Raw genomic sequence first — 55,273 nt, forward strand, 5'->3', positions numbered from 1 at the left:
CCGAATCATCCCTCTTCATTCCTTACGCACGGAATCACCAACCCGGTTCCGTGCAAAGGCCTCACAAGGGGAGAAGGAAGAGACGCCTCACCCAACCCTCACCAGCACCGCACTTTCGAATTCCAGCACCTTGCCGCCGGTCGAATCGGAGGCCTCGCAGAGCAGCGCCAGCAACCGCCAGCCGGGGCGGGACGCGATGGGGCGGTGGGAAAGGGCCGTGCGCGTGAAGGTGATGGTTTGCCCGGCGTAGACGGGCTTCAGCCATTTCAGGTTCTTGAATCCGGGCGAGGGGCCGAATTCGGGCACCGGGCCGTCCCAGCCTTCGGCGTCCAGGCGGGTCTCCAGGTTCAGCTTCATCCAGGTGGCCGCAGTGTGCCAGCCGGAGGCGCAGAGCCCGCCGAGCACGCTCTTCCTCGCCGCCTCCTCGTCGATATGAAAAATCTGCGGGTCGTATTTGCGGGCGAACGCCTTGATCGCCTCGGGTTCGAATGTGTGCGAACCGAGTGTGACGGTCGTGCCGATGCGGAAGAATTCATCCAGCGTCATGATGCATTCCCCGCGGCATCGCGCGTCAGGAACATGACGGAGTTCTCAAGCTCGAAGACGCTTTCGCCGCGCTGGTTGACGAGTTCGCTGCGCATGGTCACGAAGCCGAGCTGCGGCTTCGACTTCGACAGGCGTCCGGCCAGAACCACGAGGTTGCCCCGCAGCGTATCGCCGGCGAGCACCGGCTTCTTCCATTTGACCTGATCGACGCCGGGCGCGCCCTGACAGGTGGAGTCCAGCAAGAAGGCATCGCACAGCATGCGCATGAACATGGCGCAGGTGTGCCAACCCGAAGCCGAGAGGCCACCGAGGATGCTGGCCTTGCCGGCCTCCTCGTCGAGATGCATCGGCTGGGCGTCGAACTCGCTGGCGAACTCGATGATCTCGGCCGCGCTCACCTGTTTGGTGCCGAGGTCGAACTTGGCCCCTTCGACGAAGTCCTCATAGGCCCATGTCTTTCCGGTCATGGTCTGCAAATCCGGTTGTAGAATGCGCGATCCCTTTGGATCGGGAAACCCGGATGCAGGCCGCGGGCGGTTTGGTCAAGGCCTTTCTGGTGAGCCAGCCCGCGTGATCGGGCCCGCCGCGTCGGTCAGAGCCCAGCCGCCGCGCCTCCGATCGCGCCGATGAGCATGGAGCACGACAGGTCCGGCTTCGTTTTCGCAACGGGCGCTACGCGAGATCGTCAACCGAGACATTGAGGGCGGCGGCGATGCGCTTGATCGTGTCGAAGGTACCGTCGCGGGTGCCCGTCTCAATCTGCGAGAGATAGCCTGCGCTGATCTCTGTCTTTTCAGCGAGGTCGCGAGCCGACATCCCGCGATGCTCGCGCCAGACGCGGACCTTATTCTCGCCGTCCAGGATGCGGTTGACGACGGCGGCCGGGATAAGCTCTTCCTCGCCGGAGCGATCTTTTGCTTGATCTGATCTAGGTTTGAATGTCGGCCGCGTCCTCCGCCGCTTCAACAAGGCTGTCGTAGTCGGCGAGTGGCAGAATGGCCATACGGTCCCCGTTCGGCGTGGTAATGATGGTGGGCTTGTTCATGTCCTCAGTCCTCGTAGACAGCCCGCGACAACCATGCCGCAGGGATGGTGCTATCCAGCCGAAGGGGGGCCGCTCTATGACGACCTCCTCAGGTGTTGAACTTGAACAGCATGACGTCGCCGTCCTGGACGACGTATTCCTTGCCTTCATCGCGTGCCTTGCCGGCTTCCTTGGCCGCCACTTCGCCGCCCAGCGTGACGAAGTCGTTGTAGGCGATGGTCTGGGCGCGGATGAAGCCGCGTTCGAAGTCGGTGTGGATGACGCCAGCGGCCTGTGGGGCCTTGTCGCCCTTGTGGATGGTCCAGGCGCGCGTTTCCTTCGGCCCGGCGGTGAAATAGGTGATCAAATGCAACAGGTCGTAGCCGGCGCGGATGACCTTGTTCAGGCCAGGCTCGTCGAGCCCAAGCGAGGACAGGAACTCCATCTCTTCCTCGTCCGAGAGCTGGGCGACTTCGGCCTCGATCGCGGCCGAGATCACCACGGTGCCGGCGCCCTGCGCGGTGGCCATCTTCTCCACGGCCCTGGTGTGCTCGTTGCCGGTCGCGGCATCGACCTCGGCGACGTTGCAGACATAGAGCACGGGATGCGAGGTCAAGAGGTTCAGGCCCTGCAGGATGCGCAGGTCCTCCGCCGAAATCCCCTTGAGCAGGATGCGGGTGGGCTTGCCGGCCTGCAGCAGCTCGAGTGCCGCCTCCATCATCGGCAATACGGTCGTCGCTTCCTTCTCCTTGCTGCCCGCGCGCTTGCGGATCTGGACGATGCGGCGCTCGATGCTGTCGAGGTCGGCGAGCATCAGCTCGGTCTCGACCGTCTCGGCGTCGGCGACAGGGTCGATGCGGCCCTCGACATGGGTGATGTCGTCATCCTCGAAGCAGCGCAGCACATGCACGATGGCGTCGACCTCGCGGATGTTGGCGAGGAACTGATTGCCCAGCCCTTCGCCCTTGGAGGCGCCGCGCACCAGGCCGGCAATGTCGACGAAGGAGATGCGCGTCGGAATGATCTCCTTCGACTTGGCGATTTCGGCGATCTTCTGCAGGCGCGGATCGGGCACCGCCACCTCGCCGGTGTTCGGTTCGATGGTGCAGAAGGGATAATTGGCGGCCTGCGCGGCGGCCGTCCTCGTCAGCGCGTTGAAAAGCGTCGACTTGCCGACATTGGGCAAGCCAACGATGCCGCATTTGAAACCCATTTTGTCCGGTCCTATCGGGAAAAAGCGAAATTTGATGAGGGCTATGGGCGATAGGGGTTAGGAACGTCAAGCCCTGTAAGGCCACATGCGCCTACGCTTCAGTCCTTGTTGCCGAAGAGTTTCTTCAGCATGGCGGCCATCGGGCCGGTCTCGGGCAGTTTGGCGGGCGCCTGCTGGGGGCGCGCCTGGCGGACATGGCTTTGCTGTTTCGGGCTTTGCTGTTTCGGGCTCGACTGCTTCTGCGCCGGCTTTTCCGGTTCGACGCCCGCCTTACCCTGGACGGCAAGAGCGGCCTTGTTCATGAAGCCGGATTCGTCGCCCTTGACGATCATCGCCGCATTGTCGGCGATCGCATCGAGCAGCGGGTCGAGCCAGTCGCGGTCGGCCTTGGCGAAGTCACCGAGCACATGATGCTGGACCATTTCCTTGACGCCGGGATGGCCGACGCCGATGCGCACGCGCCGATAGGCGTTGCCGACATGGCCGTCGATCGAGCGGATGCCGTTGTGGCCGCCGGCGCCACCGCCGGTCTTGATACGCAGCTTGCCTTCGGCAAGATCGATCTCGTCATAGAAGACGGTGAGGGCGGAAAGGTCGAGCTTGTAGAAGCGCAGCGCTTCGCCGACGGACTGGCCGGACAGGTTCATGAAGGTCTGCGGCTTGATCAGGATGATCTTTTCGCCGCCGAGCGTGCCTTCGGAAATCAGGCCCTGGAACTTCTTCGACCAGGGCGAAAAGGAATGGCGGCGGGCGATAGCGTCCGCCGCCATGAAGCCGACATTGTGCCGGTTTTCAGCGTATTTCGCGCCCGGATTGCCGAGGCCTGCAAAGACAAGCATCGTCGCCTCCGGGCGTGAAAAGAGTTACTTCTCTTCGGCGGCGGGAGCCGCTTCGGGAGCCGCAACCTCAACCGTCTCTTCCGTCTCCGGCTTCATCGCCGAAGAGCCGGCAACGGTCGCGATGGTGAAGTCGCGGTCGGAGATGACCGGCTTGACGCCGGCCGGCAGCTTGACCGCCGAGATGTGGATCGAATCGCCGATGTCGGCACCGGTGAGATCGACGGTGATGAATTCCGGGATCGCATTGGCCGGGCAGTGGAACTCGACTTCGTGACGCACGATGTTGAGCACGCCGCCGCGCTTGATGCCGGGCGACTTGTCTTCATTGATGAAGTGCACGGGAACATCGACGTTGACTTCGGTGTCCTTGCCGATGCGCAGGAAGTCGACATGGACAGGGAAATCCTTGACCGGGTCGAGCTGGAAGTCCTTCGGCAGGACCTGGATCTTCTTGCCGTCGACATCGATCGTGGCGACCGTGGTCAGGAACCCGCCGCCATGGATCTTGTAGTAGATGTCCTTGTAGGTGAGCGCGATCGCCAGGGGAGGCTGTCTGTCACCGTAGATTACTGCAGGCACTTTACCGTTGCGGCGAACTGCACGGGCGGACCCCTTACCGACCTGTTCGCGCGCTTCGGCCTTGAGCTCGTAAGTATCGTGGCTCATGGCTTTTCCTTTCGCGTGTTATGGAGCGCCTACGGTTGGCGATGTGCCAGGCCGTAAACGTCGAAAGCCGCCAGACCTCGGCGCGCCCGAATGCCGGAAACCGCAGCGAGCGGATCTTTGTTCGGGATCACAAGGGGAAGGCAGCCTTCCGCCGCGTTGCCTCCAAGGGTGTCTACGCGGGTGGCGGCTCTATAGCGGAAGGCGGGCAGGCGTGCAAGCGGAGGTGGGAAAGGCCGTCGTTAACGGTCGCCGCTCAAGGCATCGCGCAGTGCCTGGACCTGCCGGTTCAGGGCGTCGAGCTCGGCCAGCGTCATGCCCGAGCGCTCAACCAGGGTTTCGTTCAGGCAATTGCACTGGACGAGCAGCTTGCGGCCGGCTGATGTCAGGTCGACCTGTACCTGGCGCTCGTCGGTCTGGCTGCGCTGGCGGGTCACCAGGCCGGATTGTTCCATGCGCTTAACCAGCGGCGTGACCGTGCTCGATTCCAGAGCGAGCCTGTGCGCGATCGTGCCGACAGACATCCCGTCAGCCTCGCCCAGCACGTTGAGCACGAGATATTGCGGATAGGTGATGCCCATCTCGTCCAGCATCGGCTTGTAGGTGCGATTGATCGCCATGCTGGTGGCGTAGAGCGTGAAGCACAGCTGATTGTCCAACGGGAGAGGCACGACGCATTCCTTTGCCGATTAAACGCCTAAAATATGTACTGCAAAAAATGATATCGCGATACATATTTTTTATAGACACGGGGATCAAGCTGCGTTAGCGATATCTCTATCGTGATATTGTTTATCGCGATACCAATCGAACGGAGATTGAGATGACCTCGCAGACCAAATCAGGCTCAGGCAGCGGCACGATCACCACCAAGGACGGCACGCAGATCTATTACAAGGACTGGGGAACCGGCCAGCCCATCGTCTTCCATCACGGCTGGCCGTTGAGCAGCGACGACTGGGACGCCCAGATGCTGTTCTTCCTGTCACAAGGCTACCGCGTCATCGCCCATGACCGCCGCGGCCATGGCCGGTCGATGCAGACGGATATCGGCAACGAGATGGACACCTATGCCGCCGATGTGGCTGAACTTGTCGTGCATCTCGACCTTAGGGATGCCATCCATGTAGGCCACTCGACCGGCGGCGGCGAGGTGGCGCGCTATGTCGCCCGGTATGGTGCGGGCGGCCGTGTTGCCAAAGCGGCCTTGCTCGGCGCGGTGCCGCCGATCATGCTCAAGACCCCAGCCAATCCCGGCGGCCTGCCGATCGAGGTGTTCGACGGCTTCCGCGCAGGCGTTGCCGCCAACCGCGCGCAGCTTTACGTGGATGTTCCCGCCGGCCCGTTCTACGGCTTCAATCGCCCGGATGCGCAGGTTTCGCAAGGTGTGATCGACAACTGGTACCGCCAGGGCATGATGGGTGGCACCAAGGCGCACTATGACTGCATCAAGGCCTTTTCGGAGACAGACTTTACCGAAGACCTGAAGAAGATCGACGTGCCGGTGCTGGTCATGCATGGCGATGACGACCAGATCGTCCCCATTGCCGACTCGGCGCTGTTGACCATCAAGCTGCTCAAGAAGGGCGAGCTCAAGGTCTACAAGGGCTTTCCGCACGGCATGGCCACGACCCACGCCGAAATCATCAACGCCGACCTGCTGGCCTTCTTCAAGGCCTGAATCCTTCCCGCCTGAATGGCAAAGGCACCCGCCATATGGCGGGTGCCTTTGCCTGGATACAGCTCGGATGATTTTATGCGGCTGCCTGCGCCTTGCGGGCCTCCTTCATGTTGGGCAGGAACACCGTCAGCAGTCCCAGGAACGGCAGATAGGAGCAGATCTGGAAGACGAAATCGATGCCCTTCATGTCGGCGACGACGCCAAGCACGGCGGCCGCGATGCCGCCGACGCCGAAGGCGAAGCCGAAGAAGATGCCGGCGATCGTGCCGACGCGGCCCGGCACCAGTTCCTGCGCGAAGACGACGATGTTGGAGAATGCCGACGACAGGATCAGGCCGATCAGCACGGTCAGCACCATCGTCCATTCCATGTTGGCGTAGGGGAGCGCCAGCGTGAAGGGCAGGACGCCGACGATCGAGAACCAGATCATCGCCTTTTGTCCATAGCGGTCGCCGAACGGACCGCCAAGCAGGATGCCCAGCGCCGAAGAGCCGAGGAAGAGAAACAGCATGACCTGCGACATCTGCACCGAAACGCCGAACTTATGGATGGAGTAGAAGGTGTAGTAGCTGGCCAGGCTGGCGATGTAGGCGTTCTTGGTCAGCACCAGCAAGGTCAGCACCACCAAGGCCCACACCACTTTGCGGCGCGGGAAGGGCGAGACGAAGCTTGCCGTCTTGCGATTGCCTTGCGCGGCGCGCAGACGGCTGTACCAGCCGCCGACCTGCCACAGGATGACGATGCCGATCAGCGAGCCGACGGCGAACCAGGCGATGCTGGTCTGGCCGAAGGGCACGACGATGAAGGCGGCCAGCAATGGGCCCATGGACTGGCCGAAATTGCCGCCGACCTGGAACAGCGACTGCGCCAGGCCAAACCGGCCGCCGGATGCGAAGCGGGCGATGCGCGAGGACTCCGGATGGAAGATCGCCGAGCCGATGCCGATCAGCGAGGCGCCGATCAGGAGGAGGTAGTAGTGCCCGGCATAGGCCAGCACGACCAGGCCGATCAGCGAAGACGCCATGCCCCAGGGCAGCGAATAAGGCATCGGCCGCTTGTCGGTAACCGCGCCGATGATCGGCTGCAGCAGGGATGCCGTCACCTGGAAGGTGAAGGTCAACAGGCCGATCTGCCAGAAGTCGAGGCCGTAATTGTCTTTCAGAAGCGGATAGATGGCCGATAGCAGCGACTGCATGATGTCGTTGATGGAGTGGCAGAGGCTCACCGCCAGGATGACGGTGAAGGCCGTCGCCTGGACTGAAGCGTGACTGGCGGTCGCAGGCGGCGCGACGCTGGTGGCTGTTGTATCGGTCAAGATAGGCTCCGTAGTCTTTTTGGCGGTTTTTCCCGCAGGCGGTGTGGCGGGCGCTTCCCGCAGGCAGCCTTATAGTCCGGTTGCCAAGCGACTTCTTTCGTGGTTTGGTCCAAGAGTTTCGCAAGTGGGCCATACCGAATGCCAAAAACCAGGGAGATTTTCGGCGCCGGCCACGCCGATCTCGAGCAATTGCACGGGCTGCGCTGGCAGTGGCTCGAGCAGGCGGTCGGGCCGGCGGTGGTGTTGCCGACCGAATATCCGGACGGCTACCACGTGCCGCACCACCACCACAGCCGCAGCCAGTTGCTACATGCGCTGGTCGGCGTCGTGCTGGTGACGACGCGGCATGGCCGGTGGATGGTGCCGCCGGACCATGCGATGTGGATCCCGGCCGGCATCGAACATTCCGTCGAGATGCTGGGCGATGTCTCGATGCGCTCGGTCTATGTCATGCCGCAGGCGATTCCGGGCCTGCCGGAGGGCATGCGCGTCGTCGGCATCACCGACCTGATGCACAGTCTGATCGTTGAATCCGAGAAGCTGCCGCAAGGCGGCGAGCTTGAAGGGCGCGGCGGCCTGATCATGAACCTTCTCCTGCACGAGATCCCGCAATTGCCGGAGCGGCCGCTCGGCCTGCCGTTCCCGTCGGATCCCAAACTGGCGGCGCTCTGCCGGCGTTTCGTCGCCGCACCCTCACCGCATGCGACGATCGACGAATGGGCCGATACGGTCGGCATGAGTCGGCGCTCCTTCACGCGCGCCTTCCAGCGCCAGACCGGCCTGTCGCTGTCAACATGGCGCCAGCAGGCCTGCCTGTTCGCGGCGCTGCCGAGGCTCGCCGACGGCGAGCCGATCACCCGGGTGGCGCTCGATCTCGGCTATGACAGCGTGCCGGCCTTCATCACCATGTTCAAGCGCATGCTGGGTTCCTCGCCGCGCGACTATATGCGCGGCGCGCGCGATGCCGGCGAAGGCATGCGGCGAGCTCCGGCCCGGTCAGAGGCACCGACGCCATCGGCCTTGCCGCAGGGGTGACGGGTTTTCAGTCGAACAGGCTCGACACCGATTCCTCGGTCGCCGTGCGCGAGATGGCTTCGCCCATCAGGTCGGCGATCGAGATGACGCGGATGTTGGGCGCGTCGAGCACGCCCTGCGTCGGCTGGATGGAATCGGTGATCACCAGTTCCTGCAGCTTCGAGCCGCTGATGCGAGCGACCGCGCCGCCCGACAGCACGCCGTGGGTGATGTAGGCGGTGACGCTGGTGGCGCCGTTGGCCAGCAGCGCGTCGGCGGCATTGCACAGCGTGCCGCCGGAATCGACGATGTCGTCGATCAAAAGGCAATCCTTGCCGGCGACCGCGCCGATGATGTTCATGACTTCCGATTCGCCCGGACGCTCACGGCGCTTGTCGACGATGGCGAGCTGCGCGTCGAAGCGCTTGGCAAGCGCGCGGGCACGCACCACGCCGCCAATATCGGGCGACACGACGACGACGTTGCCAAGCTGCTTGTATTTTGCCTTGACGTCGCGGGCCATCACCGGCACCGAGAACAGATTGTCGGTCGGGATGTCGAAGAAGCCCTGGATCTGGCCGGCATGGAGATCCAGCGTCAAAACCCTGTCGACGCCGGCGCGGGTGATCATGTTGGCGACCAGCTTGGCCGAGATCGGCGTGCGGCCGGAGGCGCGGCGGTCCTGCCTGGCATATCCGAAATAGGGGATAACGGCCGTAATGCGCTTGGCCGAGGAGCGCATGAAGGCGTCGATCATGATGAGCAGTTCCATCAGGTGATCGTTGGTCGGGAACGAGGTCGACTGCAGGATGAAGACATCCTCGCCGCGCACATTCTCCTGGATTTCGACGAAGATTTCCTGGTCGGCGAAGCGCCTGACACTGGCCTTGCCCAGCGGGATGTTGAGATAGCGAGCGACCGCTTCGGCCAGCACCCTGTTGGAATTGCCCGCGAAGAGTTTCATGCACCGTTCCTGGTGGAGGACGGAGAGACCTGGCGGACTCTCCTGCGCCTTTTAACCGGGCTTTTAGCGGCCCGCGCCGGTATTGCAAGCGTCGAGATCGTGAATCCGCCGGCTAAGCTCACGAAAACTGTTAGCCATCACCGACTGGCAGCGGAGAGCTGCGGACTTCCGCTGCTCCCTCTGCTCGTTCGAGCATCCGGATTTTCCCAAAACCGTTTTCTACTTTTGGGTTCTGGACTAGCTCGCCTTGCCACTGAGAAAGGCCGCGAACTGGTCGATGGTCTGGTCGGCGATCGCCTGCATGGTGGCTGGCGAGACCGACTTCCAGCTGTCGGCGCCGGCGCCGGAACCGGTCGAAGGCGCCTTCATCTGGCCGTTGATGCGGTGCAGCCGGTTGCCGGATAGGTCGTAGACGTCCCAGACATAGATGACGGTGGTGTCCTTGCCCTCCGTCATCGCCGAGAAGTAACCCTTGAGCACATGGGTGGCGGTCTGGTCCTGGCTGCCGGCAAGCGTGATGCCGCGCTGCCTGGCGCGTGTCTGCAGTTCCGCCGTCAGCGGCGTGGCGGCTTCCACCGAAGCGCCGACGATCGGCGCGATCTGCAGCCGGGTCTTCGACAGGATGGCGGCAGCCTGGGCGGAGGTGACGGGCGCGGCGGCGGGTGCGCCCGCTGTCGTGGTGGCCGTCGCGGCCGTAGATGGCGCCGGGGCGGGAACGGTGGCCGCCGAGCTGCCCTGCGTTGCCGGCTGCGTCGAAGCCGCCGGCGGGGTGATGGCGGAAGGCTCGAGGACGTCCTTTGCGTTGGTGCAGGCAGCCAAAGCCAATGCCACAAGCAATGACACGGTCGTCACATGCGATCGTCTCATTTGCCTTCTAACTCCTTGGCGAAGAACGCCTCCCATTATGGATTCACTGCACGATCAAGTCGAGATCATGGCGGGACAGCGGCTTCGGCTGGGATTCGGTGGTCAGGTAGGTGCGGCCAAGCGTCATCGCCGTCTCGGTCTCGGAATCCATGATGATCATATGGGCAAACAGCGTCATGTTCGGCGCGATCGGTTCGGGATTGCCCTGGTAAAACATCGGCATATCCATCCAGGACGGCGTGAAGCGGGCCCCGACCGAATAGCCGCAGGCGTTCAGCCGGTGCTTGGTCAGGCCGTGCGCTTCCATGGTGCGGGCGTGGGCGTCGAACACGTCGCCGAAGGTGTTTGCGGGCGTCATCGCCTTTTCGACGGCCAGAAGGGCGGCGCGTGCCGCATCAAACAGCTCCTGATGGCGCTTGGAGACCTTTCCGGTCAGCACCGTGCGCATCATCGGCGCGTGGTAATGATGGAAGACCCCTGCCCATTCGAGCGTCAGCTGGTCATTCTTGGTGAGCTTGCGGCGGCCGGCCTTGTAGCGGCACAGCAGCGCATCGACGCCGGAGCCGATGATGAACTCGTTGGCCGGATAGTCGCCGCCACCGGCGAAGATCGCGCCCTGCATGGCGGCGAGGATCAAGGCCTCGTCGCCGCCATGCTTGATCAGCGGCAGCGCCGCGTCCAGCGCGTCGTCGGACAGATTGGCGGCCTTCTCCGCCTTGGCGACCTCGGCCGGGCTCTTGAACAGGCGCAACCGCCCGACGATGCCGGAGGCATCGGCAATCTGGCCGAAGGTCTGCAACTGCTCGTCCAGGCGGCGGCCATTATAGGCGGTCAGACCGTGAGTGTCGTATTCGACGCCGATCCGGGCGCCGAGCAGGTCGAGTTCGTTGAGCAGGTTGCGCAGGTCGACGGCCGGATTGGCGCCGTCGCGATCGGTCCACAGCACGATGTTTTCGATGATCGAGGTCTGGCGCGCCTGGCGCAGGTCGGCCGAACGGGTCAGAAGCACCATGGAACCGTCGGCCTTCACCACCAGGCACTGGAAGAAGCAGAAGCCGAACGTGTCGTAGCCGGTCAGCCAGTACATGCTTTCCTGCGCGAACAGCAGGATGGCGTCGAGCTTCTTCTCGGCCATCTCGATCATCAGCCGGTCGCGCCGCGCGTCGAATTCCGATCGTTCAAAATGCAGCGCCATTATACCTTCTCCAAAACGATTGCCGAAACCTGCCGGCCATAATCGGGTTCCCTACGGTGCGTGGTGCGCCGGTAGGAGTAAAACAGATCTTCCTCGGCATAGGTGCAGCGGCCAAGGCCTTCGGCCGTAACGCCGGCCTTGGCCAGCCGGTCGATCGTATAGCCGTTGAGGTCGAACATCGAACGGCCGGCATGTGCCGAAGGCACGAAATATCGCGCATTTTCACTGTCGGCATCGACGAAGCGGGCGACGAATTCCGGCCCCACTTCGTAATTGTCGGGGCTGATCGAAGGGCCAAGCACGGCAACGATTTTTTCGCGACGGGCGCCGAGGCTCTCCATGGCGGCAACGGTGTTTTCGAGTACGCCCGTGAAAGCGCCTTTCCACCCGGCATGCGCCGCGCCGATGATGCGCGCGCCGGCATCCGCGAACAGAACCGGGCCGCAATCGGCGGTCGAGGCGCCGATGGCGATGCCCGGCCGGTCGGTGACGATGGCATCGGCCTTGGGACGCTCGCCGGCGAAGAGTTCCCTGGCGATGACGACGTTGGGTGAATGGACCTGCCAGGCGGTCAGCAGATGGCTTGCGGGCACGCCCATCCAGGCGGCGACACGGGCCCGGTTCTCGGCGACCAGCGCCTGGTCGTCATCCGACCCAGTGCCGATGTTGAGGCCCCGGTAGATGCCCGTGGAGACGCCGCCGATGCGGGTGAAGTAGCCGTGGCGGATGCCTTGTGCCTGCGCCTGGTCCAGCAGCGGCGACCGAACGGGATCCGGTTTGGTCTGATTCAGCATGCGGGCGTTGTTGTCCGTGTGGGCGGTTTCGTCAAGGAAAAGCGGCCGGCGGTCCGGCCGTCTTTTACCGGACGGGAGATTGGGAGGGGTGGCGACGAAAAGTCAATCCGCCGTGGCGAAGGACCTGACGGCGACGCCGCGCGGAACGACGGCTAGGACCTTGAAGAGTTCGCCCATGGCTCGCGGGCCGGCGAGGCGCTCGACGGCATCTGATATCTTGTCGCGTGCTGCCTGGCCGGCATCGGCGCCCAACTGGCCGGCACGCTCCAGAATGCCCATGCCGAGCAGGAAATTGCCCTGCGTCGACAGGTAGGCGTCGAGACCGTGCGCGCGCACGGTCGCTGCAAGGGCGGCGAAATCGACATGGGAGGTAAGGTCGGCTTCGCCGGGATTGGCCAGCACATCTTCGTGATTGTGCCGGCGCAAGGCCTGCAGCGTGTCGCCGACCCCGGGCCGCAGATGGCCGTAGTCGAGGAACAGCCCGGCGCCGCCATGAGCGGCTATGCGCTCGGCGATGGCCGCCATCAGGGCGGTGCGGGCGGGCGCGATTTCGACGATCGCGCCTTGCGGCGCGTCGGCTGCATCCCCGGGCAGCAGCGTCGGGTCGACCGAGCCGACGCCCGCAAAGAAGCAAAGATTGTCCGCGTCGTCCAGGCCGACCATGCGCTCGCGCCACTCGGCGCCGGCGCGGACGAACTGGCGGATGGGCATGGCATCGAACAGTTCGTTGCCGACGATCAGCAGTGGTTGCCGCGGCAGCGTGTCGATGGTTTCGTGCCATGAAACAGCGAATGGTGTCGCGCCGAGCGTCTGTTTCTGGATTTCCGTCAGGCGCGGGCTGGTCTCGATCATGGCGAAGGCGGCGCCATTGGCCAAGGCGGGGTCGAGCCGCGACAAGGTGCGCAGCATGTCCTTCATCAGCGTGCCGCGGCCAGGGCCGATCTCGGCGACGGTGACCGGCATCGGCCGGCCGATCGCTGCCCAAGCCTGATAGAGCCAGACGGCGACGAGTTCGCCGAACATCTGGCTGATTTCCGGCGCGGTGATGAAGTCGCCGGCCGCGCCGAACGGTTCGCGTGTGGTGTAGTAGCCGTCGCGCGGATCGAACAGGCACAGCGCCATGTATTCGTTGATGGGCATCGGACCCACCGCCTCGATCAGGTCGACGATACGGGATTTCAGTCGCGTCATGTCGCCTGCGGCTGCACTTGCTTCACCGGCTTGGCTGTGGCCATCGCCCAGATGCCTGCCAGCACCATCGGCGTCGACAGGATCATGCCCATGGTCAGCCAGTTTGTGCCGAGAAGATAGCCGAGCTGCTGGTCGGGCTCGCGGAAGAACTCGACGAAAATTCGTGACAGGCCGTAGCCGCAGATGAAAGCGCCGCCGACAAAGCGCGGCGTCTTCAGCTTGAGGCGCGAGTGGGTGAGGATGCGCAGCACCACAAACAGCACCAGCCCTTCGAGCAAGGCCTCGTAGAGCTGGCTCGGATGGCGGGTGAACGGTCCGCCATTGGGGAATTCGATCGCCCAGGGCACGTCGGTCGGCCGTCCCCAGAGCTCGGAGTTGATGAAGTTGGCGACGCGCACGAGGCCGAGGCCGACCGGCACGCCGGCCGCCACGACATCGAACAGCGACCAGGTGCGGATGCCGCGCTTAAAGGAAAACAGCGTCATGGCCAGGATGACGCCGAGCAGGCCGCCATGGAAGGACATGCCGCCTTGCCAGACGGCGAAGATATCGAGCGGATGGGCGATATAGCGCGCCAGGTCATAGAACAGGACATAGCCGGTGCGGCCGCCCAGAACCACGCCGACGGCCGCCCAGACGATGAAATCGTCGAGGTCCTCCGGCTTCATCGGCAGGACGCCGTCGGGCCAGAGTTTCGGATTTGCGGCGAGCCGCTTGGCATACCACCAGGCAAACAGGATGCCGACGATGTAACCGATGCCGTACCAGTGCACCGCCAGCGGCCCGATCTGGATGAGGATCGGGTTGATGTTCGGGAAAGGCAGTGAAGCCAGCGGCAGCAGGAAATACTCGTTCAACGGGGAGCTCTCGGTTGCGATCGGCGCGGACCATGCGGCAGGGTTTTGGCAGGGTCAAGGCAAGGGCACGGCCGTCCATGGCTCGTGAACGGGATCGCTTCAAGATCCGTCGCGCGGATGGACGTCCTCAACCCCTGGGCTTGCCGGCCACCACTTCACGCAAGGCGTCGTTGATCCTGTCCTGCCAGCCTGGGCCATCTTCCTGGAAATGCTCGAGCACGGCTCGGTCGATCCTGATCGAGACAAGCTCGCGGACATTCGGGGCGGTGGAGGGTTCGCGAGGCGGGGCCGGTGCCGGCTTCTTCACCGGCTTGAAGACAGCTTCGGCGGCTTCCATCGGATTTGTCGGTCTGCGCGGGGGCGTTGCCATTGGTTATCCCGGGTTGAACGTTCCTGAAGGGAGACGAGGGCGTCATAATAGGCGACTTGCCACCACCAAGTACAGCTTCGGAGCCGTTCGGGAGCCTCCCGCAGGACGCGGCAGTCGCCATGCGGTTGTGCGCCATAGCAACGCAGATGCCGCACCAACGCCCAACGTTCTTGCATTCCTCGCGCCACGTCACTAATTCAAATCATGCAAGCGAGGATCTGCCATGTCGACCGGACCGAACCGCATTCTCGATGAATTCGCCAAGTTGATGACCGATGCCGCCGGTGCCGCTCAAGGTGTGCGGCGCGAGGTGGAGACGGCCTTTAAGGGCCAGGCGGAACGCATCCTCAACTCCATGGATGTCGTGCAGCGCGAGGAGTTCGAGGCCGCGCGCGAGATGGCGGCCAAGGCGAGAGAAGAGAACAGCAGGCTCGCCGAGCGCATCGAGACGCTCGAGGCCAGGATCGCCGAACTGACCGGTCAGGCTACACCTGCGGCTCCGGCGAAGCCCAAGCCGAAAAAATAATTCGTTAAACTTTTCCACAAAGCACCAGCCTGAAAATCGCTTTGCCGTGAATCGCTTACCGGCATTGCGTGACTCTTTGTGACAGGCACCTTTCCACATGCGAATGACGCAGTGCGAAAAATTGGGCTGTTCACGCGACTCCCGATCAATAGACTGAATTTGTTGCATGATTCGGAGCAGGGGTCATGCGCCGGGCGGTGGGGTCCGGTCTGGGGTCTTTGCGTTGAGAAGTCCCGGCCGTCCGAGTTCTAGACAAGATTGTTCGTCGTGTGTGCCCCGCGGAGCGTGTGGCGCTCCCCCTGAACACAGGAAGCATTCCATGGAACTTCTCGAACTCGAATTTTCCCGCGAAATCCATCCGGTGGATGTGATCGAGCAGGTGGCCCACAACAATGACTGGTCCTTCGAACGGGCCGGCGACGACGAAATCTCGATCTCGGTTGCCGGCAGCTGGACCGACTATCACGTCTCCTTCTCGTGGATGGAGGATTTCGAGGCGCTGCACCTGGCCTGCGCCTTCGACATCAAGGTGCCGGAAACCCGCACGCTGGAAGTGATGCGGCTGTTGTCGCTGATCAACGAACAGATGCTGTTCGGCCATTTCGACCTCTGGGAGCAGGAAGGCGCGATCATGTTCCGCCAGTCGCTGCTCCTGGCCGGCGGGGTCGAACCATCGAGCCAGCAGGTCGAAGTGCTTTTGTCCTCGGCGCTGGAAGCCTGCGAGTGTTACTTCCAGGCTTTCCAGTTCGTCGTCTGGTCGGGAACCTCGGCCAAGGACGCGCTGGCCGGCGTGCTGTTCGAGACCTTCGGCAACGCCTGAGCAAGAAGCGTTCGACATGAGTTCCAGCAACGAGCGCAAGCCCGAGATCAGTTTTGCCGACTTCGATCGTGTCGACATCCGTGCCGGCACGATCGTCGAGGCTGAACCGTTTCCGGAGGCGCGCAAGCCGGCCTTCAAGCTGAAGATCGATTTCGGCGCCGAGATCGGCATCAAGAAGTCGTCGGCGCAGATCACTAAATATTATACGCCCGAGACTTTGATCGGCCGGCAGGTGTTAGCGGTGGTCAATTTCCCGCCGCGCCAGATCGGCCCGTTCATGTCGGAAGTGCTGACGCTCGGTTTCCCCGATGAAGAGGGCGCCGTCGTGTTGGGCGCCATCGAACGCAAGGTGCCGGACGGCGGGCGGCTATTCTGAAATAGCGGGCAGGAAGCCCCGGAAGATGCCATCACGGCGTCGCGGCCGATTGAATTGACGCGATAGCTGGAGGCCGAAACGCGCCGAGAATGGCTCCGACCGTTGCGGCTGAGAGCACAAGATGCAGGACGTCGGACGGCCACGCCAGTCCAAAATGCATCAGCACAAGGTTCAGGAAGGAAGGCGACGCCGCATCCGCCGGAATCAGGAGCAAACCTCCGACTCTGCGCGAATGGGCTTATGCTCGAGCCTACAACACTTCTCATGAACGCACCGCAGACTGCCACGATGGCTTCATCGCTACAATTGGCACCGGCCACACGGCAGCTTAAAATCAAGACCACCTATCAGCCGCCTCGGGCTAACCAAGGACAACCTGTTGAGGCTCCACACCTAGCTAAAGCTCGCCGGCGGCGGCTCGGCTGTGTCGACCCTGTCAGGCCGCGATCGTGCGCTTCACGCCGAGCGCTTCCTCGACCGCGTCGAGAAACATTTCCGCGCTGGCCTTCCAGCTGTAGCGCATGGCGCGCTCGCGGGCTTGGTCGCGGCTGATGTCGAGCGCGGCAAGTGCCGCCTCGCGCAGGTCGTTCGAAACCGCGCCGCCAAAGCCGTCGCCAACGATGTCGATAGGCCCGGTCACCGGATAGGCGGCGACCGGCGTGCCGCTGGCCAGTGCCTCGATGATGACGTTGCCGAAGGTGTCGGTGCGGCTGGGGAAGACGAAGACATCGGCCGAGGCGTAGACTTCGGCCAGTTCGTCATTGGGACGATGGCCGAGAAAATGCGCCTGGGGATATTTGGCCTTGAGCTTGGCAAGCTCCGGACCTTCGCCGACGATCACCTTGCTGCCCGGCAGGTCGAGATCGAGGAAGGCGGAGAGGTTCTTTTCAATGGCCACGCGGCCGACGCACAGGAAAACCGGGCCGGGAAAGCCGAGGTCCTTGCGCTTGTCGGGCCGGAAATGCTCGGTGTCGACGCCGCGCGTCCAGGGCCTGAGCTTGTTGAAGCCGCGCGCCGTGAGATCGTCGGCGAGCGACTGGGTGGCGACAAGCGTGCCCTGGCCCGAATTGTGGAAATCGCGCAGCCAGCGATAGGTCCAGCTCTCGGGCACCGGCAGGCGGGCGCTGAGATACTCGGGAAAGCGGGTGTGATAGCTGGTGGTGAACGGCCGGCGGGCATTGCGGCAATAGCGCCGCGCCATGATGCCCAGCGGTCCCTCGGTGACGATGTGGATGTGGTCGGCCTTGTAGCCATCGATCAGGCGCGCGACATGGCCGGGCGTGGTCAGCGCCAGGCGGATGTCGGGGTAGGTCGGCAAGGGCAGGGTGCGAAAGATGTTCGGGGTCAGGAATTCGACCGCGGCGTCGAAGGATTTCAGGGTCTCGGTTAGCCGCTCCAGCGTGTGGACGACGCCGTTGACTTGCGGGCGCCAGGCGTCGGTGACCATCAATATGCGCATGGCGGCCCTTTGCTCCGGAGGTCGGCGGTTGCCTTGAAACGATGCCGGAACGGCGACCATGCGGCCGCCCTCGCTTCGCTCCAGCGCACCCTGACGGGCACGAGGTCGAAGTGAGGCGGCAAGGACGAATCAAGTGCGGTCGCGCGCTTCATGCGCACTCTTGACCATGGTTTCATGACGGGCGGATGAAGCAGACGGTGATCCCGAAAAGTCGAAACCGGTTTTCAGGCAAGATCTTGCCCGGATAGTCAAATAGAAATCAGGCCGGAACCTTGATCACGACGCGCAGGCCGCCCATCGGACTGTCGTCGAGCGTGATGTCGCCGCCATGGCTGCGGGCGATGTCACGGGCGATCGACAGGCCGAGCCCGGTGCCGCTGGCGTCAAGGTTACGGGCCGCGTCGAGCCGCACGAAGGGCTTGAACACGTCTTCGCGCCTGTCGGTCGGAATACCTGGCCCATCATCGTCGATGGTGACCAGAAGCGAGCCGCGGCCATGGTTGGCGGCGACCTCCACGGTGCGGGCATAGCGGAAGGCATTGCCGATGATATTGGACAGCAGCCGCGCGAAGGCGTTCGGCCGCACATGCACGGTCGGATCGCCGGAAAGCGTCGTCGACAGTCTGCATTTGCGCAAGTTCGCTTCTTCGCCGAGCTTCTGGAAATAGGCTTCGAGATCGAAACGTCCCGGATCCTCCGACGCCTCGCCCTTGGCAAAGGCGAGATAGCCTTCCAGCATCGACTGCATGTCTTCGATGTCCTGGTCCAGCGCCGCCTTGGTCTCGGCCTTGCCGCCGGCCAGCGCCAGCTGCAGCTTGAAGCGGGTGAGGATGGTCCTGAGATCATGGCTGACACCGGTCAGCATGGCCGTGCGCTGCTCGATCTGACGCTCGATGCGCTCGCGCATCTGGATGAAGGCAAAGCCGGCGCGGCGCACCTCCTCGGCCCCGCGCGGGCGGAAATCGCGCGGCATCGGCCGGCCCTTGCCGAAGCTTTCGGCCGCCTCGGCAAGCGCCAGGATCGGCCGGATCTGGTTGCGCAGGAAAGGGATGGCGATCATCAGCAGCACCAGCGAGGTACCGACCATCCAGATCAGGAAAATGTGGGTGTTGGAGGCATAGGCCTGGCTGCGGCGCACGAAGACGCGCAGCACCTTGTTCTCAAGCTGGACGCGCACCTCGACGATGTTGGAATTCCCGACCGTGTCGATCCAGAAGGGCCGGTTGATCTGGCGGGTGATTTCGGCGGAGAGAACATCGTCGAGGATCGAGAAGAACGGTTTTGGACCGGGCGGCGGCAGCGGATCGGGCGGCAGGAGGTCGACCTTCAGCTGCATGCGGTCCTGCGCGATGCGGATGATGTTGGCGTAGTCGCCGTCGTGCGGGTAGGTTTCGATCAGGTCGATGATGGCGGCGATGTCGCGCACGGTGGCCTGCGACAGGCGTTGCGTCACGGTTGCCCAGTGACGTTCCATGAAATCGAAGGCGACGACCGACTGCAAAAGGATCATCGGCGCGATGACGATGATCAGCGAGCGCGCATAGAGGCGCTTGGGCATGTAAAGCGAAACGAGGCGCCAGAACCGGTTCCAGATGCGCGGCACCGCCTTGAGCGTCCGCGCGGCGCGTGCGCTCAAGCCGTCATTGTCCGGCTGTTCCAGTTCCGTGGTCGCCATTGGCTCTTTTCATCCGTCGGCGGTATTAGATCAGCATGACGTTTGGCTGAATCGTCATCCTGATCTAACTCTTTGTTGGAGCATAATCTTTTCCGAAAACCGGTTCGCACTTTTCGGGATCATGCTCTTGGGCTGCGGCCGGTATTCTATTCCACGCTGAGCCGATACCCAATACCGCGCACGGTCTGCAGCCAGACCGGGTTGGACGGATCGCGCTCGATCTTGCGGCGCAGCCGGTTGATCTGGACGTCGATGGTGCGCTCGCCGACTTCCGAATCGTCGCCGACCAGCTCGTGGCGAGGGATGGTTTCGCCGGCGCGCGCGGCGAAGATCGCCAGGATCTCCTGTTCACGGTCGGTCAGCTTCAGCGCCTCGCCGCCGCGCTTCAGTTCGCGCCTGGCGATCTGGAAGGTGTAGGGACCGAACACCAACTGTTCGACCTTGGGCGTCGCCGCCGGGCCGCCCCGGCGCAGGATGTTGTTGATGCGCAGGATCAGCTCGCGCGGATCGAAGGGTTTTGGCAGGTAGTCGTCGGCGCCGGCCTCGAGGCCCGAGATGCGGCTGTCGGTCTCCGACAAGGCGGTCAGCATCAGGATCGGCACGTTCTTCTCGGCGCGCAGCGCCTTGGTGAGATCGACGCCGCTTTCGCCCGGCATCATGACATCGAGCACAAGCAGGTCGAAGTCGAGGCCGGCGAGCTTGCGGCGGGCCTCGTCGGCATTGCCGGCAACGGTGACGCGGAAGCCGTTTTCGGTCAGATATTGCTTGAGAAGATTGCGGATACGGGTGTCGTCGTCGACCACGAGCAGATGCGGCGCATCGTCGTCCGGTGCGGCCGCCTGGTCGATCCTCTCAGTGCTCTCCATGGCTTTTCCCTGACATTTTTGCGGACCCAACGTCGATCTGAGCTCTCAGTTCCGGATTGACCATCGCTTCGAGGAAGCGTTCCACCAAGGTCCGTTCGGCGGCACCGCAATCTTCCAATGCAGCACGGATGCGGCGCGACTGTGGCCGCGCCAGCGCCAGCGCCAGCGCACGGCCCTTGGCCGTCGGATAGAGTTCACGCTGGCGGCGGTCGCGCGGGCCCTGCAACTGCACGACGTGATCAGTGTCGATCAATTGTTTGAGCACACGCGCCAGGCTCTGCTTGGTTATCTTCAGCACATCGAGCAGTTCGGCGACGGTCAGGCCCGGCCGGCGGTTGACGAAATGCAGCACGCGGTGGTGGGCGCGGCCGAAGCCGTAATCAGCCAGGATCTGGTCGGGATCGGAAGTGAAGTCCCGATAGGCGAAGAAGAAGAGTTCGATGATGGCGAAGTCGATGCCGTCCTCGCTGGTGATCGCGGTCCTGATCGGTTTTCCGGCAGGTGGGCTTTTATCCGTCATCATTTCTCCATCGGAACGGGAGATTATGTCAGTACTATTGACGTACTTTCCCTGCAATGGTAATTTTTGACAAGCTTTTGGGCGGATTGCGAACGAAAAGGCAAGGCAGGCCGGTTTTTCCGGAACTTCCTGAGTTTGCCAGAGCGCGATTATCCGCCTACGCTTCGAGACACCGGCCGGCGTCGCCAATCGCAATAGCGCGGCCAAAAAAAGAACACGCAACGATACTGAGATATGCGGACGGAGGTCCGCGGGAGGTTACCATGGCATCCGTTCCCTTCGATCAACTGGACGGCTTCATCTGGATGAATGGCGAGTTCGTTCCGTGGGGAGACGCCAAGATCCACGTTCTGACCCACGGCCTGCATTACGCCAGCGCGGTCTTCGAGGGCGAGCGTGCCTATGGCGGCGAGATCTTCAAGCTCAACGAGCATACGGAGCGCCTGCATGAATCGGCGCGCCTGCTCGGCTTCAAGATTCCCTATTCGGTGGCCGAGCTCAACGACGCCTCGACCACGCTCCTGAAGAAGCAGGGCTTCCAGGACGCCTACGTCAGGCCGATCGCCTGGCGCGGCAGCGAGCAGATGGGCGTTTCGGCGCAGAACAACCGCATCAATGTCGCTATCGCCATCTGGCAGTGGCCGAGCTATTTCGACCCGGCGCAGAAGCTGAAGGGCATCCGTCTCGATGTGGCGGAATGGCGCCGGCCCGACCCGCGCACGGCGCCGTCGCGGTCGAAGGCCGCCGGCCTCTACATGATCTGCACCATGTCCAAGCATGCCGCGGAGGCCAAGGGCTATGCCGACGCCATGATGCTCGACTGGCGGGGCCAGGTCGCGGAAGCGACCGGCGCCAACATCTTCTTCGTCAAGGACGGAAAGATCCACACGCCCAAGCCCGACTGCTTCCTCGACGGCATCACCCGTCGCACGGTCATTGGCCTGGCCAGGGATCGCGGCCTGGAGATCATCGAACGCGCCATCCTGCCGGAAGAACTGGAAGGGTTCGAGCAGTGCTTCCTGACCGGAACGGCAGCGGAAGTAACCCCGGTTTCGGAGATCGGCCCTTACCGATTCGAAGTCGGCGAGATCGCCAAGAATCTCATGAACGACTATTCTATCGCCGTTCAACCCAAGCATGCCATCGCCGCAGAATAACGATAGTCACAGCTTTTCGGGCAAGCAGGGGCGGTTTTCGGGCCGCCCCTTTTATTTCAGCGTTTGTGCATTTGACTTTCATCGAATTCGGCGTCTCTCATGATGCTGTCGGCCCGGGAGGCTGGCAGCCATGGAGGGACTAATCATATGGATATGAACACGCTTCTTCCGATCATCATTCAGATCATTACAGGCATTATCGGTGGTCAGGCGGTCGGGGCGGCGATCAAGACGGCGGCGATGGGTCAGCTTCCCAAAATCCTGGGCGGAGCCATCGGCGGTGTCGGCGGCGCGGCGATCCTCGGCAGCCTGCTCGGCCACGGCGTCGATCCGGCGGCGGCCGCGGCGGCGACCGGCGGCCTGGGCAGCGCGCTCAACCTGCAGAACATCGTCGGTGGCGCCGGCGGCGGCGCGATCCTGACCGGCATTCTGGGCGCGGTCATGGGCGCCATGAAGAAATAAGCCTGCCAATCTCGGGCTGGCAAATGGGCGGCTTCGGCCGCCCATTTCTTTTTGGACACGCACTGTTTGACCTTCCGGCTGTGGACGGTTTTGACCGATGTCTCTACATGATCGCTGACACAGCGAAAGGACGATTATGGGTCAGCTCAATGCCGGCATCGTGCCGGTCACACCGTTCCAGCAGAACTGCACCATCCTGTTCGACATGGATGACAAGCACGGCGTGGTGGTCGATCCCGGCGGCGACATCGACAAGGTGCTGGGGGTGTTGAAGGACAATGCGATCACGGCCGAGGCGATCTGGATCACACACGGCCATATCGACCATGCCGGCGGCGCCATGGAGTTGAAGGAAGCACTCGGCATCGAGATCATCGGCCCGCATGAGGCCGACAAGATGCTGCTCGACAATCTGGAGAACCAGGGCAGGCGCTACGGTATCGGCGGTGTGCGCAATTGCGTGCCCGATCGGTTTCTTACAGAAGGCGAGACGGTGTCATTTGGCGGCCATGTGTTCGAGGTGCTGCATTGCCCCGGCCATGCGCCTGGCCATGTCGTCTACTACAACCGCGCCGCCAAATTCGCCCATGTCGGCGACGTCCTGTTTCGCGGCTCGGTCGGCCGCACCGACCTGCCGGGCGGCGACCACGCGGCACTCATCGCCTCGATCAAGGACAAGCTGTTGCCGCTTGGCGACGACATCGGCTTCATTTGCGGTCACGGTCCCGGCGGGCGCTTCGGCGAGGAACGGCGGACCAATCCGTTTTTGACCTGAATGAGATCTGGACCGGCTCCGGGTTCGAAAGCCTACAGCATGTCGCGGCGAATAGGATTGCCGACCTGCTGTAAACTTCTGATTATGCATGTCGTTATCCCGGAACCGAGGACACTTCCGCGACATGGATTAGCAAGCCGATAGCAAAAAGCGCCGGCCTTGCGGTCAGCGCTTTTTTGTTTGGGGCAGGGAAGCCTCAGTTGGCGGTGCAGAAATGCTGTTCGCCGTCACTGCCGGTGAAGGTGCCGGTCCGGGAATTGAAGCTGCGGTAGCGGTCCGAGCAGTACTCGTACCAGCCGCGCGTCCACGGTTCGGCATAGCGGTCGGCATAGACCACCTGCGGTTCCACGTAGTAGCGGCGCACCGGGGCCGGGCGTATCCGCACGTCACGATCGTAATAGCCGTCATCGTAATAACGGTCGGAATCGGGCGGCGGCCGGTCATTGGCCAACGCGCCACCGATCAGCGCGCCGGCGGCAAGGCCGAGAACGCCGGCCGCGACAGCATCGCCATGGCCATGGCCGTGATGGTGCCAACGGCGCCAGTCATCGGCATTGGCCGCCGAAAAGGTCCCCAGCGTGGTGGCGACCACGGCGGCGGACAGTACGGCTGTCTTGAAAATTCGGTTCATCTTGGTCTCCTTCGTGCCGGGCCGTGCAGTTTTGCAGGGGATGCGGTCCGGCTTTACGAATGATTAATATGGGACCGTGGCTGAACGGGGGCTGAACGAAAATTTGACCGCACGCCTTGTTTCTCGACATCAAACCCGCGCCTACGGGGCGCTGACCAGACCTGCCGGAGCCGGCGTCGGTGCGAAGCCGGCTCAGCCGACCGACAGGTTGACGGCCTTGGGTCCCTTGCCGCGCTTGTCCGGCTCGGTGTCGAATGTCACTTTCTGCCCATCTTCGAGACCGGGAAGACCCGACGCCTGCACGGCCGAAATATGGACGAAGACATCCTTCGCGCCATCATCCGGTGTGATGAAGCCGAAGCCTTTGGCATGGTTGAAGAATTTGACGGTGCCGGTCTGCGGCATGGGAAGCTCCTTTGATCCCATAAACTCCAGTCTCGGGCCGGCAAATGCCCGAATGGAAATTTGTCCTTTATTTTAGCGCCATCGGCAAGTGAAAGTTTTCCGGGCACTTAAAGCACGTCGTGCTTTAAGTGCTTGTTATGACGCGTGTCATTGGCCCGGACCGGATGAACTTCCAGATGACATGCGTTTATGCTGCGCCACGGACATGAAAAAGGCGCGACGAAAACCGCCGCGCCTTTCAAAAATCTGTCTGCCTGCCCAGGTGCTGATCAAGCTGCTCGATCGCCCATCCGCCTGGGATGTGCGGCGCCGATCGCTCAGGCTGCGCGCAGGTTGACCGCCTTCGGGCCCTTGCCCATGCGGTCCGGCTCGACGTCGAAGGTGACCTTCTGGCCGTCGACCAGCGTGCGTAGGCCCGAGGCCTCGATCGCTGAAATGTGGACGAACACGTCCTTGGCGCCGCCGTCGGGCGTGATGAAACCGAAGCCTTTGGTCGCATTGAAGAATTTAACGGTGCCGGTCTGGGCCATTGGGGAAACTCCTTCACCCGTTCAGTCTTGGTGGTCCTGCCCGCCACCTGGCGTCGAGGGCAGTTCCCGGTGGTTGCTTCGGCAGTCATGCATTGGCGCATGGTCAAAACCCCCCGCCGAAAAACGGGGCCGTCAGAGATTCACAGTATCGGGGAAAGGTCGTCCAAAACGTTCCGCTCTCCGGGTCGCAAATGCCCGAACACAGAATTTATCGCACGGAAACGTGAACGTTGCAAGATAGCGCCGCGGGCCGCCGCCACGAGCGCATCCGACGCAAAAAAATCGACCGATCAGGGCGTCGACCGGCTGCAAATAGGCTTCGTTGCCCGAGGGGTCATCGGCCCACGGCCGTGGTCATATATAGGCCACAAGTGATGATTGCCGGCAACGCGCGGCGAGGCCCTCACTGATCCCGATCATTTCCCAACAGAGGCCGCGAACGGGGTGGCAACTGGCAATGGAATAGCGAGGATCATGCCATAGGCGACTGATTTAAATCTTGTTTTGATCGATATCATTGTCAGCGAACCGCAAGCAGTCTTGGGCGGTATGGACCGAGACGGGGATCGAGGGAGAGACGATCATGAGGTTTCTTGCCGCAATCTTCTCACGGCAGGGTTTTACCATCCTGTTCCTGTCGGCAATTCTCGCCGCCTGTACGGTCGTCGTCGATGAAGGACCGGGGCCGCGCCCGCCGCGCCCTGATCCGCAATTCTGCACCAAGCAGTACGAGCCGGTCTGCGCCCGGCGCGGCGGTGATCGCCAGACCTTCGCCAATGCCTGCCTTGCCGATCGGGCGGATTACCGCATCGTGCGCGACGGCCCCTGCCGCGACGGCGGTGGTGGTGGCGGCGAGCAGACGTTCTGCACCCGCGAATACGCGCCGGTGTGCGCCCGCCGGCATGGCGAGATGCGCACCTTCCCCAACGCCTGCGAGGCCCGTGCCTCGGATTATCGCATCGTCGGCAACGGGCCGTGCTGAGATTCTGTCCTCCCGCAAGAAGGGAAGGCAAGGCGGCGCATTACTTTTCCACGCCAACATAAGCCTTGCTCTTGAGCAGGCTGGCCAGATGAGCCGCGTTCGAGGCCGCTATTTCGATGGCTTCGGTAATCTTGTCGGGGGTTTTCGGCAGGTCGACGTAATTGACGTCATGCATGGCTTCGCCGACCCAGTAGACGCCGCCATTGGCGGGGATGGTGAAGCCGACATCGTTCAGCGCCTGGAAGCACTCCGCGTGGCAGTGATGCGCGCCGTCCTCGTTGCCGACGATCGCCACAAGGGCCACCTTGCCGGCGGCCGGCATGCGGCCCTTATCGTCGGTTTCCTCGAGAAAGGCGTCCATCCGCTCCATGATGCGCTTGGCGACGCTCGATGGTTGGCCCAACCAGATCGGCAAGCCGAGAATGAAAATATCGGCGGCGACGATCTTTTCGCGCAGGCCAGGCCAGTTGTCGCCCTTGCCCATGTAGGAGAGCACGCCAGGCTTGATGTCATGATCGAGCGCGCGCACGACCTCGCCTTCCACGCCATGCGGTTTGAGCGCCGCGAGCAGATCGGCTATCAACTTGTCGGTTGACGATTTTTCCCTGTCGTCCGAGGCTTTCAGCGAGCAATTGATGGCGAAGGCGGTAAGGGGCATTGGGGAACTCCTGCATCTGGCCGCGCAGGCTCAACGTCGCGACCGGCTTGTGGTTGCGCGTACCTCCCGGCCGTTCGGCCGCGCCCACACCTTGAATCTCTCCTCGGCATGGCTTAGGTCCCGCAGGGCGTAGAAACACGGCAGGTGTCCCATCAACAGAGATCAGAGAAGAGCGGCGGGTGCGGGAACCAGGTCCGGCGCGGCCAAATCTGGCGCGGGAGGCCAGCCGCCGCTGGGCCTCGACCAGTATGTGCAGCAGGCGCTGCAACTGCACCAAGCCGGGCGCCGACAAGAGGCCGAAGCGATCTACCGGCAGGTGCTGGCGCGTCAGCCCAAACATGCGGCCGCAGCGCATTTCCTGGGGTTGCTGTTGCACCAGACCGGGCGCAGCGAAGAAGGGATGGATTTCCTGGAGCAGTCGGTTCAGCTGGAGCCGACGAATCCCGACTTCCTCAACAATCTCGGCACCGTGATGCGCGATCTGGGGCGTGTCACGGCGGCTATCGATTTCTTTCGCGGCGCGGTTGATCTGCGGCCGGAGCAGCTTGCGGCGCGCGACAATCTCGGCTCGTCGCTGAGGCAGATCGGCCGGTTCGAGGAGGCAGAGGACATCTATCGCGGCACGGTGCAGCGCAACCTATTCCACGTGCGCGCGCGGATCGGCCTTGCCGAAACCCTGCAGGAAGCCGGACGCCTCGACGAGGCGCTGGCTGTTTTCCAAGAGGCACTGACCATCCGGCCTAGGGATGCCGACCTGCTGCACGGACTGGGCGTCGGGCTGATGGAGAAGGGCAAGCTCGACGAGGCGGCCGACCTGTTCCGGCAGGCGGTGGCGATCCAGCCCGCCATGGCCCGCGCGTGGCTGATGCTGACGCAGGTCAAGCGCCAGAAGGAGCGCGATGCCGAATTGGCCGGCATGGAGGCGCAGCACGCCAAGGCGCCTCAGGACAGCCTGGCACGCATGCAGCTGTCGTTTGGCCTCGGCAAGGCCAATGATGATCTGAAGGATTATGGCAAGGCTTTCGACTACTTCGCCGAGGGCAATGCCATCCGCCGCAAGGGCATCGACTATGATCCGGTGAAGACACGTGCCGAATTCGAGGCGATGAAGACGGTGTTCGATGCCGGCTTCTTCGAAAAGCACAGACCGAGCCCGATCACCGACGATGCGCCGATCTTCGTCGTCGGCATGCCGCGTTCGGGTACGACGCTGGTCGAACAGATCATCGCCAGCCACGCCCAAGTCTACGGCGCGGGTGAGCTCGGCATCTTGAAGACGGCGGTCGGCAGGCAGTTCCCGTCGAACATGCCGGGCGGTTTCCCCTGGGGCGTGGCCGACACGGACGATGCGGATTTCGCCGAGGCGGGGCAGGCCTATCTCGACATGCTCCATGCCCGCTATCCGCATATGCGCCACGTCACCGACAAGATGCCGGGCAACTTCCTGCTCGTCGGCTTCATCCACATGATGCTGCCGAAGGCAAAAATCATCCACTGCGCCCGCGATGCGGCGGCGACATGCCTGTCGATCTACAAGGTGCATTTCCGCGGCGACAGCCACCGCTATGGCTATGACCTCGGCGAGCTCGCCGATTTCCACAATCTCTATACCGACATCATGGCGCATTGGCACAAGGTGCTGCCCGGCGTCGTGCACGATGTGCGCTACGAGGATTTCGTCGCCGACCAGGACGGGCAGAGCCGGGCGCTGATCGACTATCTCGGCCTGCCATGGGAGGATGCCGTGCTGTCGTTCCACCAGACCGACAGGCCGGTGCGCACGGCATCCGCCGCGCAGGTGCGCCAGCCGATGTACCAGGGCTCGGTCGATCTGTGGAAGCGCTATGGCGACAGGCTGAAGCCGCTGCTCGACAAGCTAGGTCGATATTGAGGTGGTGCCGGCCCGCGAACGGTGGTGGCCTGCGCTTCCGGTACTCACGTACTCAAACGTACGCTCCGTTCCGGTTCTCGGAAACCATCGTTCTCGACTCGGCCTGACCTCAATCTCGACCTAGCTTGGCGTCAAAGCTCCATGAAGGGCTGGAAGCCGCCGAAGATCATGCGCTTGGCATCGAAGGGCATGGTTCCCCAATCGGGTTTCAGGCGCGGGTCGGCCATCACCTTGGCCATCACAGCATCGCGATCCTGCCTGGATTTGTAGACGGCCCAGGAGAAAACGACGATCTCGTCGTCCTTGGCCTGAACGGCGCGCGGAAACGAGGTCAGCTCGCCATAGGGCACATCGTCGCCGATACATTCGACATAGGCGAGCGCGCCGTGTTCCATCCATATGGGGCCTGTGAGGTTGGCCAGCTTCTTGTAGTCATCGAGATTTGCCTTCGGCACGGCAAGCACGAAGCCATCGACATAGGACATGGCGGTCTCCTCTTTGCTAGAAATGGGCGCCGGATCGGCGGGGATACGACCCGGCGCGGTTGGGCGCATCCCTCTCGGCGAGGGCGCGCACGCTAAAGCTTATTCCGTCGGTGCGTTCATTGCCCAGGCGACGCCGAAGGGGTCCTTCACCTGGCCCCATCGGTCGCCCCAGAACATCACCTGCAGCGGCGTGACGATCTCGCAACCGGCGTCGACAGCGCGCTTCCACCAGGCGTCGATATCATCCTTGCCGAGATGGAGCTGCAACGTATAGCCCTGCGCCGCCTGGTGCGGATGGCCGTGTTCCGGATAGGCGTCGCCGAGCATCAGCGTCGAGCCGTTGATGTAGAGATGGATATGCATGGTGCGGCCTTTTTCATCCGCCGGATAGGCAAAGACTTCCTCGGCCCCGAAAGCCTTCTTGTAGAACTCGGCGGCCTTGTTGGCGCCGTCGACCTGCAGATAGGGGGTCAATCCGCCAAGCACTTTTGGCCGGGGTGGGGTCTGGTCGGTCATTGCATGTTCCTCTTCACGTTTGGATTGGCCTTGCGGACCATAGGACGGACGAGAGGACGCCAATCCTACAGGGTCGCGGAAATTTTTGGCCGGGCGACAACCGATGGGTTGGGAAGGCGTGCAACGAACTTGCGTCGGCGGCTTCCAATCAGAGCGCAATTCTCTCGGCTCGCAGGCTAAAAGAGCTGGATTGCGCGCCGCCTACTCAGCCCGGAGACGACAATGATCCTCTATTATCAGACCCACTCACCTTTCGCGCGCAAGGCGCTGGTCTTCGCGCATGAGGCACGCGTCGCCGATCAGCTCCAGGTCATTCATCACGAAACCAGCCCGACCTTGCACAACGCCAGTGTCCACGCCGAAAACCCGCTAGGCCAAGTGCCGGTGCTGCTGCGTCCGGGCGCGCCGGCGATCTTCGATTCCGACGTCATCTGCGCCTATCTCGATACGCTGCATGATGGCCGGAAGTTGCTGCCGCGGGTCGGCGAGGCACGCTGGCAGGCGTTGCGGCTGCAATCGGCCGCCCAAGGTCTTGCGCAGACGGGGATCGCCTTGCGCTGGGAGACGGAAAGGAGACCCGAACAGCTGCGCTATGATGCTCTTGCCGAAGGATATCGGCAGAAGATCGAGGCGACCTACGACTGGGCCGAGAGCGCCCTTGACGACGAGGCGCCGCTCCATGTCGGACATATTGCGCTAGCCACCACGCTGTCCTGGATGGCGTTCCGTCATCTTCCATCGTTTGGTTCGCGGGCGCGGCTGACGCGCTGGTTCGAGGCTTTCGAAAGGCGCGCGTCGATGCGTGCGACGCCGCTTTCGGGCGATACGCATGATTGATTCGCGCTCGCCTGAGAGGCGGCGAGCGTCAACGGTTGTTCGGAGTGTCGAGGATTTCCGGAAAGCCGATATCCTTGCGCAGCGCGGCCGGCAGCGACAGCAGGATGCGTTCGCCGCGGCGACGGGCGCGCGCCGCGGCATACCGGGTTGCGATGCGACCGATGGATGACAGGACGGACATGGTGACTTCTCCCTTGGGGTTGGCGCCGGCATCATCGTGTCGGCATCCCAAGGACGGGGCTGCAACGGGCGATCCGACAGATTGCCGAATCTTTTTAGCGGCCTCTGTTATCGGCAATGCGCTTACTTCAGGCAGCAGTCTCCAATCGTTCGATCGTTTCAAGATCGGCTCTCTTGGCCTTCGCCTCGACGGCGAGGTCATAGCTTGCCTGCATGTTCATCCAGAACTGCGGCGTGGTGCCAAAAAACTTCGCAAGGCGCAATGCCGTATCAGGCGTTACCGGTGTCGTCTCGCTAGCCAGGCGCTCGATGCGGGTGCGCGGCACATGCAGCTTTTTGGCCAGCGTGTAAGACTTCAGACCAAGCGGTAGAAGATACTCTTCGCGGAGAATTTCTCCTGGATGGATAGGCGGGTTGATATCAAGCATTTGGGACCTGCCTTTCAATGGTAGTCGGTTATTTCAACATCTTCTGCTTGCCCATCCACCCAGCGAAAGCAGATGCGAAACTGATCGTTGATGCGGATCGAATGCTGACCGGCGCGGTTGCCTTTCAAGGGCTCAAGCCTGTTGCCGGGAGGCGTCTTGAGATCTGACAGTTCGACGGCATTGTCGATCATGTAGAGCTTTCGTTGGGCTAATCGTACAAGATCCGAAGGGAAGCCCTTTGGAGACTTGCCGTTCGAAACGGCTTCGCTGGTCTTGTCCTTGAATGAGCGTATCATCCCCGGGTTCCGCTGGACGTACCATGGCATGATACGTTCCGGAAATCAAGAGGGCGCCTCATGATGAGGCCAAGGTCCGGCCTGGCGACGACAGGCCCGACTTCATCGGCATGAATCAGTCCCGCCGCTCAGCCGGTTCCCTCGGCCACCTCGCGGAAGAAATTCTCCGGATCCTCGACCTCGGTCAGCTTTCGCTTCTCGATCAGCCAGAAGCGGTTGCCGACAGCACGGATGAAGGAACGGTCGTGCGAGGCGAGCAGGCAGCTTGCCTGGTGCTTCAGCAACTCCTCCTCCAGCGCTTCCTGGCCGTCTATGTCGAGATGGTTGGTCGGCTCGTCGAGCAGATAGAAGTTGGGATTGGCGAGTCTCAGCGCCAGCATCATCAGCCGCGCCTTTTGGCCGCCCGACAGCACACCGATCCTGCGTTCCTGCATCTCGATGACCACGCCGGCGCCGGCAAGCAGCGAGCGGGCGCGCTGTTCTCCGACATCGTAGCGGCGCGAGACCATCGCCAGCGGCGTGTCGTCGCTGCTGATTCCGGACAGCGCCTGGTCGCTGTAGCCGAGCACGGTCGACGGCGTCACCTTCACATTCCGCACCGTGTCCGGCTCGAGAATGACGTTGCGGATCAAGGTGACGAAGCGCGACTTGCCGACGCCGTTGCGGCCGAGCAGCACGATGCGATCGCCCTGGCAGATGTGGCGCTTGCCGGTCCTGAACAGCAGCGTGCCGTCCGGTGTCTCGACCGCCGCGTCGTCGAGCGTGATCAGCACCTTGGCGTGCGTGCCGCGATTGGCGAGTTTGATCGCCCCCGCCGATTTCTCGCGATGCGCCGGATTGGCGGCCTCTTCGAGCTTTTCCGCGCGCTGGTTGAGCTGTTTGGTCTTGACGGTCAGCAGGTCGCTGCCGGAATTGATGCCGATGTTGTTGAGCTTGGCCGCCTGCCGGCGCAATTGCTGGGCCACCTTCATGTCGCGCTGGAACTTTCGCTCAGTCGAGGCGTCGACCTCGTCCAGCGCATCCCTGGCCCGCGAATAGGGGAGAGAAAACACCGGCGACTGTTCCGGGCGCAGGAACAGCGTCCGGTTGGTGGTGGCGTCGAGGAAGGCTCGGTCATGGCTGGCGATGATGACCGGCACCTCGCGCGGCAGCGCGTTGAGCCAGGTTTCCAACTGGCTGATGCGGGCGAGGTCGAGATGGTTGGTAGGCTCGTCGAGCAACAGCACGTCGGGATCGGTGACCCAGACGCGGGCGATCAGCGCCAGCCGCTGCCAGCCGCCGCTCAGCGCCTGCATCTCTCGCTCGCGCATTGGTTCGGGCACGTCAAGCGAATCGAGAACGATATCGACGCGCCACATCTCGCTGTCGGCCTGCTCCGGCGGCAAGGCATCCGCCACCACCTGATAAAAGGTGCGGCCAAGCAGGGCAGGGGCAACGGACTGCTCGACATGGCCGACACGCAGGCCGCGCGTGCGGGTGATGTCGCCCGTCGTCGGCTCCAGCTCGCCGGTCAGGCATTTCAGCAAGGTCGACTTGCCGCGGCCGTTGGTGGCGACGATGCCGAGCCGGTCGCCAGTGCCGATGCTGAGGTCGAGATTGGAAAAGAGCGGCGCACTCATGGTAACGCCGAGGGATTTGAGGCTGATCAGGGCCATGTTCGATTTCTCTGGTCTGTCCGGAAAATCCGGCTCGATGCACTTTGACGGTGCGCATGCCGGTCATCAGGCCAGGCGTTGCGGCACCACGAAGGGCAGACCAAAAAATCGAGGCGGGAAAAAACCCGGACCGTCCCTGGTCAGCCCTGCAAGCAAGCTCGCAGGGCGGAAATCGGGCCACGCTGACGATGGTGATCGAAAAACACGTTAGCCCTCCTTTCAAGACGTTCGAGTATGGGGACCGGTTACACCAAAGGCGGGGCCGATGGCAAGGGCAAGGCTTCCAACCGGCGGGGAAACGGGTCCAGCACCAGCACGCAGCCGGCGATGATCGCCACCGCGCCGAAGCACTGGATGACGGTCAGCGACTCGCCAAGCAGCATCGTGCCGATCAGCACGGCGATCGTGGTCACGGCGAATTCGACGCTGATGGTCCTGGTCGCGCCGATGCTGGCCACCAGCCGGAAATACACGACATAGGTCAATGCGCTCATCACGCAGGCCAGTATCGCCAGATAGAGGAAGTCGACAGGGCGCGGCACTGCCGGCACCGGCACGGCGAGCAGCAGCGGCAGCGTCATCAGGCCGCCAAACAGGAAGGCGGCGCTGGTGAGTTCCAGTGAGCCGGCCGATTGCAAATGGCGATTGGCGTAGTTGCTGCCGAACCCCGCCGAGAAGGAACTGAACAGTGAGGCGGCACAGCCGATCGCAAAGGAAGCGGTGACCGGAACCGCGGGGAAACCGACCAGGACGATGATGCCGGCAGCGCCGAGGACAGAAGGGGGACGCGAAGGATCGCTACCGTCCCGGTCTACCTGTCTTCCCCGGCCGGCGCTTTTCGCGGCGGGCGTCGCCTGGGTCCTCGTAAGAGCCGATGCCGGCGCGCTGACGGACGATTGGCCTATCGGTGTCGCCGCGATCCTTCGCGCCCCCCTCTGTCCTGCCGGACATCTCCCCCACGAGGGGGGAGATTGGCTGTGGCTTCGCCGGCACTTTTCCCTCTACCGGTTTCTCGGTACGGCGCACCGTCATTTCGTCCAGAGAATTCTTCTTGAACAACGGTTTGGCGGCGTCGCCCGGGATGCCGAAATCGGAGCCGTGCGCCTCTTCGGCCGACTGCTTCTTGAACAGCGAGCGCGACACCGCCCCTGACGGTGTCGGCATATCGGTACCAGGCCCCATATCGTCGAGCGAGGGCTTGGCGAACAGTGGCTTCTTCATCGGCACGGCGCCGTCGGCGCCCATCTCGTCGAGATCGGGCTTGCGAAAGAGGTTGGGCCTGGCGGCCTTGGCCGCCTCTTCGGCGGCGCGTGCCTGGTCGAGCTTGCGGAACCGCTCCTGTTCCTCCAACGTGCGATGCTTGGCCACGCCCTTGTTGTGCTTGCCCTTTTCGCGGCCCGAGGCCGGACTTTGGCCTTCCACCTCGCGCGCCAGCGGATCGTCGGAGATCGACAGTTCCATCTCGCGCAGCCGCTTGATCTCGTCGCGGATGCGGGCCGCCTTCTCGAAGTCGAGATTGGCGGCGGCGTCGCGCATCTGCTTGTCCAGCGCGTCGAGATGGGCCTTGAAATTGTTGCCCATCATGGCGCCGGCGCCGTCGGTGAACTGCGAGATGTCGGCGCGGACGTGGTCCTTCTCGTAGACCGAATCCAGAATGTCGGAGATGCGCGACTTGACCGATTCCGGCGTGATGCCGTTGGCGGCGTTCCATTCCATCTGCTTTTCGCGGCGGCGATTGGTCTCGGCCATTGCCCGTTCCATCGAGCCGGTGACCTGGTCGGCGTAGAGGATGACCTTGCCGTCGACGTTGCGGGCGGCGCGGCCGATGGTCTGGATCAGCGAGGTTTCCGAACGCAAAAAACCTTCCTTGTCGGCATCGAGAATGGCGACGAAGCCGCATTCGGGAATGTCGAGGCCTTCGCGCAGCAGGTTGATGCCGACCAGCACGTCGAAGGCGCCAAGCCGCAAATCGCGCAGGATCTCGATGCGTTCCAGCGTGTCGATGTCGGAGTGCATGTAGCGAACGCGCACGCCCTGCTCGTGCAGATACTCGGTCAGATCCTCGGCCATGCGCTTGGTCAGCACGGTGACCAGCGTGCGGTAGCCGGCGGCGGTCGTCTCGCGGATTTCGCCGACGACGTCGTCGACCTGGCTCTTGGCCGGGCGCACCTCGACCGGCGGATCGATCAGCCCGGTCGGGCGGATGACCTGCTCGGCAAAGACGCCGCCGGCCTGTTCCATCTCCCAGCCGCCGGGCGTCGCCGAAACGGCGACCGAGAGCGGCCGCATGGCGTCCCATTCCTCAAAGCGAAGCGGCCGGTTATCCATGCAGGAGGGCAGGCGGAAGCCATATTCGGCCAGCGTCGCTTTTCGCCTGAAGTCGCCACGATACATGCCGCCGATCTGCGGCACGGTGACGTGGCTTTCGTCGATGAAGACCAGCGCGTTGTCGGGAATGTATTCGAACAAGGTCGGCGGCGGATCGCCGGGCTGGCGGCCGGTGAGGTAGCGCGAATAGTTCTCGATGCCGGCGCAGGAGCCGGTGGCTTCCAGCATTTCGAGGTCGAAGCGGCAGCGTTGTTCCAGCCGCTGTGCCTCCAGCAGCCGACCGGCGCGCTCGAGCTCGACCAAGCGGTGCTTGAGCTCTTCCTTGATCGACTTGATCGCCTGGTTCAGCGTCGGGCGCGGCGTCACATAGTGTGAGTTGGCGTAGATCTTGACGCTCTTCAACTCGCCCGTCTTCTGGCCGGTCAGCGGGTCGAACTCGGTGATCGCCTCGATCTCATCGCCGAACATCGAGATGCGCCAGGCGCGGTCTTCCAGGTGGGCCGGGAAGATTTCGATCGTGTCGCCACGCACGCGGAATGAGCCGCGCACGAAATTGATGTCCTGGCGCTTGTACTGCTGCGCGACGAGGTCGGCGAGTAGGGCGCGCTGATCGAGCCGGTCGCCGATCTGCATCTGGAAGGTCATCGCCGTGTAGGTCTCGACCGAGCCGATACCGTAGATGCAGGACACCGAGGCGACGATGATGACGTCGTCACGCTCGAGCAGGGAACGCGTCGCCGAATGGCGCATGCGGTCGATCTGCTCGTTGATAGAGGACTCCTTCTCGATGAAGGTGTCGGTGCGCGGAACATAGGCTTCCGGCTGGTAATAATCGTAATAGGAGACGAAATATTCCACCGCGTTGTCGGGGAAGAATTTCTTGAACTCGGAATAGAGCTGCGCGGCCAGCGTCTTGTTGGGCGCCAGGATCAAAGCGGGCCGCTGCGTCTCCTCGATCACCTTGGCCATGGTGAAGGTTTTTCCGGAGCCGGTGACGCCGAGCAGCACCTGGGTGCGGTCGTTGTTGTCGACGCCCTCGACCAAATCCTTGATGGCGGTCGGCTGGTCGCCCGCCGGTTCGAAGTCCGACACCATCTTGATGGCGATGCCGCCTTCGGATTTCTCCGGCCGGGCAGGGCGGTGCGGTGTCCACAGCACGCCGTCCTTGTGCAGCGGATTGCCGGATTCGATCAGCGCCGAGAGCGCGGCCACCGTGGCGGTGACGCCACTGGACGACATCGTCTCGGCTTCCTCCAGCGAGATGTCGAGGCCGGCGACCGGATTAAGGCCGGCTGCCGTGCGTTCGCGGGCCGACGCGGCGCCGCCCATCGAGGTGCCGCGCGCGGTGCGGCCCGGCGCGGCGGACCGCTCGGGTATCTTCTTCGGCGACTTGGCGCCGCCGCCTTTGCCCGTGGTGCGTCCTTCCCGTTCAGCCTCCTGCTCGATCTGCTCGGCCCAATCCGCGATCGAACCGGTCAGCGGCGTGCCCGACAGTTCTGCCTGCGGCATCTCGGCGAAGCCGCCCTTGTGCAGCGGCTCCGAGGCGTCGAGGAAATCGGTCAGCGGGCTGCGCCGCTTCGGCGCGGCGCGGTCCTCATTCGCCGTCGGCGGCGTTTTTTTATCGGGGGATTTGGCCATGTCCCGAATATGGGAGGTCTTGGCGAAAATGGAAAGAGCACGATGAAGGCAGGCGTGCCGCCGGCTGCGGCTCCTGACAGCAGGCTGTCAGGAGTGGGCAGGTATGGCTCGCTTCCTGCTCGCAGGGGTCAGGCGCCGCGCGCGTTGTCGGCCACGCGGGTCGGCGATCCATTCAGGCGCGGCACCACGACGAGCCGGGTGACCTTGCCCTTCTTGAAGGCGGCGAGGAAGCGCGCATAGTCCTTGAAGGCGACGCAACCGCTCGACTGGGCGTAGCGGCCCCGAAGCAGGTAGGTATGGGCCAGCAGGCCGTCGCGATTGTATTTGTTGCGGCCATCGACCGGTGTTAGGCGCAAGGCCTCCACACCGTGAAAGCGCGACTCGCGCAGCGACAGATTGTAGGTGTTGGGCGGTGTCGGTCCGCGGTTCTTCTGGTCGGCATAGCGCGGCTGGTCCGCCATGGCGCCTTTGCCCGAATGCGCCTCGAGCCTCGAGCCGTCAGGCATGTAGACAGTGCCGGCGCTGATGTCGTAGACGGCGACGCCGTTGCCTGCGCCACTGCCGCCGCGCGGGCCGCCGAACAGGTTCTTGAACGCCTGGCCGAGGCCGCCGGCGGGAACGTCGGGCTTGGCATAGGCCAGCACGTCGCCACCATCGCGGGTACGGCCTTGCCGGGCCGGCTGCGTGGCTTGCTGGACGGGCTTCGGCTGGGGCGCCGGCTTCTGCTCCAAAGTCTTGGGCTGTGCGGCCGGCTTGTCCTCTTCCACCACCCTGGGCTGCTGCGGCGCGTCATATTGCGGGCGGCGGGTCGGCAGCGGCACGTCATCGGTGAGCGCATCCGGCAGCGAGGCGGCGTCGCCGGGCTGTTGCTGCTGTGTCTCGACCGGCGCAACCGCGACGTCGGGCGAGGATTCGGTCATCGGCAGCGGCGAGGCGAAGGCTTCGTCCTCGACAGGCAGAGACTCGACCAGGGCAAGCGCCAGCTGCGCGTTGTCGGGCGTTTCCGACTGGGCAAAGCCCATCGGCGCCGCTGCGGTCTGCACGACCGAACCCGTATCGGCGGGGGCGAAACGTTCCGCCGCCGGAGCCGGCAGGTCATTGGACAGGCTGGCCATGACCTGTAGGGACGGCACGAGGGATGCCTCGGTGATCTGCGGGGCGGGGCTGGAAATCAGGGGACGGGTGCTGGCCGTGCCCGCCGGCTTTCCCGCGCCGGCGAAGGCGGCAGCGAGCTTTGTCGGCGACAGCGACGCTTCCATCAGTTCGAAGCGCTGCTGCGATTTCGACTTCGCCGGCGTTGGCTTGGCCTGCACCACCAAGCGCCCGGATTTCTCCGCCCTGGAGGTTATCGCCGCCAGCTTGAAGCAGCTGGCGCCGCACTGTACGGCGTGGTCGTGCAGCGCTTGCGCGCCGCCATGGGCATTGGCTGTCACGAAGGGCGCCGCAGAGCTGAGGAAACGCTGTTTCAACGGATCGGCGAGAGCGAGCGTGCCCGGCATGGACAGCGTCTGTGGCAGGCCGATCGACGCCGTCGAGAGCGAGGCGCCGACGGAGCTGAGGCCGGCCATGGTGCCGATCAGCCATAGGCCGACGGCAGCGCTGACGCCCGGCACCGCGACCCAGCGGACAACCCGTTCAGGGGTGAAGGATGAGGCACGTGGCGCTTCGAAAGCGGTCTCGCCGCTCCAACGCCTGTCCTCGACAATTTTACGACTCAAGAACGCCATGCAACCAATCTTGCTCCAAGCGGCTCCCACGTCCGCGGCTGTGATAGCCGCGACGACCATTCTGTGAGTGATCCCAGGTGGTCCCCGACGCGTTTGCCGCGCCTGTCGTTAGTTGCCGATTGCTTCAAAATATGGACAAAGTTGGTTAACCAATCCCTCTCAAAACCAATGGAGAGACGTGGACTTTGTGCCGAAAAAAGGCTCGTCCACGACCATGCACGCGGTATTGCAGCCCTTCCAAGGCTGTTTTGCTGCCTGTTTTTGCCTGCTGAGTCAAGCAAAACAGCCTTCGCTAGTCTTAGCAAAAAGGCGGTTCGGGCGATTCCCGCGGCAATGAGGCACGCCGACATGCGTCGGCCGCGCCGCTGCTACGCCACCGGCTGCCTGCAAATAGTGTTGCCGTCCTGCCACAATTCTTCGGCCTGAAGGATCGCCTCCCGGCGGCCGATTGACTCGTTTTGGGAGGCAGTGCAATCCGTTCAAGTGCTTGGTTTTAGGTGGCAAAGGCCACTTTTGGAGGCTTTTTCCATGAAGCGTCGAGACTTCTTGGCGCTGTCGGCGGGAGCTGCGGCGTTTTCCATTCTTCCGGCCGCCGTCAAGGCCGCCGTGCCGGTTGCCTATGACCGCAATGCGGAGGTGCCGTTCAAGGACAAGAAATCATTCATCGACTGGATGGTGGCCAATCGCGGCGAGGATCCGAAGTTGCTGGCGGAGCGGTTCGATCGCTTCCAGATCATGGTCTACAACAAGGACGTGCTGGACGACCGCAACAAGCGCGCCTTCCTGCTGACGCCGCGCGAGGAGTTCGTGCTGCCGCAGAATATGGGCCGCGCCTATGATCATGCCTTCCTCGACATCGGTTATGGCGTGACGATTTCAGGCCCGCATCTGGTCGGGCGCATGACGACGTCCATCGACGTGCAGTTCGGCGAAGCCGTGCTCGAGATCGGCACCGGCTCGGGTTACCAGTCGGCCTACCTCGCCAACCTCACCGACAAGGTGCACACGATCGAGATCATCAATCCTCTGGCGCAGCGCACCCGCCGCACCTATGATGGGCTGATCGAGCGCGGCTACAGCGAATACGGTTCGGTCACCAGCCGCAATGCCGATGGCTATTATGGCTGGGAGAGCGTCGGCCCGTTCGACAAGATCATCGTCACCTGTGGCATCGACCACATCCCGCCGTCCCTCCTGCAGCAGCTCAAGCCCAACGGCGTGATGGTCATTCCGGTCGGTCCGCCGGGCGCCCAGCATGTGCTCAAGGTGATCAAGCAGCAGCTTGCCGACGGCACGTTCAACATCGTCCGCTCGGACATCTACAACGGCAAGGTGGTGCCCTTCGTGCCCTTCACCAAGCTGGAAGGCAACCAGATCGTCGGTACGCATAACGGCTGAGTTGCCGCGCGGCGGCACCGGCCTTGCCAAATTTCGCACCAAGGGGCCTGAATGGCAGCCGTCGTACCGATCTCTCGACCAGGCATCGCCCCGCTGGAGGCGCCACGGCTTGCGCACTATCTCGCGGTCGGGCTGATCGCCGGCGCCATCATCGCCCTGCAGATCGCCGTCATGCGGGTGTTCGCCGTGGGCAGCTGGTCGCATTTCGGCTCGCTGGTGGTGAGCCTCGCCATGCTTGGTTTCTCCCTGTCCAGCGTCGTCATCTTCGCCGGCAAGGGCTGGTTCGACCGCCACTGGCAAGGCGCGGCAACAGTGGCCCTGCTGCTGATCGGCCCGCTCGCCGTCGGCTCCAACCTTGTCGCCCAGACGGTGCCGTTCAACGCCATCTTCCTGGTTTCCGATCCCCAGCAGAAATGGCGGCTGCTCGCCAATTTCCTGCTCTATCTCCTGCCGTTCCTAGCCGGCGCCTTCTTCCTCGGCATCGTCTTCCTGAAAAGCCGCACCGCCTTCGGCCGCGTCTATTTCGCCGACCTGACCGGCTCGGGGCTTGCCGGCCTCGTCGTGCTGGTGTCGCTGTATCTGTTCGCGCCTGAAACCATCATCGTCGTGCCGCTGCTTTTGTGGGCCGCCGGCTCGCTCTTGTGGTTCGCCGCGTTCGGCGCCTGGAAGAGTGTTGTCGCTGGTGCCGTGGTTGCGGCGCTGTCGATCGCCGGCTACCTCATGCTGCCTGGGCTCACAGGCATACCCGACATCGCCGTCTCGCAATACAAGGGTGTCGCCTATGCCCGCAATTTCCCCGACGGCAAGCGCATCTACCGCAGCGTCTCGCCGTTCGGCGATTTGCAGGTCTATGCCAGCTCCTATATGCACTTCGCGCCGGGCCTGAGCGACAACGCCGCTTTCGGCATGCCCGAGGTTCCGGCCAACACCTATGTCGGCATGTATCGCGACGGCGACGGGCCGGAAGGCATCATGCGCAACTTGGCGCCGGCCGAGCAGGTCTATTTCCGCTATCTGCCGATGCACTATCCCTATGTCATCAAGCAGAAGCCCAAGACATTCGTCGTGCAGTTCGGCGGCGGCATCTCCACCCAAGCGGCGCTCAATGCCGGTTCGACATCAGTGACCGTCGCCGAAAGCAACCCGATGACGTTGCGGGCGTTTCGCGATTCCGTGCTCAGGGACGTGACCGGCAATATTCTGGCCGAGCCGCGGATCAAGGTGATCGACTATGACGGGCGCCTGTTCCTCGCCAACACGGCGGAGCGCTACGACGTCATCGACCTCAGCCTCGCCGACAGCGTCGGCCTGTCCAATCCCGGCGGCTTCGCCATTTCGGAGAAATATGCCTACACGCGTGAGGCGATGCTGAGCTACATGCACGCGCTTGCCGATGGCGGCGTGCTGTCGATCACCTTGTGGAACAAGGAAGAGCCGCCGAAATCGGTGCTCAAGCTCTATTCGACCGTCGCCGAAGCGGCCAGAACCTTCGACCGCCAAGGTGCCGCCAACGATATCTTCGCCGTGTCGAGCTATCTCTCCACCACGACCGTGCTGTTCAAGCGCGGCGGCTTCACCGAGGCCGAAATCAAGACGCTGCGCGACTACACCAAATCGATGTCCTGGGAGGAGGTCTACTATCCAGGAATAGTTTATGACGGCTCGGGGGCGCAAAAGGTACTCGATGATTACCGCGCCTCGATCTTCGGCAGCGGACAGGACGCGACGCTGACCCAGCCCGCCGATGCGTCAGCGCCTGCAAATCCTGACTGCGACCCGACGGCGCCTGCCGATCCGACACTCGATGCTTGTGCGGATGCCGGTGCCGGTCCGCAGGTGCTGCCTGCGACCGCGTTGCAGCGCATGACCTGGCACGCGCTTTTGACCGGCGGCTGGGAAAAGCTCGCCAACGATTATGTCTTCGACGCGCGTGCGCTGAGCAACGACCAACCCTATTTCGCCGCCTATGTGAAGGTCGCCGACCTGCCGCGCACGCTCGACCGGCTCGACCTGTTCCAGGACGACTGGGGCTATCTCCTGATCTGGGCGACGCTCGGCATTGCCTGCATCACGGCGGCATCGCTGGTGCTGCTGCCGGTCATCTTCGGCTGGCGCATCGTGTTCTCACGCTCGCGCGGCAAGCTCGGCACCATCCTTTATTTCGCCTGCCTCGGTCTCGGCTACATCATGGTCGAGGTCGGGCTGATCAGCCGCTTTACCGTGGCGCTGGCCAACCCGACAGTCTCGGCCTCGGTGCTGATCTCCTCGATGCTGGTGTTCTCCGGCCTCGGCAGCCTGTTCGCCGAGCGGATCTTCGACCGCGCCAGGACGCTGCTGCCGGTTGTGCTGCTGACGGTCTGCGTGCTGCTGCTGGCCTACGGGTTCTATCTGTCGCCCGTGCTCGACCGGATCGGCGCCTATCCCTATGCCGTGCGGCTGCTGCTCTGCTTCCTGCTGGTGTCGCCGCCGGCCTTCCTGATGGGCATGCCGATGGCCACCGCGATGACCTGGCTGGCGCGGCTGGGCAAGGAGCATCTGTTCGTCTGGGCCTGGGGCATCAATGGCTGTTTCTCGGTCATCGGCTCGGCCGCCGTGCCGATCGTCGCCACCAGCTTCGGGCTCAGTGCCGTGCTGCAATGGGCAGCGATGGCCTATGTCGTTGCCATCCCGGCGTTCTTTGCCGTGCTCCTGCCATCGAAGGCGCCCGCTCTCCGGGTGGTGCCCGCCTGATGCCGGACCGGCGCGCCATCGTCGCCGGACTGCTGGCCACGGCGGCGTTTCCGGCGGCAAGCCAGGGGGCGCGCTTGCACAAGGCGGTCTCGACCATCGTGCCGTTCAAGGCGTCACCGTTTCCGTACCGGGGCAAGCTGCCCGACGGCTCCGGGCCGTTTCTCGACGTCGATGCGAACGGCCGCCACGGTCACACCTCGCCGCGCGGGGGAATCTATTGGGAAGACGAGACCTATTCCGATCGCTCGACGCTGCTCGCGATTCCCAAAGGATTCGATCCCGCCATGCCTGCTGTCATCGTGGTGTTCTTCCACGGCAATGGCGCGACCTTGCAGCGCGACGTGGTCGGGCGCCAGCGGGTCGTCGCGCAGGTCGAGGCTTCAGGCCTCAACGCCGTGCTGGTGGCGCCGCAATTTGCCCGCGACGCGCAGGATTCCAGCGCCGGCAATTTCTGGACACCAGGCTATTTTGCCAAGTTCATGGCCGAGGCGGCGCAAGGCCTGGCCAAGCTGACCGGCGCCAAGGCGGCAAAATTCGAGGCCATGCCGGTGGTGATGGTCGCCTATAGCGGCGGCTACAATCCGGCCGCTTCCGTGCTCGGGAATGGTGACATCGGCGGACGCCTGCTCGGGGTCATCCTGCTCGACGCCGTCTTCGACGAGGCCGGCGTCTTCGCCGACTGGATCGCGCATCACAGGAAGAGTTTCTTCGTCAGCGCCTATGGCAAATCATCGGCCTCCGGCAATGCCGAGATCAGGCGGTTGCTGGCGGGCCACGGTATAGATGCCAGTTCCGATCCACCGCGCCGCCTCGAAGCCGGCACTGTCGCCCTGCTTGCATCGGACGCTGCGCACGACACGTTCGTCACGCGGGCCTTTGTCGGCAATCCACTGCAGTGGCTGCTGGCCCGGCTGCACGGGTTCGCGCGCTGAGGCACCTCCATCGCCTCAGTGCGCGCTCAGTTGAACCACAGCGCGAACGTCAAGAACCCGCCGCCGCCGAACTGGCGCTGGATCTGATCGAAATCCTCGCTGGTCAGGATCTTGCCGGTTTCGAGGTAAGGGGCGATGCCGGGACCGGTGATCGACAGCACGAGGTCGAAGGGTTTTGGCTCGTCGAAGAAGCGCTTCATGTTGATGCCCTTGCCGGTGATGCGGAAATGCGGCAGCAGCGCGCGGCCTTCGAGCAGATCCTCGGCCATGGTCAAGGTGGCGAGCCAGGCCTGGACCTGCTCCTCGCCGACTTCGAGGCCAGTGAGCGGGTTTTCGCCCTTCTGCTGCGGGCCGGGCAGCCATTCGCGGTCATTATCGGTCTCGGCGCGGATCGCCTTCCAGTCCTCGCGCGACAGCCGGATCATTTCGAGCAGATCCTGGCGCGCCGCCTTGCGACGCTCCGGCTCGATCACCGGCCAGTTGATCATGTGCACCATCGAGATGAAATCGGCGATGCGCCATTCCGAGGAGAAGATGCTCGAGCCCATCTCACTTGGCGGCGGCACGAGGATGTCCTGCAACGGCAGCTTGGCGCGCGGAAAAAGCATGTGGAACGAGCCGTCGAACGTGCCCCTGAAATCATGCGCCAGCCAGAAATCGGCCTGCGCCATCAGGAACTCGGCATAGCCCTGCAGCCAATAGCCGTCGGCGCGATCGAAGCGGAAAGTGAGCGCCGGTGCGGCGCCGTCCGGCGCCATGCCGCCATGCGACAGCGCGGCCATGATCGCCGCCATGCTTTCATCCGGCGCGATCGTGCCGTCCTCGTTGAGGTCGATACCGACATGGGTGAGGTCGATGAGCATGCCGATATCGGCATCGGCCGGCACCGAACCCAGTGTCGCGGCGGATTTTCCCAGCCGGTCGCGGAACGCGACCAGTATGGCGCGGAACTCTTCATAGGTCAGCGGCTCGGGTTTGGGATTGGGCGGCACGGGCAGCTGCATCAGTGGCAGCATGAAGGATTGCGGGCTTTCGAAACCATGGCGGTGCAGGCCGCTGGCCAGCAATTCCAGCGCCGTGAAGAACTCGCCGGCGCCGGCGGCATAGGCGGACGCCGGATCTTTCGGCGCGGCCGCTTCCAGGGTAGACAGCGCGGCGTCGCGCGCGGCTACGGTTTTTGCCTCAAACAAAGCGGTTGCCGCTTCCGGCATGGCGGCCGATGCGGACGACAGTGGCACGAGCAGAATGAAAGCCGATCCCAGCAGGCTTGCTATTCGCGTCATTTTTCCCTCCCATTTGTCGCCAGCGACCATACACAGATTTACGATGTCGCGCCTGTCGGCGCCGACACGCTGTCCACATCGTTGATTGCGGACGGCTTCAACCAGCCCGCTGGACAGTCTAGACAAGGCAAACGATTGGGCGCGCCGTGTCGAACTATCCGCTCTCCTATAAACTGTCCTGGCTGCCGCATTTCCTGAAACCGTCGCTCGTCGGTGACGCCACCGGGTTTGCGCCGGCATCGGGGACGCTGATGGACCGGCCACCGAGACAGACGGTGCGGCTGGCCTTCATCGGCGACATCTCGGCGGTCGCCAACCGGAGCGCGCCCGACTGCGATCCGGCGATCAAGGCCCTGCTGGGCACGGCCGACCTGATCATCGGCAATTGTGAAAGCCCTGTTGTCGACAGGCCGAGCGCGTTACTAGGAACCAAACTCGGCACGCATCATGCGATGAGCGAACGCTTTCTGGTCGAGGCGCTGGCGGCGGTCGGCATCGGGCGCGAAAAACTGGTGCTGTCACTGGCCAATAATCATGTGTTCGACCAGGGCGTCGCCGGTTTCGACGTGACGGTGGCCGCGTTGAAGCGGCTCGATATCCGCACCATCGGCCTAGCCGCCAATAGTCCGGTTCGGTCGATCAAAGTCGGGCCCCTGGATGTCGGCTTCGCTGCTTTCACGCTGTGGCGCAACGCCGACGAGAGCTTGTTTGCCGGTCGCGTGTCGATGGACAGCGACCCGACAGGCTGGCCGCGCGATCGTTTCGACCTCCTCTGCGCCGTGCCGCATTGGGATTGGGAATTTCGGCATTTTCCGCGTGCCGGAACACGGGCGCTGGCGCGGCGGCTGGCCGGGCAGGGCGTAGGGCTGATCGCCGGCCATCACGCGCATGTCGTGCAGCCGGTGGAGCGGATCGGCGACGCGATCGTCGCCTATGGGCTCGGCGATTTCCTCGGCACCGCTTTTGCCCGCCAGCCGTGGCCGGGGCGGATCGGCGGGATTTTCGTCGTCGATGTGAGTGCCGATGCCGATACGCGCGGCAGGATCGCCGCCCACCGGCTGCATCCATTCATGCGGGTACGCGTGGGCGACCATGAGCGGCTGGTGTCGGTGGAGGAATTGGAGAGTTCGATAAGGGGAAAGGTCGAAGGGCGGCTGGGCGCAATCTTCCCTTCTCACACAAGAGGATAAGGGATCACCGCTCTATCCGGCTGGCGTCATTCCTGCAAAAGCAGCTATCATAATGGAGCAAAGCGGGCTTCGGCAGCGGGGGGATGGCAATGGAAACTTTCATGCCGGGCGCGGCCGACATCGCGGCCATCAAGAAGGACATCGAGACCTACGAAGCGACAAGGGCCTCGGTGGCACGCGGGGTCAAGTGGCGCGTGCCGTTGTTCGTTGGCCTGGTGGTCGTCTTCGTCGCGCTCATTGCCTGGCTGTTCAACAAGGTCGCCGATCCCAACGAGCAATGGTTCTCGACGCCGCATGTGTTTCTCTATGGCATCGGCTTGGTGGTGTCGATCGTGGTCTATTTCAGGGCAATCAGGCCGGCGGCGAGGCTGCAGCAATCGTTTCGCCAGACGCTGATGCCGATCATCTTCGGCTTCATTGGGGATATGCGCTACCAGCACGACGTGACGCCGCATTCCTTTGACCGATTGCCGCGCGAGACGGTCGGCGGTTTCACCATGAGCCGCTTCGATGACATCATCTCAGGACGCTATGACGGATTTGCCTTCGAGCTGTACGAAGCCGATCTTTGGGATGGAGGCGCCACCAAGAACAAGACCACCACGTTCAAGGGCGTCATCGTCGCCTTCGAGACCATCGAGCCGTTTCCAGGAATACTGGTCGCGGCGCGACGCGCCAGTGGCGTGATCGGCTTTTTCCGCGGCATGTTCGCGCCCAGGATGCAGGAACTGCCGTCCGGCGTGCCGGAACTCGACGCCGCCTACGAGTTCCGCACCAACAATGTCGAGGCGGCGCGGCCGCTGGTGACCGGCCGGCTGGCGCAAGCGCTGAAATGGCTCGGCGAAACCTGGCCGGACGAGCCCGCGCGTGTCGCGCTCAACGGCAGCGACGGTTTTCTGCTCCTGCCGCAACCGAAGAACTTTTTCGAGCTACCTGATATTTCGGTGCCGCTCGACTACGCCAGCCATGTCGCACCGATGATTTCGGACCTGGGTGCCATGCTGGCGACCGCGGCACTGGTGCGCAAGATCGGCGCAAGCTAGTCCGGTTGGGCAAACGATCAACAATCGTAACCGGATTTGTCGCGCAGGTAGTCCGCTTCTTCCTTCGACATCCTCTTGAACATCACACACACGGTGAAGCTACCGACTTGCCGCCCGTCGCGCCTGTATCCCCAGTCCGAAATATCGTCCCTGGTGAATTCTATGTTCTGGCCGAGGACGACATTGCGCACAGCTACCGGTTCGTTTGCCAATATGCCGACGAACCCTGTTTCGGTACGCTGGAACGGGATGACCCAGAAGTGCTCGCTGACATCCCCATCGCGCACCTCGACCTTCAATTTGAACCTGTCCGTGCCCGAGGGCGGCGTTCCGGCCAGGGCCAGGAACTCATCCAGGCTGGCAAGAGCCTTTGCAGTCGCCGTCGCCATCTCGGGGTCGTCCGTGGCAAACATAAGCGGTTTGTCATCGTTCGGATTCGCGGCTTGCGCGCCGGCCGATCCCGGAGCACACGCCAGCATTATCAAGGACATCATGGATCGGACTGCAAGCTTCATGGAAAGGCCCCCTTCATGGTAACGGCGCACCATCCGGCATCCGTTCCAGATTTGCAACCGGAGCGCGAGTTTCGTCCATTTCAATTTGGCGATCCGAACTGATCCATGACACAAAATGTGTATCGATAACCGCTCGGCCGTCTGTTTCGTGATGCTGCTCGAGACGGATTGCGGCGGCCGCGCCGTGATCGCTACCGCTCGCCACAATCCGTCCAAACGACTCTTTTCGCGAACAGAAATGCGCTCGCCGGAGGAACCGAAGCGGCCTGAAATGATGTCGGCCGCGGACAATATGTCGGAATTAAGCCTATGATATCCTTTGCGAAAATTCACCCAACGTGATTTGCCGATGATGGCTGTCTCGTTCCAGTCTCGGGCCGTTCGGTGCTGCTCTCTCCCAAGCGGTACCGGAAAACCGAAACAGCACGGAGTGCTATCCATGAAGAAGACCCTCGCAACCACCGCCGCTCTGCTCGCCTTCCTCGGCACGGCCTATGCCGCGACCGTTCAGGGCACCATCCAGGCGGTCGATCCGACAACCAAGTCGGTCACCCTCGACGACGGCAAGATCTACCAGCTGTCGCCCGATGCGTCGGTCGGGAAACTGAAGGTTGGTGCCAAGGTGGCGGTGACCGTCGACGAGAAGACCGGCATGGTGACGTCGATCAAGAAGGCTTCATAGCGACTGCTGACCGGACTTTTGAGACCCTGCTCCAATCTGGCCGGTTCCTTCGGGGACCGGCCATTTTCATTATCTTGGGCACTCACCGCCAGGCGACGACGGTGGTAAAACGCCGTTCCGGCAGCGCCGCTATGGTTTTTGCCAAAAGGCCGCGCTATTCCTTGGCTGACGGGGGATCCGCATGGCCGAGGAACAAAAGGGATTTCGCCTGTCGCGGCGGCTGCTGCTGGGGGCGGCTGTTTTCGGCGGCGCGGTACTGTGGGGTGGTACCACCGTGGCGCGGCTGGCGCGTGGCCCGTCAGGGCCGAAGAACACCGGACGCATCGCCGATATAGACGGCATCGCGCTGCCGCTGAAGCCGATCGCCAGCCCGCCGGCCTTCGATCCGTCGCTGCCCTGGCTGGCAAAAGGCGGCGACATCAACGACGCCAGCGGCCTGTCGAGGACGCCGGTCTACGGCATGGTCGAGGTCAGCGAGGAAGAGCACATCGCCAGGGCGCTGGCCTTCGCGCGCGCCACCGGGCTGAAAGTGTCGCTGGCGGCGATCCGCCATTCGATGGGCGGGCATGCTTTCGACGACAATGCGCTGGTTCTCGACCTCAGAAAGTTCAACAAAGTCACGGTGAACGCCGCGGCCAAGACAATGACCTTGCAGCCGGGCGCGTGCTGGCACGACATCCAGAACATGCTGCATCCGCTTTTCGCGGTGAAGGCGATGCAGTCGACCGACATCTTTTCGGTCGGCGGCTCGCTGTCGGTGAACGCGCATGGCATGGACCATCAGGCAGGCTCGGTGGCCGGTTCGATCCGCTCGATGCGGGTGATGCTGGCCGACGGTTCGGTGACCACCTGCTCGCCAGCCGACAACAGCGAGTTGTTCCGCCATGTCGTCGGCGGCTACGGCCTGTTCGGCGTGGTGCTGGAGGCGACGCTCGATATCGTCGACAATGCCGTCTACCGCACCTCGCGCGAGATCATCAAGTCCGACGATTTCCCGAAATTCTTTGCCGAGGTGCTGGAGCCGAACAAGGACATCGGCCTGTTCTACGGCCATCTGTCGACCGCGCCGGGCAATTTCCTCGAGGACATGATCGTCTACCGCTACGATAAGGTGGCGGAGCAGCCGCCCGTCGACCAGCCGGCGCTCGGCGAACCCGATGGCGTCGGCCTGAAGCGGGTGATCATGAACATGGCCAAATGGGGCAGTGCGTTCCAGGAACTGAAATGGTTCACCGAAAAGACGCTGGAGCCGAAATTCGAGAGCTGCACGGTGCCGCGTACCTCCGCGCTTGCCGAGGGCGAGGCCTGTCTCGTCACCCGCAACAACCCGATGCACGATTCGGTGCCGTATCTGTTCAACGACCTCATGGGCGAGACCGACATACTGCACGAATATTTTATTCCTCGCGCCGCCTATGTCGAATTCATCGCGGAAGCGCGCGAGATCCTGCGCAACCAGGATCTGCCGGTGCTCAACGCCTCGGTGCGCATCGTCCACAAGGAGGACGTGGCGCTGACCTATGCGCCGGAGCCGGCCTATTCGCTGGTGCTCTATATCAACCAGCCCGCCGATGCCGATGGCAATACCAGGATGCGCGCGCTGACACGGGCCCTTATCGACGTAACGATCAAGCATGGCGGCCGATTCTTCCTGCCCTACCAGCTGCACTATACGGCCAAGGAGCTGCTGGCGTCCTATCCCGAGCTGCCGGCTTTCCTGGCGGCAAAGCGCCACTATGACCCGACGGAACTGTTTTCCTCGACCTTCTACCGTGCCATCAAGGCGCTGAGCGGGACGGCTTAGCAGTCAGAGGAGAATTCCATGCGGATGGGATCAGCGGCGGCGGTGCTCGCCTTCGTCGCACTTTGCCCCGGACCGGCCGGCGCTGAAGACCTGAAAGCCTTCAGGCTGACGATCGACGGCAAGGCGGTTGATATAGATGCCGGCGAGAGCGCCCATGTGACGTTGCCGGACGGCAAACAGGTCGAAGTGAAGCTCGACAAGAACGATTTCGCGACCTTTTCCGGCGACAGTTTTTCCTTCAACCATCCGAGCGGCATTTCGGTGACCAAGACCGATCTCGGCGAGAACGTCACGCAATATCTGATGGCCTCGGCGCTGGGCACGATCGTCGTGGTGCAGGAATACGGCAAGATGAACCCGGTGTCGCTGAACCAGCTGATGCTGCAGGAGATGACGAAGGAATCGGTCAAGGCGGGTGCCAAGCTGACGCAGCAGCCGACGACGCGCAAGCTCGCGGACGGCAAGGAATTGACCGGCATCACCGCCGAGGTGAAGACCCGCACCGACACCGCTTATTTCGAGATCGTCGGCTACGGTCTCGCCGACCAGGGACTGCTGTTCATTACGCGTGTCGCGGGCGAGGACGCGGCGACCGAGAAGCCGCTGATCGACAAGTTCTGGCAGAGCCTGAAGCTGAAGATGTAGGCGAGGCCTACAGCTTGCCCGGCACCAGGCCGGCCAGCCAGTTCACGGAGCGCTTTGCCGCGTCGGCGGTTGCCGAGACGGCGCGGCCGAGATCGGTCTTGACCACGGCGTAGCCATTCCTCGTGCGATAGAGCACGCCGGTGCCGCCATCCACCACCTGTTCATAGGCGACGGGGCGCGCAGCGGCCGCGTCCAGGGCCGTCGTGGGCGATCCGACCGGGACGCTCGGCCGATGGCTGAGTTCCGGCGGCAGCGGGCTTTCCGTTCTGACGATCCGGCTGGCGGGCTTCAGTTCCGGGCCCGACGCGATCGCGGCCAGGTGCGATGAGGACGCCGAACCTTTCGCGCGACAGATGCCGGACACCAGCGGATAGTTGAAATTGCGCTCGTGCAGGATCTGGCTTTTCATCGCGGCTTCGCAATCGGCGATGGTCGACCACTTGGCCGGCGTCTCGCCGATATATTCGCACAGCTTGGCGTCGCAGTCGCAGCCAACGATAGTCATGGCGACAAGGGCGGTCTTGATCACGGTCTCGTCCCTTCGAGATGCCCCCCGGCAGCCCAGTCAGGCGCATGTCGCGTTCCAGGCGACATGCATTCTCCATTGCGCGCGAACAAGGCGGGATTTTGGCTTCGACCGTGGAATGTGCGTGGCGGCGCGTGCCTACCCGGTGCCCGGCAAGGTCCGTTTGAGGAAATTGGCGATCAGCCGCACCACGTCATGCGGGCGCTCGACCTGCGGGATGTGGTTGACACCATCGAGGACGGTCAGTTCGGCGTGTGGAAACAGCGAGGCGATCTCTTCGCCCTGGGCCAGCGGCGTGGTCGAATCCTCTCGCCCCCAGATGACGAGAACCGGCGGCGTGAAGGCGCGATAGTTCGCCTTGTTGGCGGCAAGCGATTTCCGCTCGTCATTGTAGAGGCCGCTGAACAGCCAATGACCAACGGCATTGGTGGTGCCCCTGACGTTCAGCGGGCGCGTGTAGATGGCGATGCGCTCCGCCGTGACGAGATCGTCGTTCTCGATAAATTTGCGCAAGCCGAACCGGGTCATGAGCGGATTGGTGAAGGTCGAGGCAGTCAGGAGCTGGCGTGGCCAGTCCCTTTTCAGGAGGGATGCGAACGGCAGGGCCGAAGCCTCGGTCTGGCCGAGGCCAATCGCCACGTCGAGCAGAATCAGCGCATCGATGCGATTCGGAGCCGAGAAGGCGGCTTCGATCACGCCGCCACCACCATAAGAGTGGACGCCGACGCTGAAGTGCCGAAGGCCGAGCGCGTCGGCAAAGCCAAGGACACGCCTGGCGTGAGCGGCGCGCGAATAGTCCTGGTCGGCCGGTCTTTCCGAATAACCGAAGGGCGGCATGTCGACGGCGATTACGCGGAAGCCCTGTTCACCCAGCGGCGCTGCGATATCGCGGTAGGTCTCGGCCCACGATGCCGTGCCGTGGAACAAAAGCAGGGGCGATCCGTCCGACGGTCCCCAGACCTGGTAGTGCATCTTCAGCCCGTCGACCGTCGCGAACAATGCTCCCGCCGGAGCCGCTTCCCGCGGCGACAGGGTCTCGTGAAAAGCCGCTGCGGCGCGAAAGCCGACGAGCGTCACAATGACCAGCACGACCAGCATGAGCGCGAGCCAGCCGACAATCCGGATCAGTCGACGCATGGCAGGACTGTCGCCTCAATAGTCGTAGACGTGTTCGAGCCCGGCTCCGGCCTTCATCAGCGATGGCAACACCAGATGCAGCTTGCGCACGGCCACGACCATGCCGGTGCGGCGCGTCGAGGGATCCGCCGGGAGCGGATAGCTGAACAGGATGCGCATACCTTCGGGGACGGCGATCGAATCGGTTGACAGCACCGTGACCATGATCTCGTCATTGCCACCGATCTCGACAAAGGAGACACCCTTGTCGATCAGCCGCGGGATCATGTCGGTGAAGACCTGATATCGCTTGGTGACGAAGATGGTGCCGTCCGGGCCCAGGTCCCGTTCCAGCAAGGTGTCGGGCTCGTCGCGGGTGGCCTCGCCGACCGGCCCCTTTGCCCAGACATGGACATCGAGGAAGGCCGGGTCGGAAGTCGCGGCAAGCGCCTTCTTGATGAGGTCGGCATACCCTTGCTTGATGGTGTCGGCGAGGCCGAAGGCGAGCTTGCGTTCGGTGGTGCGGATGGAACTGTCACCAGGCGCCGGCTGCACGGCAAACAGTCCGGCGCGCTTTTGCGCATAGGGAAACTGGTACCACGGCACCTGGTCGAGAAAGCCTGCATAATCCGCCGCCACCTTGGCCTGGTAGATGTCGGCGGCGGTGCGCTTGCCCGATGCCGCCTCGGTGATGCGGCCGACCGTGTTTTCGTAGGCCCACTGCAATATGTGCTCGATCGAGTGGCTGGTGCCGATGATGATCAGCATCTGGTGGTTGGCATAGTTGAACTTGTAGGGGGAACTGGCGCGCATCACCGTCGCGTAATCCTGCCAGAAGCGGCCGACATAGGACCAATAGGGAAAGCCGCTCGGCTGGTCCTTGGCGACGAAACCGGCGTATTCGCGCGCGGCGTAGACGATCGCCCATTCCGGATAGGTGAGGAAGGTCGATTCCTCCGGCCGCTGGTAGCCGGGGATCTCGGCGCGCACCTTGTCGGCCAGCGCCTTGGGTGGCGCGCCGTCGGCAATGCCGGGCAGCGGCGTCCTGTCGAGCGACGGCGTCGTCAGGAAGCCATAGGCGAGCCCGGCGATCGGGATCAGGATAACGATGACGATCAGCCAGAGGATCGCCTTGATGATGCGCTTTATCAAGCGGGCCATGGCCGGTCAGGCCGTGGCGAAGTGGTCGTAGATGCGCTTCGACAGCCAGAAGCCGATATAGACGGCGATGCCGCCGATGACGATGTGCGGCAGGTTGGCGAAGAAGCGGGTGGGGAATTCAATGTCGTTGAGGGAGCGGAAGCCGTTGATGAAGATGCCGGCATCGAGGCAGCCGGAGCCGGTGATCAGCCCGAGCACGCCGTCGAACAGATAGACCGAGCCGAACAGCTTGAAATAGAACACCGCCTGGCGGTGCGAGACGAAGGCGGCGGCCAGCGCCCAGACGCCGGAAAAGGCATGCAGCAGGTCGTCATACCATTGCAGCGAGAACAGGCCGAACAGATTGCCGTCGGCATCGTTGAAGGCCGGAATGTAGCCGATGGCCACGACCGCGAAGAACAGGAATGCATGGGCGACGGCAAGCTTCTGGATCAATGTCATGAAGTATCCCCCTTCAATTGACGTCGAACGTTAGCTGATTTTGTTTCCGGTTGCAGCCCCAACCGGAAACACCGCAACAATTGTGTGGGAGAGCCAAAAGACAGTCGGCGCCGGGATTTCTCCCAGCGCCTCCCTGTCAGATCAGGACACGGTCGCGGCAGCAACTTCCGTAAAGTCGTCGCGCCATGCCGGCCTTGATTTTGACGGTCCTGCCAGAAGCCGCCCGAGGGCGACGTCCGTTCCAGACCACGCCGGTCTTGGCCCTTGCGGGCTTTGCCCTGCGTGCCATCGAAGGTTTTTGCCGTCCTTCATGGCAGCATCGGTCCGCCGTCGGCGTTGGCACGCTTTCCGCGGCCCCGTAGGTCTCGGCTTCCGTCCCTCGAACAGGCAAGCCTGCTCTCGCTTCGGGCCGTACGGGCCTCAGGAAATCCGCCTTTCACTTCGCCTTTCGGCTTGATGATCGGTAGCCGCCTGAGATGGGTTGAACTTACGCCGGGTAAGGGGTTTGGGGAATGGCCGCGCCCCTGTGGATAGCGGGATTATCGGGGACCGATGCCAGAAGCTAGGGAAATTCAGGCGCGAAGGCCTTAGACAGCCTGCCCCGCTTTTCGGCGAACGAACCGACGGTGCCCCCTTGCTCTGCCGACAGGCGCGGGTTTCAATACCGGCTAAGATCGGGGCCGGCTAAGATCGGGGCCGGCAAAGGATCGGGCGCGGCATGTCCGGCGCCTTCCGGGGGAGGACGCGTAGTGAAGGTCGGGGTGGTGCTCAATCCGATTGCCGGTGGCGGCCGGCTGAAACGGCATTGGCCCGATGTCGCCGCCGCGCTGAAAAAGCACTTCGGCGATTTCGAACTGCGCGAGACGCAGGCCGAGGGCGACGCCGAACGGCTGGCGCTCGATCTCGCGGCAAACGGCTTCGACCTGGTGATCGCGGCCGGCGGCGACGGCACGGCCAGCGAAGTGGCCGACGGCCTGCTGCAGGCCCGCGAGGAGGGCGGCAGGACAGCCGAACTCGGCCTGCTGCCGTGCGGCGCCGGCATCGATTTCGCGCGCGGCCTCGGCCTGCCGAAGGAGATCGACGCAACGCTGAAACGGATCGCCGACGCCAAGGCAAGGGCGGTCGATGCCGGCCGCATCTGCTATGTCGACGATCATGGCGCGCTGGCCAGCCGGCACTTCATCAACATCGCCAGCCTCGGCCTGTCGGGCGCCACCGACCGCGCCGTCAATGCCGACAAACGCAAGGGCAGGATGTCGGCCAAGGCGCTGTTCCTGTGGCGCACGGTGGTCGAGTTCATCCGCTATCGCTTCCAGGACGTACGGATCACCGTCGACGACGCCACGCCGGTCGAGGCGCGGATGGCGCTGGTGGCGGTGGCCAACGGCAAATTCTTCGGCGGCGGCATGATGATCGCGCCCGATGCGGAGCTGACCGACGGGCAGTTCGAC

The 55,273-nt window shown here is 63.3% G+C and carries 57 protein-coding genes and 2 pseudogenes (1 of these 59 cut by a window edge); 21 read left to right on the top strand and 38 right to left on the bottom strand.

The features are described from left to right. Positions 1–87 precede the first annotated feature (87 nt). From FJ492_RS20595 to FJ492_RS20625, 7 genes are all read right to left on the bottom strand, one after another. Positions 88–546 (bottom strand): MaoC family dehydratase, encoded by a 459-nt coding sequence (locus FJ492_RS20595; protein ID WP_140504920.1) that lies wholly within the window; start codon positions 544–546, stop codon positions 88–90. Then, on the bottom strand, positions 543–1,013 hold the full coding sequence (locus tag FJ492_RS20600) for a MaoC family dehydratase (protein ID WP_140771909.1): 471 nt from the start codon (positions 1,011–1,013) through the stop codon (positions 543–545). Before FJ492_RS20600 ends, FJ492_RS20595 begins: the two co-directional genes overlap by 4 nt. Positions 1,014–1,218: 205 nt before the next feature. Beyond that, a complete protein-coding gene (locus FJ492_RS29280) occupies positions 1,219–1,362 on the bottom strand; it encodes a helix-turn-helix transcriptional regulator (RefSeq protein WP_246676077.1) in 144 nt (47 codons plus the stop codon). Between the two features lie 317 nt (positions 1,363–1,679). Next, positions 1,680–2,783 carry a redox-regulated ATPase YchF gene (gene ychF, locus FJ492_RS20610; RefSeq protein ID WP_140771911.1) on the bottom strand — a complete coding sequence of 368 codons (1,104 nt, stop codon included), beginning with the start codon at positions 2,781–2,783 and terminating at the stop codon, positions 1,680–1,682. Between the two features lie 98 nt (positions 2,784–2,881). Continuing rightward, on the bottom strand, positions 2,882–3,622 hold the full coding sequence (gene pth / locus FJ492_RS20615) for an aminoacyl-tRNA hydrolase (RefSeq protein WP_140504925.1): 741 nt from the start codon (positions 3,620–3,622) through the stop codon (positions 2,882–2,884). A gap of 24 nt (positions 3,623–3,646) precedes the next feature. Continuing rightward, positions 3,647–4,288 carry a 50S ribosomal protein L25/general stress protein Ctc gene (locus FJ492_RS20620; RefSeq protein WP_027143359.1) on the bottom strand — a complete coding sequence of 214 codons (642 nt, stop codon included), beginning with the start codon at positions 4,286–4,288 and terminating at the stop codon, positions 3,647–3,649. 239 nt (positions 4,289–4,527) lie between these two features. Beyond that, positions 4,528–4,956, bottom strand: coding sequence for a MarR family transcriptional regulator (locus FJ492_RS20625; protein WP_140771914.1), 429 nt, complete (start codon positions 4,954–4,956; stop codon positions 4,528–4,530). Positions 4,957–5,108: 152 nt separating this feature from the next. Between FJ492_RS20625 and FJ492_RS20630 the strand changes: the two genes are divergently transcribed. Beyond that, complete coding sequence (locus FJ492_RS20630) at positions 5,109–5,966, top strand: alpha/beta hydrolase (protein WP_140771917.1); 858 nt, start codon at positions 5,109–5,111, stop codon at positions 5,964–5,966. A gap of 73 nt (positions 5,967–6,039) precedes the next feature. Here FJ492_RS20630 and FJ492_RS20635 read toward each other — a convergent pair whose 3' ends face one another. Continuing rightward, positions 6,040–7,281: an MFS transporter gene (locus FJ492_RS20635; RefSeq protein WP_181166710.1), complete on the bottom strand. Its 1,242-nt coding sequence runs from the start codon at positions 7,279–7,281 to the stop codon at positions 6,040–6,042. A gap of 138 nt (positions 7,282–7,419) precedes the next feature. Here FJ492_RS20635 and FJ492_RS20640 point away from each other — a divergent pair, with 138 nt between their 5' ends. Then, the gene (locus FJ492_RS20640; protein ID WP_140771922.1) at positions 7,420–8,316 is read left to right on the top strand and encodes a helix-turn-helix transcriptional regulator; all 897 of its coding nucleotides are present in this window, start codon (positions 7,420–7,422) and stop codon (positions 8,314–8,316) included. Between the two features lie 7 nt (positions 8,317–8,323). Here the strand turns inward: FJ492_RS20640 and FJ492_RS20645 are convergent, their stop codons facing one another. The 7 genes from FJ492_RS20645 to FJ492_RS20675 all read right to left on the bottom strand — a co-directional run bounded on the left by FJ492_RS20645 (position 8,324) and on the right by FJ492_RS20675 (position 14,533). Further along, a complete protein-coding gene (locus tag FJ492_RS20645) occupies positions 8,324–9,259 on the bottom strand; it encodes a ribose-phosphate pyrophosphokinase (RefSeq protein ID WP_019860650.1) in 936 nt (311 codons plus the stop codon). A 237-nt stretch (positions 9,260–9,496) separates the two neighbouring features. Further along, positions 9,497–10,126 (bottom strand): hypothetical protein, encoded by a 630-nt coding sequence (locus FJ492_RS20650; RefSeq protein WP_140712467.1) that lies wholly within the window; start codon positions 10,124–10,126, stop codon positions 9,497–9,499. Between the two features lie 43 nt (positions 10,127–10,169). Beyond that, a complete protein-coding gene (locus FJ492_RS20655) occupies positions 10,170–11,321 on the bottom strand; it encodes a Xaa-Pro peptidase family protein (RefSeq protein WP_140771924.1) in 1,152 nt (383 codons plus the stop codon). Further along, a complete protein-coding gene (gene pgeF / locus FJ492_RS20660; protein WP_140771926.1) occupies positions 11,321–12,115 on the bottom strand; it encodes a peptidoglycan editing factor PgeF in 795 nt (264 codons plus the stop codon). The genes FJ492_RS20655 and pgeF overlap by 1 nt, the downstream gene beginning before the upstream one ends. A 102-nt stretch (positions 12,116–12,217) precedes the next feature. Then, complete coding sequence (locus tag FJ492_RS20665; RefSeq protein ID WP_140771929.1) at positions 12,218–13,306, bottom strand: class I SAM-dependent methyltransferase; 1,089 nt, start codon at positions 13,304–13,306, stop codon at positions 12,218–12,220. Then, a complete protein-coding gene (gene lgt, locus FJ492_RS20670; protein ID WP_140771931.1) occupies positions 13,303–14,163 on the bottom strand; it encodes a prolipoprotein diacylglyceryl transferase in 861 nt (286 codons plus the stop codon). Before lgt ends, FJ492_RS20665 begins: the two co-directional genes overlap by 4 nt. 127 nt (positions 14,164–14,290) lie before the next feature. Continuing rightward, the gene (locus tag FJ492_RS20675) at positions 14,291–14,533 is read right to left on the bottom strand and encodes a BrnA antitoxin family protein (protein ID WP_027143349.1); all 243 of its coding nucleotides are present in this window, start codon (positions 14,531–14,533) and stop codon (positions 14,291–14,293) included. 223 nt (positions 14,534–14,756) lie between these two features. Here FJ492_RS20675 and FJ492_RS20680 point away from each other — a divergent pair, with 223 nt between their 5' ends. From FJ492_RS20680 to FJ492_RS20700, 4 genes and pseudogenes are all read left to right on the top strand, one after another. Next, on the top strand, positions 14,757–15,059 hold the full coding sequence (locus tag FJ492_RS20680; RefSeq protein ID WP_140771934.1) for an accessory factor UbiK family protein: 303 nt from the start codon (positions 14,757–14,759) through the stop codon (positions 15,057–15,059). Positions 15,060–15,378: 319 nt separating this feature from the next. Further along, entirely contained in the window at positions 15,379–15,879 is a 501-nt protein-coding gene (locus tag FJ492_RS20685; RefSeq protein WP_027143347.1) for a YbjN domain-containing protein, read from the top strand. Between the two features lie 16 nt (positions 15,880–15,895). Continuing rightward, positions 15,896–16,255, top strand: coding sequence for a tRNA-binding protein (locus FJ492_RS20690; RefSeq protein WP_140504942.1), 360 nt, complete (start codon positions 15,896–15,898; stop codon positions 16,253–16,255). A gap of 224 nt (positions 16,256–16,479) precedes the next feature. Continuing rightward, a pseudogene (locus FJ492_RS20700) lies at positions 16,480–16,652 on the top strand (integrase core domain-containing protein); the annotation flags it as partial. A gap of 39 nt (positions 16,653–16,691) precedes the next feature. On the opposite strand, the gene FJ492_RS20705 reads toward FJ492_RS20700, so the two are convergent. The 4 genes from FJ492_RS20705 to FJ492_RS20720 all read right to left on the bottom strand — a co-directional run bounded on the left by FJ492_RS20705 (position 16,692) and on the right by FJ492_RS20720 (position 20,775). Beyond that, positions 16,692–17,714, bottom strand: coding sequence for a glycosyltransferase family 1 protein (locus FJ492_RS20705; protein WP_140504944.1), 1,023 nt, complete (start codon positions 17,712–17,714; stop codon positions 16,692–16,694). Between the two features lie 259 nt (positions 17,715–17,973). Continuing rightward, positions 17,974–19,389, bottom strand: coding sequence for an ATP-binding protein (locus FJ492_RS20710; RefSeq protein ID WP_140771937.1), 1,416 nt, complete (start codon positions 19,387–19,389; stop codon positions 17,974–17,976). A gap of 146 nt (positions 19,390–19,535) precedes the next feature. Next, positions 19,536–20,255: a response regulator transcription factor gene (locus FJ492_RS20715; RefSeq protein WP_140504947.1), complete on the bottom strand. Its 720-nt coding sequence runs from the start codon at positions 20,253–20,255 to the stop codon at positions 19,536–19,538. Further along, the gene (locus tag FJ492_RS20720; RefSeq protein WP_181166050.1) at positions 20,242–20,775 is read right to left on the bottom strand and encodes a MarR family transcriptional regulator; all 534 of its coding nucleotides are present in this window, start codon (positions 20,773–20,775) and stop codon (positions 20,242–20,244) included. The genes FJ492_RS20715 and FJ492_RS20720 overlap by 14 nt, the downstream gene beginning before the upstream one ends. A 263-nt stretch (positions 20,776–21,038) precedes the next feature. Here FJ492_RS20720 and FJ492_RS20725 point away from each other — a divergent pair, with 263 nt between their 5' ends. The 3 genes from FJ492_RS20725 (at position 21,039) to FJ492_RS20735 (ending at position 23,169) form a co-directional block, all read left to right on the top strand. Then, positions 21,039–21,932, top strand: coding sequence for a branched-chain amino acid aminotransferase (locus FJ492_RS20725; RefSeq protein ID WP_140751091.1), 894 nt, complete (start codon positions 21,039–21,041; stop codon positions 21,930–21,932). A gap of 147 nt (positions 21,933–22,079) precedes the next feature. Then, positions 22,080–22,394, top strand: coding sequence for a hypothetical protein (locus tag FJ492_RS20730; protein ID WP_027143340.1), 315 nt, complete (start codon positions 22,080–22,082; stop codon positions 22,392–22,394). Between the two features lie 136 nt (positions 22,395–22,530). Further along, on the top strand, positions 22,531–23,169 hold the full coding sequence (locus tag FJ492_RS20735; protein WP_140771939.1) for an MBL fold metallo-hydrolase: 639 nt from the start codon (positions 22,531–22,533) through the stop codon (positions 23,167–23,169). A gap of 196 nt (positions 23,170–23,365) precedes the next feature. On the opposite strand, the gene FJ492_RS20740 is transcribed toward FJ492_RS20735, so the two are convergent. The 3 genes from FJ492_RS20740 to FJ492_RS20750 all read right to left on the bottom strand — a co-directional run bounded on the left by FJ492_RS20740 (position 23,366) and on the right by FJ492_RS20750 (position 24,735). Beyond that, entirely contained in the window at positions 23,366–23,800 is a 435-nt protein-coding gene (locus FJ492_RS20740; protein WP_140712449.1) for a BA14K family protein, read from the bottom strand. A gap of 192 nt (positions 23,801–23,992) precedes the next feature. Further along, positions 23,993–24,205, bottom strand: coding sequence for a cold-shock protein (locus FJ492_RS20745; protein WP_008877668.1), 213 nt, complete (start codon positions 24,203–24,205; stop codon positions 23,993–23,995). Positions 24,206–24,522: 317 nt separating this feature from the next. After that, positions 24,523–24,735, bottom strand: coding sequence for a cold-shock protein (locus FJ492_RS20750; RefSeq protein WP_006202520.1), 213 nt, complete (start codon positions 24,733–24,735; stop codon positions 24,523–24,525). A 583-nt stretch (positions 24,736–25,318) separates the two neighbouring features. On the opposite strand from FJ492_RS20750, the gene FJ492_RS20755 reads away from it, so the two are divergent. Continuing rightward, positions 25,319–25,717, top strand: a complete 399-nt coding sequence (locus tag FJ492_RS20755; RefSeq protein WP_140771941.1) for a Kazal-type serine protease inhibitor — start codon at positions 25,319–25,321, stop codon at positions 25,715–25,717. Between the two features lie 40 nt (positions 25,718–25,757). On the opposite strand, the gene FJ492_RS20760 is transcribed toward FJ492_RS20755, so the two are convergent. Then, a complete protein-coding gene (locus FJ492_RS20760) occupies positions 25,758–26,375 on the bottom strand; it encodes an NAD(P)H-dependent oxidoreductase (protein WP_140771943.1) in 618 nt (205 codons plus the stop codon). Between the two features lie 250 nt (positions 26,376–26,625). Here FJ492_RS20760 and FJ492_RS20765 point away from each other — a divergent pair, with 250 nt between their 5' ends. Continuing rightward, positions 26,626–28,266, top strand: coding sequence for a tetratricopeptide repeat-containing sulfotransferase family protein (locus FJ492_RS20765; protein ID WP_140771945.1), 1,641 nt, complete (start codon positions 26,626–26,628; stop codon positions 28,264–28,266). 131 nt (positions 28,267–28,397) lie between these two features. On the opposite strand, the gene FJ492_RS20770 is transcribed toward FJ492_RS20765, so the two are convergent. Further along, complete coding sequence (locus FJ492_RS20770) at positions 28,398–28,751, bottom strand: DUF1428 domain-containing protein (protein WP_140712442.1); 354 nt, start codon at positions 28,749–28,751, stop codon at positions 28,398–28,400. Between the two features lie 99 nt (positions 28,752–28,850). Further along, the gene (locus FJ492_RS20775; RefSeq protein WP_027143331.1) at positions 28,851–29,267 is read right to left on the bottom strand and encodes a glyoxalase/bleomycin resistance/extradiol dioxygenase family protein; all 417 of its coding nucleotides are present in this window, start codon (positions 29,265–29,267) and stop codon (positions 28,851–28,853) included. Positions 29,268–29,489: 222 nt separating this feature from the next. On the opposite strand from FJ492_RS20775, the gene FJ492_RS20780 reads away from it, so the two are divergent. Then, on the top strand, positions 29,490–30,104 hold the full coding sequence (locus FJ492_RS20780; RefSeq protein WP_140504961.1) for a glutathione S-transferase: 615 nt from the start codon (positions 29,490–29,492) through the stop codon (positions 30,102–30,104). Between the two features lie 28 nt (positions 30,105–30,132). Here the strand turns inward: FJ492_RS20780 and FJ492_RS20785 are convergent, their stop codons facing one another. The 7 genes and pseudogenes from FJ492_RS20785 to FJ492_RS20815 all read right to left on the bottom strand — a co-directional run bounded on the left by FJ492_RS20785 (position 30,133) and on the right by FJ492_RS20815 (position 38,356). Beyond that, entirely contained in the window at positions 30,133–30,285 is a 153-nt protein-coding gene (locus tag FJ492_RS20785) for a hypothetical protein (protein ID WP_140712440.1), read from the bottom strand. 127 nt (positions 30,286–30,412) lie between these two features. Continuing rightward, positions 30,413–30,712: a HigA family addiction module antitoxin gene (locus FJ492_RS20790; RefSeq protein ID WP_140504964.1), complete on the bottom strand. Its 300-nt coding sequence runs from the start codon at positions 30,710–30,712 to the stop codon at positions 30,413–30,415. Positions 30,713–30,726: 14 nt separating this feature from the next. Next, complete coding sequence (locus tag FJ492_RS20795; protein WP_140771948.1) at positions 30,727–31,008, bottom strand: type II toxin-antitoxin system RelE/ParE family toxin; 282 nt, start codon at positions 31,006–31,008, stop codon at positions 30,727–30,729. A 128-nt stretch (positions 31,009–31,136) separates the two neighbouring features. After that, the gene (locus FJ492_RS20800) at positions 31,137–32,663 is read right to left on the bottom strand and encodes an ABC-F family ATP-binding cassette domain-containing protein (protein WP_140771950.1); all 1,527 of its coding nucleotides are present in this window, start codon (positions 32,661–32,663) and stop codon (positions 31,137–31,139) included. A 245-nt stretch (positions 32,664–32,908) separates the two neighbouring features. Then, positions 32,909–33,439: pseudogene (locus tag FJ492_RS20805) on the bottom strand (DMT family transporter); the annotation flags it as partial. A gap of 22 nt (positions 33,440–33,461) precedes the next feature. Continuing rightward, on the bottom strand, positions 33,462–36,629 hold the full coding sequence (uvrB, locus tag FJ492_RS20810; protein ID WP_140771953.1) for an excinuclease ABC subunit UvrB: 3,168 nt from the start codon (positions 36,627–36,629) through the stop codon (positions 33,462–33,464). 128 nt (positions 36,630–36,757) lie between these two features. After that, positions 36,758–38,356 carry a DUF2778 domain-containing protein gene (locus tag FJ492_RS20815; RefSeq protein ID WP_140771956.1) on the bottom strand — a complete coding sequence of 533 codons (1,599 nt, stop codon included), beginning with the start codon at positions 38,354–38,356 and terminating at the stop codon, positions 36,758–36,760. Positions 38,357–38,884: 528 nt separating this feature from the next. On the opposite strand from FJ492_RS20815, the gene FJ492_RS20820 reads away from it, so the two are divergent. Genes FJ492_RS20820 through FJ492_RS20830 form a run of 3 tightly spaced genes read left to right on the top strand, consistent with a single transcriptional unit; the run spans position 38,885 to position 43,416 of the window. After that, complete coding sequence (locus tag FJ492_RS20820) at positions 38,885–39,754, top strand: protein-L-isoaspartate O-methyltransferase (protein WP_140712432.1); 870 nt, start codon at positions 38,885–38,887, stop codon at positions 39,752–39,754. 51 nt (positions 39,755–39,805) lie between these two features. Beyond that, positions 39,806–42,484, top strand: a complete 2,679-nt coding sequence (locus FJ492_RS20825; RefSeq protein ID WP_140771960.1) for a hypothetical protein — start codon at positions 39,806–39,808, stop codon at positions 42,482–42,484. Continuing rightward, positions 42,484–43,416: a hypothetical protein gene (locus FJ492_RS20830; RefSeq protein ID WP_140771962.1), complete on the top strand. Its 933-nt coding sequence runs from the start codon at positions 42,484–42,486 to the stop codon at positions 43,414–43,416. Before FJ492_RS20825 ends, FJ492_RS20830 begins: the two co-directional genes overlap by 1 nt. 26 nt (positions 43,417–43,442) lie before the next feature. On the opposite strand, the gene FJ492_RS20835 is transcribed toward FJ492_RS20830, so the two are convergent. Further along, on the bottom strand, positions 43,443–44,699 hold the full coding sequence (locus tag FJ492_RS20835) for a hypothetical protein (RefSeq protein WP_140771965.1): 1,257 nt from the start codon (positions 44,697–44,699) through the stop codon (positions 43,443–43,445). A 146-nt stretch (positions 44,700–44,845) separates the two neighbouring features. Between FJ492_RS20835 and FJ492_RS20840 the strand changes: the two genes are divergently transcribed. Then, positions 44,846–45,889, top strand: coding sequence for a CapA family protein (locus tag FJ492_RS20840; protein ID WP_140771968.1), 1,044 nt, complete (start codon positions 44,846–44,848; stop codon positions 45,887–45,889). An 89-nt stretch (positions 45,890–45,978) separates the two neighbouring features. Next, positions 45,979–46,932: a DUF3137 domain-containing protein gene (locus FJ492_RS20845; RefSeq protein ID WP_181166711.1), complete on the top strand. Its 954-nt coding sequence runs from the start codon at positions 45,979–45,981 to the stop codon at positions 46,930–46,932. 17 nt (positions 46,933–46,949) lie between these two features. Here the strand turns inward: FJ492_RS20845 and FJ492_RS29285 are convergent, their stop codons facing one another. Then, positions 46,950–47,888, bottom strand: coding sequence for a DUF2314 domain-containing protein (locus FJ492_RS29285; RefSeq protein ID WP_246676078.1), 939 nt, complete (start codon positions 47,886–47,888; stop codon positions 46,950–46,952). Here FJ492_RS29285 and FJ492_RS20855 point away from each other — a divergent pair. The 3 genes from FJ492_RS20855 (at position 47,887) to FJ492_RS20865 (ending at position 50,578) form a co-directional block, all read left to right on the top strand. After that, the gene (locus FJ492_RS20855) at positions 47,887–48,129 is read left to right on the top strand and encodes a DUF1344 domain-containing protein (RefSeq protein WP_140712418.1); all 243 of its coding nucleotides are present in this window, start codon (positions 47,887–47,889) and stop codon (positions 48,127–48,129) included. The genes FJ492_RS29285 and FJ492_RS20855 overlap by 2 nt on opposite strands. Positions 48,130–48,310: 181 nt before the next feature. Next, positions 48,311–49,933: an FAD-binding oxidoreductase gene (locus FJ492_RS20860; RefSeq protein ID WP_140771975.1), complete on the top strand. Its 1,623-nt coding sequence runs from the start codon at positions 48,311–48,313 to the stop codon at positions 49,931–49,933. 18 nt (positions 49,934–49,951) lie between these two features. Beyond that, a complete protein-coding gene (locus FJ492_RS20865) occupies positions 49,952–50,578 on the top strand; it encodes a hypothetical protein (protein WP_140751118.1) in 627 nt (208 codons plus the stop codon). 7 nt (positions 50,579–50,585) lie between these two features. Here the strand turns inward: FJ492_RS20865 and FJ492_RS20870 are convergent, their stop codons facing one another. The 4 genes from FJ492_RS20870 to FJ492_RS20885 form a co-directional block, all read right to left on the bottom strand. Further along, entirely contained in the window at positions 50,586–51,107 is a 522-nt protein-coding gene (locus tag FJ492_RS20870) for a hypothetical protein (protein ID WP_140771978.1), read from the bottom strand. A gap of 135 nt (positions 51,108–51,242) precedes the next feature. After that, on the bottom strand, positions 51,243–52,241 hold the full coding sequence (locus FJ492_RS20875) for an alpha/beta hydrolase (protein ID WP_140771980.1): 999 nt from the start codon (positions 52,239–52,241) through the stop codon (positions 51,243–51,245). A gap of 15 nt (positions 52,242–52,256) precedes the next feature. Continuing rightward, positions 52,257–53,381, bottom strand: a complete 1,125-nt coding sequence (locus FJ492_RS20880) for a hypothetical protein (protein ID WP_140771983.1) — start codon at positions 53,379–53,381, stop codon at positions 52,257–52,259. A gap of 6 nt (positions 53,382–53,387) precedes the next feature. After that, positions 53,388–53,822 (bottom strand): DUF4383 domain-containing protein, encoded by a 435-nt coding sequence (locus FJ492_RS20885; RefSeq protein WP_140771985.1) that lies wholly within the window; start codon positions 53,820–53,822, stop codon positions 53,388–53,390. A gap of 749 nt (positions 53,823–54,571) precedes the next feature. On the opposite strand from FJ492_RS20885, the gene FJ492_RS20890 reads away from it, so the two are divergent. Continuing rightward, on the top strand, positions 54,572–55,273 hold the 5' portion of the coding sequence (locus FJ492_RS20890; RefSeq protein WP_140504993.1) for a diacylglycerol kinase family protein. 237 nt of this gene lie beyond the right edge of the window; the window shows 702 of its 939 coding nt (coding positions 1–702); the start codon lies at positions 54,572–54,574; its stop codon lies beyond the right edge, outside the window.

It is taken from the genome of Mesorhizobium sp. B2-5-4 (assembly GCF_006441095.1).
Taxonomy (GTDB): domain Bacteria; phylum Pseudomonadota; class Alphaproteobacteria; order Rhizobiales; family Rhizobiaceae; genus Mesorhizobium; species Mesorhizobium salmacidum.

Coding starts and splice junctions, on each gene's coding strand:
- FJ492_RS20595 (WP_140504920.1), bottom strand. CDS start 546: ATGACGCTGGATGAATTCTTCCGCATCGGCACGACCGTCACACTCGGT.
- FJ492_RS20600 (WP_140771909.1), bottom strand. CDS start 1,013: ATGACCGGAAAGACATGGGCCTATGAGGACTTCGTCGAAGGGGCCAAG.
- FJ492_RS29280 (WP_246676077.1), bottom strand. CDS start 1,362: ATGTCGGCTCGCGACCTCGCTGAAAAGACAGAGATCAGCGCAGGCTAT.
- ychF (WP_140771911.1), bottom strand. CDS start 2,783: ATGGGTTTCAAATGCGGCATCGTTGGCTTGCCCAATGTCGGCAAGTCG.
- pth (WP_140504925.1), bottom strand. CDS start 3,622: ATGCTTGTCTTTGCAGGCCTCGGCAATCCGGGCGCGAAATACGCTGAA.
- FJ492_RS20620 (WP_027143359.1), bottom strand. CDS start 4,288: ATGAGCCACGATACTTACGAGCTCAAGGCCGAAGCGCGCGAACAGGTC.
- FJ492_RS20630 (WP_140771917.1), top strand. CDS start 5,109: ATGACCTCGCAGACCAAATCAGGCTCAGGCAGCGGCACGATCACCACC.
- FJ492_RS20640 (WP_140771922.1), top strand. CDS start 7,420: ATGCCAAAAACCAGGGAGATTTTCGGCGCCGGCCACGCCGATCTCGAG.
- FJ492_RS20645 (WP_019860650.1), bottom strand. CDS start 9,259: ATGAAACTCTTCGCGGGCAATTCCAACAGGGTGCTGGCCGAAGCGGTC.
- FJ492_RS20650 (WP_140712467.1), bottom strand. CDS start 10,126: ATGAGACGATCGCATGTGACGACCGTGTCATTGCTTGTGGCATTGGCT.
- FJ492_RS20655 (WP_140771924.1), bottom strand. CDS start 11,321: ATGGCGCTGCATTTTGAACGATCGGAATTCGACGCGCGGCGCGACCGG.
- pgeF (WP_140771926.1), bottom strand. CDS start 12,115: ATGCTGAATCAGACCAAACCGGATCCCGTTCGGTCGCCGCTGCTGGAC.
- FJ492_RS20665 (WP_140771929.1), bottom strand. CDS start 13,306: ATGACGCGACTGAAATCCCGTATCGTCGACCTGATCGAGGCGGTGGGT.
- FJ492_RS20675 (WP_027143349.1), bottom strand. CDS start 14,533: ATGGCAACGCCCCCGCGCAGACCGACAAATCCGATGGAAGCCGCCGAA.
- FJ492_RS20680 (WP_140771934.1), top strand. CDS start 14,757: ATGTCGACCGGACCGAACCGCATTCTCGATGAATTCGCCAAGTTGATG.
- FJ492_RS20685 (WP_027143347.1), top strand. CDS start 15,379: ATGGAACTTCTCGAACTCGAATTTTCCCGCGAAATCCATCCGGTGGAT.
- FJ492_RS20690 (WP_140504942.1), top strand. CDS start 15,896: ATGAGTTCCAGCAACGAGCGCAAGCCCGAGATCAGTTTTGCCGACTTC.
- FJ492_RS20705 (WP_140504944.1), bottom strand. CDS start 17,714: ATGCGCATATTGATGGTCACCGACGCCTGGCGCCCGCAAGTCAACGGC.
- FJ492_RS20710 (WP_140771937.1), bottom strand. CDS start 19,389: ATGGCGACCACGGAACTGGAACAGCCGGACAATGACGGCTTGAGCGCA.
- FJ492_RS20715 (WP_140504947.1), bottom strand. CDS start 20,255: ATGGAGAGCACTGAGAGGATCGACCAGGCGGCCGCACCGGACGACGAT.
- FJ492_RS20720 (WP_181166050.1), bottom strand. CDS start 20,775: ATGACGGATAAAAGCCCACCTGCCGGAAAACCGATCAGGACCGCGATC.
- FJ492_RS20725 (WP_140751091.1), top strand. CDS start 21,039: ATGGCATCCGTTCCCTTCGATCAACTGGACGGCTTCATCTGGATGAAT.
- FJ492_RS20730 (WP_027143340.1), top strand. CDS start 22,080: ATGGATATGAACACGCTTCTTCCGATCATCATTCAGATCATTACAGGC.
- FJ492_RS20735 (WP_140771939.1), top strand. CDS start 22,531: ATGGGTCAGCTCAATGCCGGCATCGTGCCGGTCACACCGTTCCAGCAG.
- FJ492_RS20740 (WP_140712449.1), bottom strand. CDS start 23,800: ATGAACCGAATTTTCAAGACAGCCGTACTGTCCGCCGCCGTGGTCGCC.
- FJ492_RS20745 (WP_008877668.1), bottom strand. CDS start 24,205: ATGCCGCAGACCGGCACCGTCAAATTCTTCAACCATGCCAAAGGCTTC.
- FJ492_RS20750 (WP_006202520.1), bottom strand. CDS start 24,735: ATGGCCCAGACCGGCACCGTTAAATTCTTCAATGCGACCAAAGGCTTC.
- FJ492_RS20755 (WP_140771941.1), top strand. CDS start 25,319: ATGAGGTTTCTTGCCGCAATCTTCTCACGGCAGGGTTTTACCATCCTG.
- FJ492_RS20760 (WP_140771943.1), bottom strand. CDS start 26,375: ATGCCCCTTACCGCCTTCGCCATCAATTGCTCGCTGAAAGCCTCGGAC.
- FJ492_RS20770 (WP_140712442.1), bottom strand. CDS start 28,751: ATGTCCTATGTCGATGGCTTCGTGCTTGCCGTGCCGAAGGCAAATCTC.
- FJ492_RS20775 (WP_027143331.1), bottom strand. CDS start 29,267: ATGACCGACCAGACCCCACCCCGGCCAAAAGTGCTTGGCGGATTGACC.
- FJ492_RS20780 (WP_140504961.1), top strand. CDS start 29,490: ATGATCCTCTATTATCAGACCCACTCACCTTTCGCGCGCAAGGCGCTG.
- FJ492_RS20785 (WP_140712440.1), bottom strand. CDS start 30,285: ATGTCCGTCCTGTCATCCATCGGTCGCATCGCAACCCGGTATGCCGCG.
- FJ492_RS20790 (WP_140504964.1), bottom strand. CDS start 30,712: ATGCTTGATATCAACCCGCCTATCCATCCAGGAGAAATTCTCCGCGAA.
- FJ492_RS20795 (WP_140771948.1), bottom strand. CDS start 31,008: ATGATACGCTCATTCAAGGACAAGACCAGCGAAGCCGTTTCGAACGGC.
- FJ492_RS20800 (WP_140771950.1), bottom strand. CDS start 32,663: ATGGCCCTGATCAGCCTCAAATCCCTCGGCGTTACCATGAGTGCGCCG.
- uvrB (WP_140771953.1), bottom strand. CDS start 36,629: ATGGCCAAATCCCCCGATAAAAAAACGCCGCCGACGGCGAATGAGGAC.
- FJ492_RS20815 (WP_140771956.1), bottom strand. CDS start 38,356: ATGGCGTTCTTGAGTCGTAAAATTGTCGAGGACAGGCGTTGGAGCGGC.
- FJ492_RS20820 (WP_140712432.1), top strand. CDS start 38,885: ATGAAGCGTCGAGACTTCTTGGCGCTGTCGGCGGGAGCTGCGGCGTTT.
- FJ492_RS20825 (WP_140771960.1), top strand. CDS start 39,806: ATGGCAGCCGTCGTACCGATCTCTCGACCAGGCATCGCCCCGCTGGAG.
- FJ492_RS20830 (WP_140771962.1), top strand. CDS start 42,484: ATGCCGGACCGGCGCGCCATCGTCGCCGGACTGCTGGCCACGGCGGCG.
- FJ492_RS20835 (WP_140771965.1), bottom strand. CDS start 44,699: ATGACGCGAATAGCAAGCCTGCTGGGATCGGCTTTCATTCTGCTCGTG.
- FJ492_RS20845 (WP_181166711.1), top strand. CDS start 45,979: ATGGAAACTTTCATGCCGGGCGCGGCCGACATCGCGGCCATCAAGAAG.
- FJ492_RS20855 (WP_140712418.1), top strand. CDS start 47,887: ATGAAGAAGACCCTCGCAACCACCGCCGCTCTGCTCGCCTTCCTCGGC.
- FJ492_RS29285 (WP_246676078.1), bottom strand. CDS start 47,888: ATGGATAGCACTCCGTGCTGTTTCGGTTTTCCGGTACCGCTTGGGAGA.
- FJ492_RS20860 (WP_140771975.1), top strand. CDS start 48,311: ATGGCCGAGGAACAAAAGGGATTTCGCCTGTCGCGGCGGCTGCTGCTG.
- FJ492_RS20865 (WP_140751118.1), top strand. CDS start 49,952: ATGCGGATGGGATCAGCGGCGGCGGTGCTCGCCTTCGTCGCACTTTGC.
- FJ492_RS20875 (WP_140771980.1), bottom strand. CDS start 52,241: ATGCGTCGACTGATCCGGATTGTCGGCTGGCTCGCGCTCATGCTGGTC.
- FJ492_RS20880 (WP_140771983.1), bottom strand. CDS start 53,381: ATGGCCCGCTTGATAAAGCGCATCATCAAGGCGATCCTCTGGCTGATC.
- FJ492_RS20885 (WP_140771985.1), bottom strand. CDS start 53,822: ATGACATTGATCCAGAAGCTTGCCGTCGCCCATGCATTCCTGTTCTTC.